We start from the raw sequence: 56,830 nt of genomic DNA, 5'->3' as shown, positions 1-56,830 counted from the left end.
GATGTCGAGACTGTCGGAGTCCGCCCGGTTGGCGTGCATCTCAGACCGGATCGCAATGGCTTGGTAGCCGTTGTACTCGGAGTCGATCTTCAACGCTCGCTTGATCGGGGAGTACGCGCCGTCGGCCGCGATGACGGCGTCGCCGTACACCTTCTCGCCACCTTTGAGCGTCACGCCGACGACGCGGCCGCTGGCGTCGAGCTCGGGGCCCGTCACCTCGGCGCTCTGGCGGACCTCAGCGCCTGCCGACTCCGCGTGCTTGAGCAACACGGTGTCCAGGTGCTCGCGACTGACGGTGTGCCCGTGGTCGGGCATGCCGGGGCGCTTGGGGAAGGACAGTTCCCACTGCGAGGGGCTGAACACCGTCACCCGATTGACCCGGTGGTAGGTGGCCACCTCGTCGGCCAGGCCCATCTTTTGCAGGTAGCTGACGGCCCGTGCGGTGAGCCCGTCGCCGCAGGGTTTGGCGCGGGGGAATTCGGCCTTGTCCAGGACAACTACCTTGGCGCCCGTCTGCGCGGCCTGCCACGCGGCCGCGGCGCCAGAAGGCCCGCCACCTGCAATGATCAGGTCGTATCGCTGCGTCATCGTCCTCGTCTCTCCGATCAGCTGTCGCAGAGATAGTACCCAAACTGGGGCCACCCCTCTCATTGAGAGAAATGCCCTAATACATCGGTAATCATTGCGGACCAGCTCTGGTCTGAGCAGGTCAGCGGTGTCCGGGCGGTACAGTGATCGGGTGCGACGAGGGTCCAGAACACATTCCAGCGCTGAGCCGGGTGTCAAGGTGGACGCCCGGAGTGAGCGCTGGCGCGAGCATCGCAAGAAGGTGCGCTCGGAAATCGTCGACGCTGCCTTCCGTGCAATCGACCGTCTGGGCCCCAATGTCAGCGTGCGTGAGATCGCCGAAGAGGCCGGAACCGCCAAGCCCAAGATCTACCGACACTTCGCCGACAAGTCCGACATGTTCTCCGAGATCGGTCAGCGGATGCGCGACATGTTGTGGGCGGCGATCATCCCGTCGGTCAACGTCCAGACCGACTCCGCGCGCCAGATCGTCGGCCGCGGTGTCGAGCACTATGTGGAGCTCGTCAATCAGCATCCGAACGTGGTGCGGTTCCTGCTGCAGGGTCGGTTCGCCGACCAGTCCGCGGCGGCGATGACGACCGTCAATAAGGGCAGCGAGATCACCCTCGCCATCGCCGACATGATCAGCACCCAACTCGAAGACCTCGCGCCGGAACCGGAAGCGTTCGAACTGGCGGCGTTCGCGATCTTCGGGACCGCGGCGTCGGCGACGGACTGGTGGCTGGGCGCCGACGACGACAGCCCCCGGCGGATGCCTGCGGACAAGTTCATCGCACATATGACGACGATCATGGTGGGCGCCATCAACGGGACTGCCGAACTGCTGAGCATCCAGATCGATACCGATCAGCCGATCCACACCGCTGTCCGTCGTCAGCAACCAGTCGCCTGATTTGGCCCACGCCTAGCCGCCCGGCGCAACTCCTGGCCTGTCCCGTGCGTTGACACCCTGGGCCGCAATGCGGACACTGACTAAAGTATCCGGTACCGGCGTTCCCAGGAAATGGGCCCACAACGAAGCCAGGGGAGATCGAATCATGACGGTTGTCGAGCACGCGCCCGAGACCACGGTCGCCAAACCGGTGCACACCCGCGCACTCATCATCGGCTCGGGGTTCTCCGGGCTCGGGATGGGCATCGCGCTGCAGCAACAGAACGTCGACTTCGTGATTCTGGAGAAGGCCGACGACATCGGCGGCACCTGGCGCGACAACACCTATCCCGGTTGCGCCTGCGACATCCCCTCGCACATGTACTCGTTCTCGTTCGAGCCCAAGCCCGACTGGACGCACATGTGGTCGTTCCAGCCGGAAATCCAGGATTACCTGCAGGGAGTGACGGCGAAGTACGGGCTGCGACGCTACATCCAGTTCAACTCACACGTCGACCGGGCGCACTGGGACAACGACGAAATGCGTTGGCACGCCTTTACGAAAGACGGCCGCGAGTTCGTCGCGCAGTTCCTCATCTCCGGCGCAGGGGGACTGCACATCCCGCTGATCCCGGAGTTCGAAGGGCTCGACGAGTTCAAGGGCGCGGTGTTCCATTCCGCGGAGTGGGATCACAGCGTCGATCTGACCGGAAAGCGCGTCGCGGTGATCGGTACCGGGGCGAGCGCCATCCAGATCGTGCCCGAGATCGTGAAAGACGTTGCGGAGCTTCAGCTTTACCAGCGCACCCCGGCATGGGTGATGCCGCGACCCAACAACCCGATCCCGGAGTGGATGCGGAAGACGTTCACCTACGTGCCGGGCACGCGCGCGGCGATGCGGGCGGGAATTTACTGGCTGCACGAGGTCGTCGGATTCGCGATGACCAAACAACCGCGCCTGCTCAAACTCGGTGAGCTGGCGGGCAAGTGGAACATCAACCGGTCGATCAAGGATCGGGAGCTGCGCAAGAAGCTGGTCCCGAATTACAAGGCCGGTTGCAAACGGATCCTGAACTCCGACAGCTACTACCGCGGCATCGCGAATCCGAAGACCGAGGTCATCACCGATGGCATCGCACGGTTCACCCCCCACCGGCATCGTCGCTGCTGACGGCACCGAGCGCGAGGCCGATGTCGTGGTGTGCGCCACCGGCTTCCATGTCACCGATTCCTACACCTATGTCGACATCAAGGGCTACGACGGCGAAGACCTGATCGACCGGTGGAACCGTGAGGGGATGGCTGCCCTGCGCGGTATCACGATCGCCGACATGCCGAATTTGTTCTTCCTGCTCGGCCCGAACACCGCGCTGGGCCACAACTCCGTGGTGTTCATGATCGAGTCCCAGATTCGCTACGCCGCCCACGCGATCGCCGCTGTCGACAAGAAGGGCGCTCAGGCGCTGGCGCCGACCCGCGCCGCCCAGGACGCGTACAACAGGGAGCTGCAGCACGACCTCGCCGGCACGGTCTTCAACACCGGCGGGTGCAGCAGCTGGTACATGGACGAGCACGGCGTCAACCGCACGCTATGGAGCGGGATGACATGGCAGTACTGGCTGGCGACCCGCAGGTTCGACGCGTCCGAGTACAACTTCCTCAAGGCGAGCAGCCGCGTAGCTGTCTAGTTTGCGCGACACGCCAAACACAACATCTCGTATAGCGCTGCTTCGTCGGACCCCAGTTGTAGTGTTGAGGGCGCTATAGCAGCTCTATAGCCAAGTCATAGAAGACCAGGTGAAGTGGGGTTCTTGTGAGCGATGGCGTGAAACTGATTGACCGGGTCTCGGCCATCAACTGGAACCGCGTGCAGGACGAGAAGGACGCCGAGGTCTGGGATCGGCTGACGGGCAATTTCTGGCTGCCGGAGAAGGTGCCGGTGTCCAACGACATCCCGTCCTGGGGCACGCTCAACGACCACGAGAAGCAGCTCACGATGCGCGTGTTCACCGGCTTGACGCTGCTGGACACCATTCAGGGCACCGTCGGCGCGGTCAGCCTGATCCCCGATGCGCTGACGCCGCACGAGGAAGCCGTTTACACCAACATCGCGTTCATGGAGTCGGTGCATGCGCGCAGTTACAGCAACATCTTCTCGACGCTGTGCTCGACCGCCGACATCGACGATGCGTTCCGCTGGTCGGAGGAGAACCCGAACCTGCAGCGCAAGGCGGAGATCGTCATGCAGTACTACAAGGGTGACGAGCCGCTGAAGCGCAAGGTCGCCTCCACCTTGCTGGAGAGCTTCCTGTTCTACTCGGGCTTCTATCTGCCGATGTACTGGTCGAGTCGGGCCAAGCTGACCAATACCGCCGACATGATCCGGCTGATCATTCGCGACGAGGCCGTGCACGGCTACTACATCGGCTACAAGTACCAGCGCGGGCTGGCGATGACGGACGCCGCGACGCAGGCCGAACTCAAGGACTACACCTACGAGCTGCTCTTCGAGCTCTACGACAACGAGGTCGAGTACACCCAGGATCTCTACGACGGGGTGGGCCTGACCGAGGACGTCAAGAAGTTCCTGCGCTACAACGCCAACAAGGCGTTGATGAACCTCGGCTATGAGGCGTTGTTCCCCCGCGACGAGACCGATGTCAACCCGGCGATCCTGTCCGCGTTGTCACCGAACGCCGACGAGAACCACGACTTCTTCTCCGGCTCGGGCTCCAGCTACGTCATCGGCAAGGCCGTCAACACCGAAGACGAGGACTGGGACTTCTAGAGCATGCCTGCGATGTAGCCGGCGGCCTGGTCCACCAGCCCGGAGCCGATGTATGAGGGCTGCAGATGGGAGTCCCAGTTGAAGCCTCTCCCACAGATGGGGTCGCCGTCCGCGCACTGGTCGATCGTCCTATCGGCATAGGCCGGTGCCGGGCCGAGCCGCCTGGCGCCGTTGCCGAATAACACGACCGCTGCAACGTGCTGCCTCTCACTCGACGACAGTCTGTTCGCCCTGGTCATGAGGTCAGCCGCGGTGGCGCCCAGCGAGTAGCCGCCGAGCACTATGCGAGTGTTCGGGCAGCTTTTCGCCATGGATTGAACGTGGACGCGCATATCGGTGGCGCCGGCCGCGGCGTCGGTGTCGGCGACGTAGTTGACTCCGTAGACCCCGATCGACTTGGCCGTCTTGGAGCGCAGCGCGTTGACGAGCACATCTCCGACTGCGCCGACGCCGGGTGGTTCTTGTCGGCCGCGAGCGAAAACCACTTCGGCATCGGGGCACTGGGCCGATGCCACCGGGATCAGCGTCGCACCGGGAACGGGCATTGCTGCCGGGGCAATGACGAGTGTCACGGCGAGTGCGGCGGCGGCCGCGAGGTGGAGAAGGCGTGGAGTTATAGGCCTGGACGTCATGAATGATTTTCGCTCGGCCGACGGCGTACGTTACGTCAACCTGAAGCGGACGTCCTTGGCCGCCGCGTGCGCTCGTCCGGGCTGACGCCGAGGGCTAGCCGCGCAGCGACTCCGTATTGATCACGAAGCGGTAGCGCACATCGCTGGACAGCACCCGCTGATATGCCTCGTTGATGTAATCCGGTGTGATGACCTCGATTTCGGGTCGAACGTCATGCTCGGCGCAGAAATCCAGCATTTCCTGCGTTTCGGCAATGCCGCCGATCATCGAACCCGCCAGGCGGCGTCGCCCCCTGACCAGAGCCGGTGCGATGACCGACATCGGATGCTCCGGCATTCCTAGCTCGACCAGCGTGCCGTCGGTCTTCAGCAGGCCCAGATAGGCATTCAGGTCGAGGTTGGCCGAGACGGTGTTCAAGATCAGGTCGAACGAGTCGGCAAGTGTCTCGAACGTCGCCGGGTCGGAGGTGGCGTAGTACTCGTCGGCGCCCAGCCGCAGGCCGTCCTCCATTTTCTTCAACGACTGGCTCAGGACGGTCACCTTCGCACCCATCGCATGGGCGAGCTTGACGCCCATGTGGCCCAAACCGCCGAGGCCGACCACCGCCACACTCGTGTCGGGCCCTGCATTCCAATGCCGCAGAGGCGAATACAGGGTGATGCCTGCGCACAGCAGCGGTGCGGCAGCGTCCAGCGGCAGGCTGTCGGGGATGTTCAACACATAGTTCTCGTCGACGACGATCGCGCCGCTGTAGCCGCCCTGGGTTGGCTCGCCGTCACGGCCGACGCCGCCATAGGTGCCCACCATTCCAGGGTTGGTGCAGTACTGCTCCTCGCCTGCTCGGCACTGGGCGCATTCCCGACAACTGTCGACGAAGCAGCCGACGCCGACCCGATCGCCCACCTTGAACTTGCTGACCTCGGAGCCGACCTCGGTGACAATGCCCGCAATTTCGTGCCCGGGCACCAACGGATACTGGATGTCACCCCACTCACCTCTGACGGTGTGGATGTCGGAGTGGCAGATTCCCGCGAAGTGGATCTCGAACGACACATCGTGCGGCCCGACGTCGCGACGGGTGATCGTGGTCTCGGTCAGCGGCGCGGTCGCCGACGGGGCGGCATATGCAGAAACGGTGGTCATAAGACGGCCTTCTACCTAGGAATTTTGGCAACTGGCAATTCGCCGCGACGATGCGGCCTCACCTAGGTGAACGGTCGAACGCACCGCGTTCTTCCCGGTGAAACTGTGAGTTAGTTCCTAGAGTCCTGGGGCGCGGAAGGCACCGTTGAACGACAGCCGCTCGTAATTGGCCACCGCGGCGGACGTGTAGGGGTCGCGGTCGACGACGTCCTGCGCCTCGTCTGCGCTGATATCGCCCGTGACGAGGATTGCGCCGGACTCGTCATCCAGGCGACCCGCCAGCACGATACGGCCGGCGGCGACCTCGCCCTTAAGCCATTCCAGGTGAGCGGGTCGGGTTTGGTTGACGACGTCGGGCGGTTGCAGGTAGGTGGATTTCAAGATGTGGAACATCTGCGCCACGCTAATTGATCGGGGCGTTGATCCACGGGAGGTCGGCCAGTATTCCGCGGGCGGCAACGATGCCTTCGCCGGTCTGCCACACCTCATTGTTGACCGCGAAGATCCGGTTGTCGCGATTGGCGGACAGCTTCTTCCATGCGTCGCTTCCCATGACGCGGGGCGCACGGTCTTTGGCCGCGGGGGAGTCGAACGAGACGTAGACGATGTCGCCGTCGGCCGCCGAAAAATCGGGCGAGTTCTCCAAGTCGGTGTCGGTGATGCCGATCTCGACATAAGGCTTGTCGGTAAACCGTTGCGCTGCAGGGCGATCCACGCCGACGGCGGCCAGCACGCTGCCGGGGAAGTTCGCTGGACCGAAGACCCGCATCGTGGTGTCGGTCAACTGCACGACCGACGCCTGAAAGTGGGTGGCGTCGTTCTCGGCGCCGGTCTTGTCGGCGGCCCGCTCGAAGCCGTCGATCATTGCGTTGGCCGCGTCGAGCCGGCCGGTCGCCGCGCCAACAGTCCGCGTGTTGTCCTGCCATGCGGCGCCGGGCGCGCCGGTGAACACCGTCGGCGCGATCGCTGACAGCTCGCCGAAATCCTCTGGCGTCAGGGCCTCAGAGCCGAGGATCAGATCGGGGGTTGCCGCCTTGATCGCGTCGATGTCGGGTGCACTGCGGCTGCCGGCTCCGGGCACATCGTGGATGACCTGGCCGAGGTAGGACGGTTGGGTGCTGGAGCCGTCGGGAAGCGCGGCGGCCACCACCTGCGACTGCAGGCCGAGCGCGCACAGCGTGTCGAGCTGGTCACCGGAGAGCACGACGATGCGCTGCGGATCCGCACGGACCTCGGTTTCCCCTGCGGCATGGCGGACCGGCCGGTCGGGTGGGCCGGGGTCGACGGGGCTGGGTTCGGGTGCGCAGGATTCGTCTGGCCTGCGCTGATTACCGAGGACGCCCGCACTCGCGATCCTCGTGGTGCTGGTGATGACCGATGGTTCGCCCTCGGTGGGTGCAGCGTCTCCGCCGAGCGATCCGCAGCCGGTGACGACGGTGATGGCGAGCGCTGTCGCGATCGCCGCCGAGGAGGCCAGCAGGCCGGCGCGGGGTCCGCTGATCAGCACGTCGCCGACGGTAACATCTGGCCTGCTTGCGGCAGGTCAGCGCCTATCGCGAATCAATTACGACAGTTTGTAGGACCACCACGACTTCCGGACGCACCGGGCGCTAGGATTCATCAGTGAAGACCGCCGGGATTTCCCGACTGGATGTTTGGAGGATCTGTTGGTAGCCGAAGCGCCCCCAATAGGAGAACTCGAGGCTCGCCGTCCGTTCCCGGCTCGGATGGGCCCCAAGGGCAACCTGGTCTACAAGCTGATCACCACGACCGATCACAAGCTGATCGGCATCATGTACTGCGTCGCCTGCTTCATCTTCTTCTTCATCGGTGGGCTGATGGCGCTGTTCATGCGCACCGAGTTGGCGATGCCCGGGCTGCAGTTCCTGTCCAACGAGCAGTTCAACCAGCTGTTCACCATGCACGGAACGGTGATGCTGCTGTTCTACGCGACCCCGATCGTGTTCGGGTTCGCGAACTTGGTGCTTCCTCTGCAGATCGGCGCGCCCGACGTGGCGTTCCCGCGGCTCAACGCGTTCTCGTTCTGGCTGTTCCTGTTCGGCGCGATGATCGCGATCGCCGGTTTCATCACCCCGGGCGGCGCCGCCGACTTCGGGTGGACCGCGTATTCACCGCTGACCGACGCGATTCACTCGCCCGGCGCGGGTGGCGACCTGTGGATCATGGGCCTGGCCGTCGGTGGTCTCGGCACCATCCTCGGTGGCGTCAACATGATCACCACCGTCGTCTGCATGCGTGCACCGGGCATGACCATGTTCCGGATGCCGATCTTCACCTGGAACATCCTGGTGACGTCGATCCTGGTGCTGCTGGCCTTCCCCATCCTGACCGCCGCGTTGTTCGGCCTGGCTGCAGACCGCCATCTCGGTGCGCACGTCTACGATCCGGCCAACGGCGGTGTGTTGTTGTGGCAGCACCTGTTCTGGTTCTTCGGTCACCCCGAGGTGTACATCATCGCGCTGCCGTTCTTCGGCATCGTGAGCGAGATCTTCCCCGTCTTCAGCCGCAAGCCGATCTTCGGTTACACGACGCTGATCTACGCGACGCTGTCGATCGCCGCGCTGTCGGTGGCGGTGTGGGCGCACCACATGTACGCGACGGGCGCGGTGCTGCTCCCGTTCTTCAGCTTCATGACGTTCCTCATCGCAGTGCCGACCGGTATCAAATTCTTCAACTGGATAGGCACGATGTGGAAAGGCCAGTTGACATTCGAAACACCGATGCTCTTCTCGGTGGGCTTCCTCGTCACCTTCCTCCTCGGTGGTCTTTCGGGTGTCCTGCTGGCCAGCCCGCCCATCGACTTCCACGTCACGGACTCCTACTTCGTGGTGGCGCACTTCCACTACGTGCTCTTCGGCACGATCGTGTTCGCGACCTACGCGGGTATCTACTTCTGGTTCCCGAAGATGACGGGCCGATTGCTCGACGAGCGCCTGGGCAAGTTGCACTTCTGGCTGACGTTCATCGGCTTCCACACCACCTTCCTGGTGCAGCACTGGCTGGGTGACGAGGGCATGCCGCGCCGCTACGCCGATTACCTGCCGTCGGACGGCTTCACCACGCTCAACGTCATCTCGACTATCGGCGCCTTCATCCTTGGCGTCTCGACGATTCCGTTCGTGTGGAACGTGTTCAAGAGCTGGCGCTACGGCGAGCCGGTCACGGTCGACGATCCGTGGGGCTATGGCAACTCGCTGGAATGGGCCACCAGTTGCCCGCCGCCACGGCACAACTTCACCGAATTGCCCCGAATCCGTTCGGAGCGGCCCGCATTCGAGTTGCACTATCCGCACATGGTGGATCGGATGCGCGCCGAGGCGCACGTGGGTCGAGCGCACGGGCCAGACGATGGCGACGTGACGAGGCTGGACCACGAGAACGTCCGCACCTGACGGTATTGCAGGGCTACCCGGGGTGAACATGCCGAAGGTGTCGGTTCTGATCACCGTCACCGGACCCGATCAACCAGGCGTGACCTCGGCGCTTTTCGAGGTTCTGTCACGGCACAAGGTCGAGCTTCTCAACGTCGAACAGGTTGTCATTCGCTCCCGACTGACATTGGGTGTGCTGGTCGCGGGTCCTGACGAGGTCGCAGGCGGCGCCGCGCTGCACGACGAGGTGCTCGTCGCGGTCCAGGGCTTCGGGTTGGACGTCACGATCGAGCGCAGCGATGGCCTGCCCGTACTGCGGGAACCATCCACTCACACCATCGTCGTACTCGGCCGTCCGATCAGTGCGGAGGCCTTTGGCGTCGTGGCTCGTGAAGTCGCGGCGCTGGGCGTCAACATCGACTTCATCCGCGGGGTCTCCGACTACCCGGTCACCGGTCTTGAGCTGCGAGTGTCGGTACCTCCCGGCGGCGCGTATGCCCAGCTGCAGGTCGCGCTGGCGCGGGTCGCGGTCAAGGAGGGCGTGGACATCGCGCTCGAGGACTACAGCCTGTCGCGACGGGCCAAGCGGCTCATCGTCTTTGACGTCGACTCGACGTTGATTCAGGGTGAGGTCATCGAGATGCTCGCCGACCGGGTCGGCGCGCACGCGGCGGTCGCCGAGATCACCGAGGCGGCCATGCGGGGCGAGTTGGACTTCACCGAGTCGTTGAACCGCCGGGTCGCGACGCTCGCCGGTCTGCCTGCCAGCGTGCTCGAGGAGGTCGGCGAGCAGATCGAGCTGACGCCGGGCGCGCGGACGACGCTGCGGACGTTGCGGCGCTTGGGCTTTCACTGCGGAATCGTGTCTGGTGGTTTCCGCCAGGTCATCGAACCGTTGGCGCATGAGCTCGAGATGGATTTCGTCGCGGCCAACGAGCTCGAGATCGTCGATGGGAAGCTGACCGGCAGGGTGGTCGGCCAAGTCATCGACAGGGCCGGAAAAGCCAAGGCGCTGCGCGACTTCGCCCAACAGGCCGGGGTTCCGATGGAGCAGACGGTGGCCGTCGGCGACGGCGCCAACGATATCGACATGCTCTCCGCTGCGGGCCTTGGCGTCGCTTTCAATGCGAAGCCTGCGCTGCGGGAAGTCGCCGACGCATCGATCAGCCATCCGTACCTGGACACCGTATTGTTCATCCTGGGCATCACCCGAGGCGAGATCGAGGCCGCCGACGCGCGCGACGGCGTGGTGCGCCGAGTCGACATCCCCGACTGAACTTTCCTCCGGCGTGGACTAGACGACCACCGCCGTCGGCTCCGGCGCCGCCGAACCTGTGATGCTGTGCCACGCGCGCGCCAGCAATTCGACGGCCTCGGTGAGCTGTTCTTCGGGCAGCGCGTAGGGAATGCGGACGAACCGCTCCAGCGTCCCGTCGACGCCGAAGCGCGGGCCCGCAGGCAGGTCGAGGCCCAGCCGCGATGCCGCCGCCGACAGTGCGGTGCTCATCGGCGCGGGTAGGCGCACCCACAGCGACATGCCGCCGATGCCCGGGCCGGGCTCCCAGTCGGGGAGGTGGCGGCTCAACAGTGACTGCAGCAGCGCGCGGCGGACCCGGAGGATTTCGCGGCGTTCTGGCAGTATCTCGTCGCGGCGTGCGAGAAGTCTTGCAGCGGCGAACTGTTCGAGCACCGGGGTGCCCATATCGATCGACGGTCGCAGCGCGGCGATGGTCGCGATGGTGGCGCGCTCGGCGCGGATCCAGCCGACGCGCAGCCCGCCCCAAAAGGACTTCGACATCGAACCGATGGTCATGACCAGGTCGCGTCGCGTCGTCATCTCGGCGGCAAGGGGCGTCGGCATCGCCTTGTCCAGCCACATGTCGAGGATCGTTTCGTCAACGATCGTGCGGGTCCGCGTCTCAGCGATGATGCGCGCCAGTCGTTTCCGGTCACCCACGGGCATGGTGAGCCCCGTCGGGTTCTGGTTGTCGGGGATGAAGTACGCAAGGTTCGGCGCAAGCTGGTGAACCGCAGCCTGTACTGCGTCCAGTTCCCAGCCGGCCTCGGTCATCGCCACCGGGACGGGCCGCGCACCTGCGGTCGTGATGGCTGACAGCGCACCGTGATAGGTGGGCTGCTCCACCAGAACGCGGTCACCGGGTTGCACATACGTCGTCAGTATCAGCGAGATCGCGTGGAGTGCACCCGTGGTCACCAGCACCTCGTCGGGTGCGGTGGGAAGGCCACGCTCGCAGTATCTTTCAGCGATCGCCTGCCGTAGCGTGCTCACCCCGACGAGTTCGTGGCCCGGTTCGTGCAGATACGGCGTGACGTCGCGGGTGGCATCGACGAACGCCTCGGTCACCGCGGCCGCCGGAGCGGACAATGCGGCCGCGGCCAGGCTCATCGTGGGCGGCAGGGCTTCGGCTCGGGCCGCAGGGGCAACCGGCAGCGCCGTCGTGCTGCGCGCACCACGGCGGGCATTGAGATAGCCGTCCTCGCGCAGTTGGGTGAACGCGGCGGTGACCGTCGTGCGCGAGACCCGCAGCACGTCGGCGAGCGTGCGCTCGCTGGGAAGGCGTGCTCCGACGGGAACGCGGCCGTCGATGATCAGCAGCCGGATCGCGTCCGCAAGCCCCTGATAGGCAGGGCCACTTTGACTGGATGTGCGCCAGTTGCCCAGTTCGCGAGCCAACAGGTCCACATCGAGCGCTCTGGCTGCCATTTCTACCGTCATTTGCAAGCCAGTATGCGCTAACTGGCTATTGATGAGCAAGCCAGTTGGACAGATTATTCAGTGGTGAGTACGAATTGGATCTCGAAACTGAGCCGCGAACTGGCAAGGATCTTCAGCTGGCAGATGCCGGCCGGGTGCGTCGACTACTTCGATCGCGATGCCGAGCGCATGGCGCGCGAAGTGGAACTCATCGCAATGCGCTTCCCGCATCACTCGTGACGGGCACACTGCTGCGAGGAAGCCTGCGCGGGACGGCACTGCTGGTCGGGTTGGCCGGTTACGGCTTCTCGATGGCGATGATGGTGCGCGCCGGACTGGGACTCGACCCGTGGGACGTGTTCCACCAGGGCCTGGCCCTGCACACGGGGATGACGATCGGTGTCGCGTCGGCCGTGGTCGGCGTGGTCGTACTGCTGGCCTGGATTCCGCTGCGCAATCGGCCCGGCATCGGCACGATCGCCAATGTCGTCGTCATCGCGATCACCGTCGACGTCGGCATGCTGCTGATGGAACAGCCGACGTCGATGCCGGTGCGGATCGCGATGATGGTCGGTGCGGTCGTCCTCAACGCGTTCAGCACGGTGCTCTACGTCGGTGCCGGACTCGGTCCTGGGCCCCGCGATGGTCTGATGACTGGACTGGTGGTGCGAACTGGATTGTCGGTGCGACTGGTCCGTACGTCGATCGAGGCAACCGTGCTGGCGCTGGGCTGGCTGCTCGGTGGCACCGTGGGCGTCGGAACCGTGCTCTACGCGTTCGGTATCGGCCCGCTGGTCCAGTTCTTCGTGCGCATCACGCCAAAACGCGTTCTTGTCGTCAGCGGCTGGGCTCCCGTCGCCGAAGCCAGGGATCTGGGTGCGCAAACAGTCGCTGGGCGAACGGGGGCGCGCCGAAATCGCTTCACTACGATGAGACGGTGCCAGTCGCCGAAGGAGATCCAGCCGACCCCGACCTGCTGATCGACTTCGCCAAGGTGTCGTTGCGCCGTGGCGGCCAGGTTCTCGTGGGGCCGATCACATGGTCGGTTGAACTCGACGAACGCTGGGTGGTCATCGGTCCCAACGGCGCGGGCAAGACATCGTTGCTTCGCATCGCCGCCGCGATGGAGTATCCGTCGTCGGGGACGGCGCTGGTCCTCGGTGAGCGACTGGGCCGGGTCGACATGTCAGAACTGCGGTCGAGGGTCGGCCTGAGCAGTTCGGCGTTGTCTCAGCGAGTGCCCGACGACGAGGTGGTACGCGATCTGGTCGTGTCCGCGGGCTACTCGGTGCTGGGCCGCTGGCGGGAGAAGTATGACGACGTCGACTACGAACAGGCGGTCGACATGCTCGAGAGCGTCGGCGCCGAGCATCTCGCCGAGCGGGCCTACGGCACGTTGTCCGAAGGGGAGCGCAAGCGCGTGCTCATCGCGCGGTCGATGATGACCGACCCCGAGCTGCTGTTGCTCGACGAGCCCGCGGCCGGCCTGGATCTCGGCGGCCGCGAGGACCTGCTGGCCCGGCTGGAGGACCTGGCTCTCGACCCGGATTCCCCCGCGCTGGTGTTGGTCACCCACCACGTCGAGGAGATTCCGCGCGGTTTCTCGCACGGTCTGATCCTGTCCGAGGGCAAGGTCGTCGACTCGGGCCTGCTGCCCGACGTGCTGACCGCCGAGAACCTGTCGAAGGCGTTCGGTCAGTCGATTGTTCTCGACAATTTCGAAGGACGGTATTTCGCGCGTCGGGCCAGAAGCCGTGCGGCGCACAGGAGGCGGATATGAGTGGAGATCCACTGGTCCCGAGGCCGGCGGCGACGGTGATGCTGGTCCGCGACAAGAGTGCGGGCCCCGCTCCGGAGATTGAAGTGTTCCTGATGCGGAGGCACTCGGCGATGGACTTCGTTGCGGGCGTGATGGTGTTTCCCGGTGGCGGTGTCGATGAGCGTGACCGCAACGCCGACATCGCCTGGTTCGGCCCCGAACCCGCCTGGTGGGCGGAACGATTCGGCGTCGAATCCGACCTCGCCGCGGCGTTGGTGTGCGCGGCGGCGCGCGAAACGTTCGAAGAATCCGGCGTGCTGTTCGCCGGACCCGCCGACGACCCCGATGGCATCGTCGATGACGCGTCGGTCTACGGCGACGCGCGGGAGGCGCTGGCCAACAATTCGCTGTCGTTTGCGGAATTCCTGCGGCGCGAGAACCTGGTCCTGCGCGCGGATCTGCTTAGGCCGTGGGCGAATTGGGTGACCCCAAAGGAGGAGCGCACGCGCCGCTACGACACGTTCTTCTTCGTGGGTGCGCTCCCGAAGGGGCAGCGGGCCGACGGCGACAACACCGAAACCGATCAGGCGGATTGGATCACCCCGCAACAGGGCCTCGACGATTTCGGCGAAGGTCGGACGTTCCTGCTGCCGCCCACGTGGACGCAGCTCGACTCGCTCAACGGCAGGACCGTCGCGGAAGTGCTCGCCGTCGAGCGCAAGATCGTGGCGGTGGAGCCGCACCTGGCCGCGGACACGGACACGGGCAACTGGGAGATCGAGTTCTTCAACAGCGATCGGTACAACGCCGCGCGCAACCGCCGCGCGCCTGATGGCTACAGCCGGGACAGTCCGCTGGCATGAACGAGTTCGTATCGGTTCACACCAGCGATGAGCATCCCGGCATCGCGACGCTGCTGTTGTCGCGGCCGCCCACCAACGCGCTCACGCGCCAGGTGTACCGCGAGCTCGAAATCGTCGCGGCCGACGTCGGCGCCCTGGACGACATCCACGCCGTCATCCTCTTCGGCGGCCATGAGATCTTCTCCGCCGGCGACGACGTGCCCGAGTTGTCCTCGCTCAACACTGCCGAAGCGGCAGCGGCAGCCCAGGTCTGCCGGAGCGCGGTCGACGCCCTCGCCGCGGTCCCCAAACCCACCGTCGCGGCGATCACGGGTTACGCGCTGGGCGGCGGACTGAACCTGTCGCTGGCCGCCGACTGGCGAGTGGCCGGCGACAACGTCAGATTCGGGGTGACGGAGATCCTGGCCGGTCTGGTCCCCGCGGGCGGCACCTCGCGGCTGGCCCGCACAGTCGGCATGTCCAAGGCCAAGGACATGGTGTTCAGCGGCCGGTTCATCGACGCCAAGGAAGCGCTGGCCATGGGCCTGATCGACGAGATGGTCGCCCCCGACGGGGTGTACGACGCGGCGCTGGCCTGGGCGCAACGGTTCGTCGAGCATCCTGCCCAGGTACTGGCTGCCGCCAAGGCCACCTTCGACCTTTAGGCTGCCCTGTTATGAGCTTTGAGGAATCTGACACTGCCTCTGATGTCGCCGCTGACGCGGCTGCGGTCCCCAACCCGCACGCCACCGCGGAACAGGTCGAGGCGGCCCGCCACGACTCCAAGCTCGCCCAGGTGCTGTATCACGACTGGGAGGCCGAGTCCTACGACGACAAGTGGTCGATCTCCTACGACAAGCGATGCGTCGATTACGCCCGCGACCTGTTCGACGCGACGGTGCCCGAGGACGAGCTGCGCAATCTGCCCTACGATCGTGCGCTCGAGCTCGGCTGCGGTAGCGGCTTCTTTCTCCTGAATCTGATCCAGGCCGGGGTGGCCCGCCGGGGCTCGGTGACCGATCTGTCCCCGGGCATGGTCAAGGTGGCCACGCGCAACGGCGAGAATCTGGGCCTGGAAATCGACGGACGAGTGGCCGATGCCGAAGGCATCCCATACGACGACGACACGTTCGATCTCGTCGTCGGCCACGCCGTGTTGCATCACATCCCCGACGTCGAGCTGTCGTTACGCGAGGTCGTGCGGGTGCTCAAGCCCGGCGGCCGGTTCATCTTCGCCGGCGAGCCGAGCAACGCGGGTGAGAACTACGCGCGTCCGTTGTCGACCCTGACCTGGCGTGCGGTGACTAACGTGACGAAGCTGCCCGGGCTGGCGGGCTGGCGCCGTCCACAGGAAGAGCTCGACGAGTCGTCGCGCGCGGCCGCACTCGAAGCCATCGTCGACCTGCACACATTCTCGCCCGGTGATCTGGAGCGCATGTCACGTAACGCCGGCGTGGTCGATATCTCAACCACCACAACAGAATTCACCGCCGCTATGCTGGGCTGGCCGCTGCGTACCCTCGAGGCCGCTGTGCCGCCCGGCCGGTTGGGTTGGGGCTATGCGAAGTTCGCTTTCAACAGCTGGATCACCCTGAGCTGGGTCGACGACAACCTCTGGCGTCGCGTGGTTCCCAAGGGCTGGTTCTACAACGTGATGGTGACCGGGGTCAAGCCGTCGTAGATTTCCGGCTCGATGACGTTGCGTATCTGCAAAGCGACGTCGGAAGGCAGGCGCTGTGCGATGTCGCCGACCTGCCGCTGACGGCCGCCACTCTGGTCGCCGATATCGCTTCCGCGCGTAAGCGTTTCGGTGATCGGTCGGCGGTATTGGTGGAGACGACGTTGCTGCGGCGCAGGGCTGCGGCGAAGTTCGCCGATCCGGGGGACTGGCTGTTCACCGACGAGGGGCTTCAGCAGGCGACGGCTCAACCGGTGGCCGCCCACCGCGCGCGACGCTTGTCGGGTGCGGTGGTGCATGACGCCACGTGTTCGATCGGCACGGAGCTTGCCGCGCTGCGAAACTCGTCGGCCGCGCTCGTCGGCAGCGATGTCGATCCGGTCCGGTTGGCGATGGCACGCCATAACGTTGCCGATGTGGACCTGTGCCGTGCCGACGCGCTGCGCCCCGTCACCGCTTCGGCCGTAGTCCTGCTCGACCCGGCGCGCCGAAGCGCAGGGCGGCGCCGATTCGATCCGCGCGATTACACACCGGGGCTCGACGCGCTGCTCGACGTGTTCCGGGGCCGGGATATCGTCGTAAAGTGCGCGCCGGGAATCGATTTCGACGCGGTCGCCCAGTTGGGATTCACCGGTGAAATCGAGGTGACATCGAGTGCCGGCAGTGTGCGCGAGGCGTGTCTGTGGTCGGCGGGACTGGCTGCCCCCGGCGTGACCCGGCGGGCCAGCATGCTCGACGCAGGGGAGGAGATCACCGACGCCGAACCGGATGACTGCATTGTCGCGCGCGCCGGCCGGTGGATCGTCGACCCGGACGGAGCGGTCGTTCGGGCCGGTCTGGTGCGCCACTACGCCACCAGGCACGGTCTTTGGCAACTCGACCCCGACATCGCGTATCTGTCCGGGGATTCGTTGCCGACCGGCCTGCGCGGCTTCGAGGTGCTCGAGGAGCTCGCCTACAGCGAACGCCGACTGCGCCAGGCGCTTTCGGGTCGTGACGTCGGTGCGGCGGAGATCCTGGTCCGCGGTGTGGATGTCGACCCCGACGCGCTGCGGCACCGGCTGCGGCTGCGGGGCTCACAACAGCTCTCGGTGGTCATCACCCGCCTCGGCACCGGGGCCGCAAGCCGGGCAACGGCATTCATCTGCCGTCCGTCACGCTGAAACGCCACGTACGCTGGAAGTGATGCGCCGGCAGCAGAGCCCGGTGCCGGCTGCGAGGACGTCCAACGATGCGCATTCTCTTGGTGGCTGCTGTGATCGCGGCTGCGGTCACCGGTTGGATCGGCAGCCCCGTCGCGTCGGCGCAGTCGGCGTGCGCCGATCTGGGCGGCACGGTGAACCCGGACCAGATCTGCGGAGTGCACACACAGAACGACACCTACCTCCTCGACTTCACCTTCCCCGCGCAATACCCGGATCAGCAGGCGGTGGCCGACTACCTGAGGCAGACCCGCGACGGATTCGTCAACGTGTCAGGAATGCCCGGTTCGCGCGGCCTGCCCTACGTGCTCGACGCCAAGGGCACCGGCTACCGCTCGGGTCTGCCCCTGGTCGGCACCGAGAGCCTGGTGTTCGAGGTGTACCAGAACGTGGGCGGTGCGCACCCACAGACGTGGTACCAGGCGTTCAACTGGAATAACGCCACCCGCTCGCCGATCACGTTCGACTCGCTGTTCAAGCCGGGCTCCAAACCGCTCGACGTGATCTACCCCGAGGTCAACCGCTACCTGTCACAAGAGCAAGGGCTGATCGACGCGATCCCGCCGACCGCGGGGCTCGATCCGGCCAACTACGAGAACTTCGCAATGACCGATGAGAAGCTGATCTTCTTTTTCGGCCAAGGCGAGATGTTCCCGGAGTCGGCAGGAGCGGTCCAGGCGTCAATACCGCGCACGACCGTCGCACCCATGCTGGCGCTCTAGGCTGCGATCAGGTTCGCGCTGTCTCGCGGTCCTTTCCGGTGACGGGGTCGTAGTTCTCCCAGAAGGTGGCGTTCTTGATGTCCAGGGCTCGCGGGTCGAACACCGGGTCGAGGCCCTGCTTCTTCTGCTTCTCGTAGTCCCACAGCGCCTTGTACGCGGGCTGCTGCAGGATGATGATGCCGATGATGTTCAGCCAGGCCATCAGGCCGACGCCGATGTCGCCCAGCGTCCACGCATCGGATGCGGTCGAGACCGCACCCATGGTCACCGACACCAGGATCAGCGCCTGCAACAACATCGTCGTGTTCGACCCGACCGTGCCCCGGATGTACGGGACGTCCACGGTGTTGGCCTTGCCCAGCAGGAATCGCAGGTTGGTCTCGGCCATGTAGTAGTAGGCGATGATCGTGGTGATACAGAAGAACGCGAGCGAGATCGCGATGAAGCTGGAGCCGGCACCGCTCCACAGTGTGTCGAAACCAGCCTGGGCGAACGTCGGACCGACCTCGGCGTCGGAAGGCAGGATGGTTCCGCCTTCGGCGATGACCGCACCGTCGGCGCTCTCGCCCTCGAACACCCGGTAGGCCCCGGTGGACAGGATCAGGAAGCCGGTCGCCGAGCAGATGAACAGCGTGTCGACGTAGACGGCGAATGCCTGCACCAGGCCCTGCTTGGCCGGATGCGACACCTCCGCAGCGGCCGCGGCGTGCGGACCGGTGCCTTGGCCCGCCTCGTTCGAGTAGATGCCGCGCTTGACACCCCACATGACCGCGGAGCCGAGGATCGCGCCGAAGGCCGAGTCCAGGCCGAACGCGCTGGAGAAGATCAGTGAGAGCACGCCGGGGATCTCCCCGGCGTTCATCACCACGATGATCAGTGCCAGCACGATGTAGACGACCGCCATGAACGGCACGACGATCGAGGCGAACGTCGCGATCCGTTTGACACCGCCGATGATCACGAAGGCCAGCACGATCACGATGCCGACGGCCACCCACCACTTGGACCAACCCCAGGCGGAGTTCATCGCCGAGGCCATCGAGTTGGACTGCACGCTGGGCAGCAGCAAGCCCATTGCCAGGATGGTGACCGCCGCGAAGACGTAGCCGTATACCTTCATCGCGGGCGCCGCGGCGGTGTTGGCGAACGCCCGGCTGAGGTAGTAGGCCGGTCCGCCGCGGTACTCACCGGTCAGTGGATCCTTGGTCTTGTAGATCTGGCCGAGTGTGCATTCGACGAACGACGTGGACGCGCCGAGGAAGGCGACCATCCACATCCAGAACAGCGCACCGGGGCCGCCGAACGCGATGGCGGTGGCCACACCGGCGATGTTGCCCGTCCCGACCCGACCTGCCAGCGACATCGTGAGCGCCTGGAAACTGGAGATGCCCGAAGGGGACGTCTCGCCCTTGAACATCAGCCTGATCATCTCGGGCACCTGTCGGACCTGCACGAACCGCGATCGGATGGAGAAGTACACGCCTGCCGCGAGGCACAGATACACCAGCGCGTTGCTCCATATGTAGCCGTTTACCGTGGCAAGGAACTCGGACAAGGCTGCCTCCCTAGCGGCGTTGAGAACATGCGACGTTTCGGGATGATTGCATGCGGGCGGTTGCAGGATGTTACGAAGCGGTCACAGTGCTGTAAGTCCACGTTGGACGGTCGGTTACCTACGACGAACGGTCGCTCTAGGCCGGCGCGAACCCGTACACGCGCCCCTCGCTTGTTGCGGTGACGACTCGGCGGTCGTGGCCTATCGACACTCCGACGGGCCATCCGCCGGCATTGGGCAATGGGTAGTTGTTGACCGTGCGGCCGTCGGCCGGGTCGAACACCAGCAGCGCCTGACCGTTCTCACCGTCGCGCGCCACGGCGTAAGCAACGTGTGCCCCGGCTTGGCTCGAGGTGGTCAGCGGTACGACGTCGTCACGCGTCCACACCACCTCGCCTCGGTCACCGGAGTCCTTGATGCCGATCAGCTTGGCGTCTGGACCACCGCCTGCCACGATCAACCCCTCGGGCGACACCGACGGCGGCGTCTGTGCCAGATAGTCCAGCGGGACCGACCATTTCGGCGTGCCATCATCGGTGTTGATCGCCCACAGATGGTCGTCACGTCCGTTGACGTACGCGGTGGATCCGTCCGCCGACAGCACCGGGCTGGCAAGCGGCCCACCGCCGACGGCGTCGCTGGTCCACTCGCGGGTGAGCACCGGGTTCTGGCCCGGGCGATAACGCAGCCCGACCAGAATCGGAGCTTCGGTGTCCGGCTCCCACAGGCCGAGTACGACGATTCCGGTCTGCTCGGCGAAGGCAGGCGCCGCGGCGACTGGGCAGCGCGCGCGGGCGGGCCTGCAGTCGGCGAGTCCGCGCTCGGAGTCCTTGGGGTCGACTCCGGCGACCAGATCCAGCGGAGACCCGTCGACCACGCCCTGCTGGGCGTCGAACAACAGCACCTGGCCCAGGTGCGTGACCACCAGCAGATGGCCGGGAGTGAGGATCCGCGGTGTGGTCGGCATGCCGATCACCGGTTGCCGCCAGCGGATCCACTGTGTCGGCGGAAACGAGATCATGGCGCCGGGCTGACCGACGTAGAGGTTGTCGAACCCATCAAAAAGCGGACTGGACGCCTCGCCGCCCTGAACCAGGCGGGTACACCAGCGCTGCCGCGCACGGTTGTCGGTCTCCCACACCATCAGCGAGCAGCCGGCGGAGGTCTGCGCGTTGACGGCCAGATAACTGTCGGATGCCAGCGCGACTCCTGCGGCGAGGTCACCTTTGACCGAGCGAGTCCATTCCAGCCGCAGCGCGTCGGCGCCCGCGCTCGATTCGTAGCTGCTGTTGCGGGCGTCGCCGTACTGGGCGGGCCAGCCTGACGCGGGCTGTGACTCGACCCAGGAGTCGGTGTTCCCGCAGCCGGCCAAGGCGGCCGTGATCAGCGCTGTTGATGCCAGCACGATTGATCGCCGGACCACTACGCCCCTTCTGTTTGGTTCTTAACGCCGCTCTGCACGCCTTGGAAGTCCCAGTGAGGGTAACCGTTCCGCGCTCGGGCGCTCGCGTAGGCTTTCCGGCCATGACGACGATGTGGGGCGCGCCGCTGCACAAGCGGTGGCGGGGTTCGCGGCTCCGCGATCCGCGCCAAGCCAAGTTCCTCACCACGGCCTCGTTGAGATGGGTCATCGCCAACAAGGCCTACACACCGTGGTACCTCGTGCGTTACTGGCGGCTACTGAAATTCAAGCTCACCAATCCGCACATCATCACCCGAGGCATGGTTTTCCTCGGCAAGGGTGTGGAGATCCAGGCGACCCCTGAGCTGTCGACGATGGAGATCGGTCGCTGGGTGCACATCGGCGACAAGAACACGATCCGCTGTCACGAGGGCTCGCTGCGCTTCGGCGACAAGGTGGTCCTCGGCAGGGACAACGTGATCAACACCTACCTCGACATCGAGTTGGGCGACTCGGTTCTGATGGCGGACTGGGTGTACGTGTGCGATTTCGACCACCGGATGGACAGCATCGAGCTGCCGATCAAGGACCAGGGCATCGTCAAGGGGCCGGTACGAATCGGACCCGACACCTGGATCGCGACCAAGGTGACGATCCTGCGCAACACCATGATCGGCCGTGGTTGCGTGCTGGGGTCGCACGCCGTAGTCAAAGGTGAGATTCCGGACTTCTCTATCGCTGTCGGCGCGCCGGCGAAGATCGTCAAGAACCGCAAGCTGTCGTGGGAGACGTCGGCGGCCCAGCGCGCCGAGCTTGCCGCGGCGCTGGCCGACATCGAACGCAAGAAGGCTGCGCGCTGACGAAGCCGGAGCGTTCGCTGCGGCGCGTCGAACTGTCGACGGGCCCTGCCCTCATCGAGGACGACGGTGCGCTGGTGCGGGCGCGCGGTGTGCCCTACGGGGAAGCGGCCAGGTTCGCCTCGCCGACGCCGCCCGCGCCCTGGACCGAACCCCGTGAGCTGACCGAACGCGGGCCTGCGTGCCCACAATTGCCGTCGCGGCTGATATTCGTGACAGGTCCGGTCACCGACGGTCTGGCCCGCAGCGAGGACTGCCAGGTACTCAGCGTGACCGCGCCCAGCGATGCCGACGGACTGCCGGTGATGGTCTGGTTTCATGGCGGCGCCTATGTCTCCGGCAGCGGTGAATCGTCGAAGTACGACCCCGACGCCCTCGTCACCGAGGGCCGCGTCGTGGTGGTCACCGTCAGCTACCGACTCGGCATCTTCGGCTACTGCACACCACTCGGCGTGGACGAAGACAATCTCGGCCTTCGCGATCAGCTGCTGGCTCTGCGATGGGTTCACGACAACATCGCCGCATTCGGCGGCGACCCTCAGCGCGTTACGTTGTTCGGTCAGTCCGCGGGTGGCGACTCGGTGTACTCGCTCCTGCTCTCGGAGGCCGCCGATGGCCTGTACTCGCGCGCGATCATCCAGAGTTCACCATTGGATCTGCGTGCGGGCCGCGACGCGATGGCGGCGGCGATGCGCGCCGCCGCGGCCGAATCTCTAGAGGGGGCAGACCCTTTCACGGCGAGCATCGAACAGCTGCATCGCGCCCAGACCGCGTCTCTGCTGGCGGCGCAGCGGTTCGGCCTGATCAGTGGGTTGGCGTTCGCGCCGATCCTCGGTGTCGATCCGCTTCCGAAGGCCGATGAGCTGAACGGCCGGGTCGCGCATGTGGCGCCGATGATCGACTTGTTCGTCGGCTGCACCAAGCTCGACGCCGCGCCGTTCGTCGAAATCAATCCGAGGGCGTCTCGGCTACGGGCACTTGGACCGTTCGCGAAGGTCGGCGCGCGGGTCGCATCGGCGGCGATGACCCGTCGGGTGTTCAGCGGACCCGCGGAGCGGCTTGCCCAGCTGTGGCGAGACAGTGGCGGTCGCGCTTCGGTGTACCGCTTCGACTGGTCACCCCCGAACGCGCCGTTGGGAGCCTGCCACTGCATGGATCTGCCACTGCTGCTCGGCACGCCGGGGGCATGGTCGGATGCGCCGATGATGGGGCCGGACCGCGACCCGGTGAACCACGAACTCGCCCGCGACATGCGCCGGTTGTGGAGCCGCTTCGCCTATGACGGCGTCGAGGCGCTGGGCGCCGAGAGGCTGTCGCTTGATGCCGCGCGCTGAATATCAGCGATTGGGCAGCGCGTGCTCGACGATCGTGCGACGCCGATGCGGCTCGCGCTCACCACGTTTGGCAGCCACGTAAACCTCTGCGGTTTCGTCGGCGACGGTGTTCCAGTCGAAGGCCGAGGTGAGTCTTTCCCGCGCGGCGGTCGCCATGGTCTGAGCGTGATCGGGGTCGTCGAGCACGGTGCGCACCGCGGCGGCCAGTCCGGCAACATCGCGTGGCGCGAACGACACACCGGTCTGGCCATTGATCACCGCTTCGCCAAGCCCGCCGACGTTGGAGGTCACCAGCGGGATGCCCGTTGCGGCCGCTTCCAGAGCTACGATGCCGAACGGCTCGTAATGACTCGGCAGCACGGCGGCGTCGGCGGTGTGTAACAGGCGCACGAGTTGCTCGTGATCGAAGTGTCCGGCGAAGGTTATGGCCTTGATTACCTTGTGCTTTCGCGTCTGATCGACGAGCCACTGCTGCTGAGTGCCGGTGCCGGCGATGGTCAACGTCGTACCGGGGTGGGTGCGCCGGATGCGTGGCAGCGCCGCGATCAGGTCGTGAATGCCCTTCTCGTATTCGAGCCGGCCCAGAAACATCAGGTGGGCGGGCCCGGTGTGAGCGCGCCGCTTGGCGAACGGCCAACGTGCGGCGTCGATTCCGTTGCGGATGACCCGTGTTTCGGCGAGACCGGGTCCGAACAGCTCGGTGATCTCGTCGCTCATCGATGCCGAGCAGGTGATGAGCGAGTCGGATTCGCGAACCAGCCACGACTCGACGGCGTGCACCTGACGGCTGATCGCACCCGATACCCACCCGGAATGCCTTCCGGCCTCGGTGGCGTGAATGGTGGAAACCAGTGGCACGTCGAAGTACTCGGCAAGCGTGATCGCCGGATGAGCGACGAGCCAATCGTGCCCGTGCACGACGTCGGGCCGCCACGGCTTGGCGCGGGGGCCCTTGATGGCCAGACCGGTCCGCACCATCGCGTGGCCCATCGCCAACGTCCAGGCCATCATGTCGCTGCCGAAGTCGAACTCGTGTGGATCCTGTGCCGCGGCGACAACGCGTACGCCCTCGGCGATCTCGTCGGTCGACGGATGCGTGCTCGGGTCCGTGCCGCTCGCGCGGCGGCTGAGCACAACGACCTCATGCCCCGCCGCGGCGAGCGCGGTGGCCAGGTGATGCACGTGGCGGCCCAGTCCGCCGATCACGACCGGTGGGTACTCCCACGACACCATCAGGACTTTCATGGTCGTGGGAGCCGTCGTGCGTCGAGTGCGCCGAACAGGCCATCCGCGCGCTTCCATCCGTCGGCGAGGCGCTGCGCGTGGTCCTGCCGGCCCGACGCCATCGCACCGGCGATCTCACGGGTGGCGTGCGCGTGCAGATGCGCGCGATAGCGCGCGTAATCGGCCGCCGAGTCCTTGCTGACCATGAACGGCCAGTCACTGGACACCGTCAGCAGGGTCTCGCGCAGGATCTGATCCGCGACGAAGTTCCTGGCCGGCGCGGTGTCCGTCTCACCGAGCGCCTTGTCCACCGTCGTCAACGCCGTGTCAACGACCTCGCTGTTCAACTGGACCAGATCGGCCACCTGTTCGCCGGCCCACACCTGCCAATCCTTGCCGGAACCCCAAGAGCTGGGCGGCAATTCGACGGGCGATCCGACGAAGCCGTCGGCGACGGCATCCGAAAGTGTGCCGACCCGCACCCCCGCCTCGGGAAGGGCGCGCAACACACGTTCCAGCCACACCGGGCCCTCGTACCACCAATGCCCGAACAGTTCGGTGTCGAAGGCCGCGATCACGTGTGCGGGCCGGCCGATGCGTTCGCTCTCGCTGAAGAGGCGCTGACGAACCACCGAGACGAAATCGGCGACGTGGCCGTCGACTGCGTGGTCGGCACGTTCCGGGTCGTAGGGCGCTTTGGCGTCGGAGGCGACGTTGCGGCCGGTGACCCGTGCCGGTTTGAGGCCCGTCGTGTGGTCGTAGGTGTGGAAGTCGCGGTACGCGGCGTGGCCGGGATAGCCGGATTTCGGTGACCACACCCGGTAGCTGACCTGCAAGTCCCGGCCGAATGCGACGACGTTCGACGATGCGACTGGACGCCCCAGCGCGGTGTCGCCGTGCAGCGATGGTCCGTCGACCATGAAATGGCCGATACCCGCTGCGGCGTAGTCGATTTCCATGCCCGGCGCATAGGCGCATTCCGGCGCCCAGATCCCGGTCGGTGTGTGCGCAAACCGCTGCTGGGCGTCGGCGAGGCCTTCCCGCAGGGCGAACTCGCGCAGGCGCGGATTCAGCAGCGGCTGAAAAGGATGCGACAGCGGACCGCCGAGCAGTTCGATGGTCTCGGAGTCGATGAGCTCACGAAGCAGTGGGCTGCCGCCGTGCGCCCACAAGGTCGAGAAGTCGTCGAGCGCACGCTCGGCCTCCTCGCGCTCGCGAACTCCGAACTCCCGCAAAGGATCACCGAGTGTCGTCGCCTCCACGGCGCGCAAACCCCAGTTGGCCAGCCAGTGATGCATCCCCGTCAGGCAGTACGGGTCATCGAGTTGCGCGGTCACCACCGGCGTCATACCCAGCGTCACCAGGTGGTGGCGGTCCTCGGCGGCCAGCGTGCGAAGGACACGCATCAGCGGGACGTATGCGGCCGCCCACGACTGGTAGAGCCACTCCTCGCCGACCGGCCAGCGTCCGTGGTGGGCCAGCCACGGGAGGTGCGTGTGCAGGACGAGCGTGAAGAGGCCCGGAGCCGGATCGCCGGCGACATCGGACCGGGGAGCCGGATCGCCGGCGACATCGGACCGGGGAGCCGGATCGCCGGCGACATCGGATCGGGGTACGGGCTCCGAGCTCGTCATGGTCGTACCGCTATCGCCACGAGGTCGAGGCTGTCGTCGATGTCTTTGTCGGCGGTCAGGTCGAAGTCGGCGGTTGTCACCGATGCGACGTCGTCGAGCAGGTCGGCGGGCCATGGTGCGTCGGCCAGTGCGCGCGCAATCTGTGCGTCGATGATGGATCCGCCATGGCGCTCGTCGAGCTCGACCAGGCGCGGGCCATGAAAGACCCCGAGCATCGATTCCACGGAGAAACCGGCATCGCTGAGTAGTTCGGTCAGCTCGGCGGCGTTCAACTCCCTGGTGTGGAACGGGTTGATCGGGGTGTCTCGGCCGGGGGAGAAGGTGATCCGGTTGGGCGTTGACATCAACAACACCCCGCCGGGTCGTAAAACCCGCAAACATTCCGCGACGAATTGCCCTTGGTCCCACAGGTGTTCGATCACCTGGAAATTGACAACGACATCGACGGCGCCCCCATCGAGCGGAAGCTCGGCGAGATTTCCGTGATGCATCTGCACGCGCGGGTAGCGGGCACGGACGTGGGCGACCGCTGATTCGTCATAGTCCAGCCCGATGACCCGGCGCGCCACGTCGGCGATCAGGTCGGCGCCGTAACCCTCGCCGCAGCCCGCTTCCAGCACGTCGCGACCCGCGCAGCGGTCAGCCAGCCGTTCGTAAACGACCTCATGGCGGCGGAACCAATAGTTCTCCTCCGCCAGGTCCGGAACCGTGCGTTCGCCGGTCAAAGGGAGGTCCGGACCATCAGTGACGAATGCGCTCATTGGAAGGCAGGCTAACGTGAAACGGCTCACTGGCGAACTGTTCACCGCCTACGTGCTGCTAGAACACAAACTTCGACCAGCTATGGTGCTAGTGCGATCCAGCATAAGTTACTCGCGGGTAACATAATGGTGGTTGCTTGAAACGTGGTATTGCGGGCCGGTCATCGGCCCCTTCGAGGAGGACGAACCAGACTCATGACGAACATCGTGGTCCTGATCAAACAGGTCCCTGACACCTGGTCGGAGCGCAAGCTGTCCGACGGCGATTTCACTCTCGACCGTGAGGCGGCCGATGCCGTGCTCGACGAGATCAACGAGCGCGCCGTCGAGGAGGCGCTGCTGATCAAGGAAAAGGAAGGCGGCGAGAGCACTGTGACAGTGCTCACAGCCGGTCCGGAGCGCGCAACCGAGGCAATCCGCAAGGCGCTGTCGATGGGCGCCGACAAGGCGGTGCACCTCGTCGACGAGGGTATGCATGGATCTGACATGGTCCAGACCGGCTGGGCGATCGCCCGGGCGCTTGGCACCATCGAAGGCACCGAGCTGGTCATCGCCGGCAACGAGGCGACCGACGGAGTCGGCGGCGCGGTGCCCGCGATCGTGGCCGAGTACCTGGGTCTGCCGCAGCTGACTCACCTGCGCAAGGTGACGGTCGAGGGCGGCAAGGTCACCGGCGAGCGCGAGACCGACGACGGCGTGTTCACCGTCGAGGCGCCGCTGCCCGCGGTGGTCAGCGTGAACGAGAAGATCAACGAACCTCGCTTCCCGTCCTTCAAGGGCATCATGGCCGCGAAGAAGAAGGAAGTGACGACGCTGACGCTGGCGGAGATCGGCGTCGAGGCCGACGAGGTAGGTGTTGCCAACGCCGGCACGAAGGTGCTCGCGTCGACCCCGAAGCCGCCCAAGACCGCGGGCGAGAAGATCACCGACGAAGGTGAAGGCGGCGCAAAGGTTGCCGAGTACCTCGTCGCTCAAAAAATCATCTAGCCCCGAACGCCGAAAAGAACCCAGAAAGACATCGAAGACCTATGGCTGAAGTACTTGTGCTCGTTGAGCACGCTGAAGGTGCCCCGAAGAAGGTCACCGCCGAACTGATCACCGCCGCACGTAAATTGGGCGAGCCCTCCGCCGTTGTGGTGGGTAAGCCGGGCACGGCCGAACCGCTGACCGACGCGCTCAAGGCTGCGGGTGCGGCCAAGATCTACGTCGCCGAATCCGATGACGCCGAGGGCTACCTCATCACTCCGTACGTGGATGTGCTGGCCTCGCTCGTGGAGTCCGCCGCCCCGGCAGGTGTGGTGCTGGCCGCGTCCGCGGACGGCAAGGAGATCGCCGGCCGGCTGGCCGCACGCATCGGTGCGGGTGTGCTGACCGACGTCGTCGACGTCCAGGACGGCGGCAAGGCCATCCACTCCATCTTTGGTGGCGCGTTCTCCGTCGAGGCCGAGTCCACCGGCGAGCTGGCCGTGATCACCGTTCGTCCCGGCGCCATTGATGCCGAACCCGCCGACGGTGCGGGTGAGGTCGTCAGTGTCGAGGTGCCTGCGCAGGCCGAGAACGCCACCAAGATCATCAAGCGCGAACCGGCCGTGGCCGGCGACCGCCCAGAGCTCACCGAGGCCACCGTCGTCGTGTCCGGCGGTCGTGGTGTCGGCAGCGCCGAGAACTTCAGCGTGGTCGAGGAATTGGCCGACTCGCTCGGCGCCGCAGTGGGCGCGTCGCGCGCCGCGGTCGACTCCGGCTACTACCCGGGTCAGTTCCAGGTGGGTCAGACCGGCAAGACCGTGTCGCCGCAGCTGTACATCGCACTGGGCATCTCCGGAGCGATCCAGCACCGCGCTGGGATGCAGACGTCCAAGACGATCATCGCGGTCAACAAGGACGAAGAGGCGCCGATCTTCGAGATCGCCGACCTCGGCATCGTCGGCGACCTGTTCAAGGTCACGCCGCAGCTGACCGAGAAGGTCAAGGCTCGCAAGGGCTGATTCCGCCGAGCCAGTAAAGACCCCCGACACCTCGAGTGTTCGGGGGTTTTTACGTCCGCGACTACGGGTTTTCAAGGGTGCGCAGGACACCGCTGCGCGCCATTCTGGACGTATGAGCGAACCCGCAAGTGAACTGGCCAAAGTTGTCACCGAGCGCCACTCCACCCGGATGTTCCTCCGCGACAAGCCGGTCCCGCGGGATCTTCTCGACGAGGCGCTCGCGCTGGCGATGCGTGCACCGTCGAACTCCAACATCCAGCCGTGGCGGCTGTTCCTGGCGACGGGGCCGCGCCGCGACCGGCTGGTCGAGGCGCTACTGGAACGGGCTTCGACCGGATATCCCGCCACGGTGGGGCTGCCGGAAGGCTTTGCGCGGCTGCGCTCCGAGATCGGTGCGCTGGTGTACGGGTCCATGGACATCGCCCGCGACGACGCCGAGGGGCGCCGCATCGCACAGTTGCGCAACTGGGAGTTCTTCCGCGCACCGGTGGCGGGCGTGGTCTGCATGCACCGCGATCTGGGCGACGCCGACAGCCTTGCCGTGGGGATGTTCCTGCAGACGCTGGTGCTCGCGCTGACCGAGCGCGGGCTGGGAACCTGCTTGCAGGTGTCGATCGCCCATTTTCCCGACGTGCTCCGCGAACAGCTGGACATCCCGGACGAACTGCAGATTCTCTGCGGTCTGGCGCTGGGTTACGCCGACCCTGCATTTCCGGCCAACCAGCTGCGGACACCTCGTAACCCCGTCGGGGAGAACGTGGTGTTCATCGACAGCTGAGTTCTTCCTGCCACCTACGACATGTGTTCTTGCACACAGAAACGCCCACTCGTCATCTAGCGCTCACAGACACGTCACGCGCCCGATGCCAGCCGGAGATGCGCCTGGGCGACCGTGCAGCAATGAGCAGAGCTTCTGTACTCATCGCCCCCGACGAAATCGCCGATGGAGCCGGAGCTTCATCATCGTTACCGCGCTACACCCTGCTGCTGTCTACCGACCCTGCGCTCATCGAGGATGCGCAGCGCCTACGTCACCACGTGTTCACCTCCGAGCCCGGATTCGTCCTGACCGGAGCCAGCCCGGAATTCCACGACGGCCGTGACGCCGATCGCTTCGACGAGCACTGCGACCACCTGCTGGTCCGCGAGGACAACTCGGGCGAACTCGTCGGCTGCTACCGGATGCTGCCGCCTCCTGGTGCCATCGCCGCCGGCGGCCTCTACACCGCAACCGAATTCGAGGTGGCCGGCCTCGACGCGCTGCGGCCCTCACTGGTCGAGATGGGCCGCGCGGTTGTCCGCGAGGATCACCGCAACGGTGGCGTAGTGCTGCTGATGTGGGCTGGCATCCTGGCCTACCTGGACCGCAGTGGCTACGACTACGTGACGGGTTGTGTGTCGGTGCCCGTCGCCGGTGCGGACGACACCGCACCCGGCAGCCAGATCCGCGGTGTGCGGGACTTCGTCCGCCGCCGCCACGCAGCACCCGCAGGGCACACCGTGTACCCGTACCGGCCGGTGACGGTCGACGGCAGGGGCCTCGACGACATCGATCCGCCCGCCCGGGTGGCCGTACCCCCGCTGATGCGGGGCTACCTGCGGCTCGGCGCGCAGGTGTGCGGCGATCCCGCCCATGATCCCGACTTCGGAGTGGGCGATTTCCCTGCGCTGCTGGACAAACGGCAGGCCGACATCCGGTACCTGCGACGGCTCAGGTCTGTTGGGGCAGCGAGCGCGATCGCCGACGGAATGACGTCATGAGCATCGACAGTCCTTGGCTGCAGCGAGCCACCTGTGACGCCAGCTGCGTCAGGGCGACGGAGGCGCCGGCCGGACAGCGGATGGTGGTTGCCTGGCGCGTCGCGATACGCGCCATCTTCGCCTTGCTGCTGCTGTCAGCCGTGCCGCTACTGGCTATTCCGGTTCCAGGCCGCTCTCATGTGCAGCGCAGCTATTGCCGACTGATGTTGCGCTGTCTGGGCGTGCGAATCACGGTGTCCGGCGGACCGATTCGCAATCTGCAAGGCGTGCTGGTGGTCAGCGGCCATGTGTCGTGGGTCGACATCTTCGCGATCGGCTCCGTCCTGCCCGGACGGTTCGTCGCCAAATCCGAAATGATCGACTGGCCGGGGCTGGGGTTTCTGGCGCGGCTGATGAAGGTCATCCCGATCGACCGGGACAACCTGCGGCGCCTGCCCGACGTCGTCTCCATGATCGCCGGCCGGTTGCAGGCCGGTCAGACGGTCGTCGCGTTCCCCGAAGGCACCACGTGGTGCGGCCTGGCGTACGGCCAGTTCCGCCCCGCGATGTTCCAGGCCGCGGTGGACGCGGGCAGGCCGGTCCAACCGCTGCGGCTGAGCTACCACCGCCGCGACGGCCGGCCGTCGACCATCGCCGCCTATGTCGGTGACGACACATTGCTCGCGTCCATCCGGCGCCTCATCACCGCACAGCGCACGATCGTGGCCGTGCACGTCGAATCGCTGCAGTTGCCGGGGTCCGATCGCCGCGACCTGGCCGCCCGCTGCGAATCCGCGGTACGCGGTGACACGTCGAGCTCCGCGCAGGGGCACGCGCTGGTGGCCTGACCACGGCATCTGGCCGGCCGATCCGCGGCGGCTACCATGGAACGGCTATGACCTCGCCAGATGATCTTCGCGCCAGCGGTTCGTTGCCGGTCTATCTGGACCACGCCGCCACCACTCCCATGCACCCTGCTGCCATCGAAGCGATGACGTCTGTGCTGGCGACGGTCGGCAATGCATCCTCACTGCACGGCACCGGACGAACGGCTCGCCGGCGCATGGAGGAGGCCCGCGAGACGCTCGCCAAGCTCCTCGGTGCGCGGCCGTCCGAGGTGATCTTCACCGCGGGCGGGACCGAGAGCGACAACCTCGCCGTCAAGGGCATCTACTGGGCCCGTCGGGACGGGGATCCGCGCCGCCGACGCATCATCACCACTGGAGTCGAACACCATGCGGTGCTCGATGCCGTCGAGTGGCTCGTCGACCACGAGGGTGCCGACGTGACCTGGCTGCCTGTCGAGGCCGACGGATCGGTATCGACGTCGGCTCTGCGTGATGCGCTGAAAAACCACGACGATGTCGCGCTGGTCACGGTCATGTGGGCCAACAACGAGGTCGGCACAATCATGCCGATCGCCGAACTTGCCGCGATCGCCGCTGAATTCGACATTCCGATGCACAGCGATGCCGTGCAGGCCGTGGGTCAGATACCGGTCGACTTCACCGCGAGTGGACTGTCCGCCATGAGCATCGCCGCACACAAATTCGGCGGACCCACCGGTGTCGGGGCGCTACTGTTGCGCCGCGACACGGCATGTGTGCCGTTACTCCATGGCGGTGGTCAGGAACGCGACGTCCGTTCGGGCACACCCGATGTCGCCGGCGCCATCGCGATGGCCGCCGCTGCGCGAATCGCGGTGGAGGGTCTGGAGGCCAACAGCGCCCGCGTCGCCGAACTGCGGGACCGCCTGATCAACGGTGTGTTGTCGAGCATCGACGATGCGCAACTCAACGGTGCGACAGGTGCGGACCGACTGCCCGGCAACACCCACTTCACGTTCCGCGGCTGCGAGGGCGACTCGCTGCTGATGCTGCTCGACGCCAAGGGTGTCGAATGCTCGACCGGATCCGCGTGTACCGCCGGTGTGGCGCAGCCCTCCCACGTCCTGATTGCGATGGGCGCCGATCCCGCCAGCGCGCGTGGTTCGCTGCGATTGTCGTTGGGCCACACCAGCAGCGACTCCGATGTCGAGGCCGCACTGGCGGTCCTACCCGCCGCGGTTGAGCGGGCGCGACAGGCGGCGCTGGCAAGTTTGGGAGCGGCCGAATAGTGCGCGTACTCGTGGCGATGAGCGGTGGCGTGGACTCCTCGGTGGCGGCCGCCCGGATGGTCGACGCTGGTCACGACGTGGTCGGTGTACACCTGGCGCTCTCGTCGGCTCCCGGCACGCTGCGCACCGGATCGCGGGGCTGCTGCTCCAAGGAAGACGCCGGCGATGCCCGGCGGGTCGCCGATGTTCTCGACATCCCTTTCTACGTATGGGATTTCGCCGACAGATTCAAAGAAGACGTGGTCGACGATTTCGTTTCGTCCTACGCCCGCGGTGAGACTCCGAACCCCTGCGTACGGTGCAATGAGCGAATCAAGTTCTCCGCGTTGGCGGCTCGCGCGCTGGCTCTTGGCTTCGACGCCGTGGCCACTGGCCACTACGCGCGGCTGTCCGGCGGACAGCTCCGTCGCGCAGTAGATGCCGACAAGGACCAGTCCTACGTGCTCGCAGTGCTGACCGCCGACCAGCTGCGTCATGCCGTATTTCCGGTCGGCGACACCCCCAAGCCGCAGATCCGCGAGGAAGCGGCGAGCCGAGGGTTGGCGGTCGCCGAGAAGCCGGACAGCCACGACATCTGCTTCATCCCCTCGGGCGATACGCGTGCGTTTCTCGGCGCACGGATCGGTGTTCGCCGTGGAACGGTGGTCGACGCGGGCGGAACGGTACTCGCCGAACACGAGGGTGTTCACGGCTTCACCGTCGGTCAGCGCAAGGGTTTGGGTATTGCCGGACCCGGCTCCGATGGGCAGCCGCGGTATGTCACGGGCATCGACGCCGACAGCGGCACGGTGCACGTCGGGAAGGCCGCGGACCTCGACGTCTGGCAGCTGACCGGCGAACGGCCGGTGTTCACCTCCGGCGTCGCGCCGACGGGCCCGGTGGAATGCCAGGTGCAGGTCCGCGCGCACGGTGGGATCGGTGACGGCGTCGCCGAACTGCGCGACGGGCAGCTGATCGTCGAACTGCGCACCGCGATTCGCGGTGTGGCATCCGGACAGACCATGGTGCTCTACCGTCCCGACCCCGACGGTGACGAAGTACTGGGCAGCGCAACCATCACGCGCTAGCGGCGATCACTCCGGCACGTTCGCGAGGATGTTCGTCATCACGATGTCGGGTACCGAGCCGGGGAAGTGGCAGAACGTGACCTCGACCAGCACCACCGATTTCACGCGGTAGTCGCGACCGCAGGCACCCGGACGGGTCTTCAGTGCGTCGGCCGTGACCGTCCATTCGCCGACGAGCGCCTCTCCCAAAGTGGTTGAGCGGCAGTCATCGACTTGCCTGACGAGATCATCGAAAGCAGAACGGGCCGTGCCCGGGTCGCGGTAGGCCGCCACCGCCTCCGAGATCTGGGCGCCGTCGGGGGGATTCTGAAACGTGGTCTTGTGGAATTCCTCCACATCGGGACCGAAGGTCTTGGTGTCTGCGAACAGCCATTCACATTGTGGGGGAGCGCTTTTGACGAGTGGATCGATGTCGACGGGGATCTTGCCGTCCATGCTTGGAATAATCGAGAGGTCCTCGCCTGCCCCGGTGATCGCGCGCATCTGCGACTGGCCGAGCACGACCTTCTCAACGTCGACTGGAGACAGCGAATCCTCATCGAGGCCGGGGACCGCCCGTACCGCCGTACCCGTGACCGACTGGGTACACCCTGCGGCCAGGACCGCCGCCACGCCCCAGACCATCAACGGCCTGGCCGCTACGGGCATGGCGTACCTCCCAACCCTTCCTGATCGAGATTAGCCCTATCGAATAGTGTTCAACGAGTGAGTGTTTTCGCCGCCGCTACCGGCATCGGATCGTGGCCAGGCACCTCGGCCCGTCAATCTGCCGAGATTGTGGTCGGTGAACTGCACACCCTGCCGCATCTCGTTGAGTTGCCCGCTCGAGGCGTCGGTGCGGACATGATCGGGCGCGCCGGCGCGCTGCTGGTCGACATCGGCATCGATACCGTGCCGCGTGGCTACCGGATCGCGCCTGGCCGTAGCGCGGTGATGCGACGGGCGGTCAGCCTGCTCAACGAGGACCTCGATGCGCTCGAAGAGGCATGGGAGAACGCCGGCCTGCGTGGCAGCACGCGCCCGGTGAAGGTTCAATCAGCGGGCCCGATCACACTGGCTGCTCAGTTGGAGTTATCAGGCGGGCATCGCGCGATTACGGACGCGGGCGCCGTGCGTGACCTGACCGCCTCACTGGCCGAAGGCGTGGCACAGCACCGGGCCGAGGTCGCCAGGCGGCTGGACACCACGGTGGTGGTGCAGTTCGACGAACCGCTGTTGCCCGCGGCGCTTCAGGGGCGGCTGTCCGGGGTGACCAGCTTCACGCCCGTGCACCCAGTCGACGAGCCCGTCGCGATCGGGCTGATCGATGACTGCATCGCGGCGGTAGGCGCCGAGGTGGTGTTGCACAGTTGCGCCGCCGATCTGCCGTGGACCCTGTTGCAGCGCAGCTCTGTTCATGCCGTATCCGTCGACGTGTCCACCCTGGCCGCAGCCGATCTCGATGGCGTCGGCGAGTTCGTCGAAAGCGGTCGCGTGGTGCTGCTCGGGGTCGTCCCTTCGACCGCACCCGCTGCGCGCCCGTCGTTCGAGGAGGTCGCGAAGGCGGCCGTCGCCATCACCGACCGGCTCGGATTCGCGCGGTCGGTGCTTCGTGAGCGGATCGGCGTCACCCCGGCCTGCGGGCTTGCCGAGGCTGCCCCGGAATGGGCTCGGAGTGCCATCGAACTGGCGCAGAAGGCAGCCGACGGATTCGCGGGCGATCCGGACGGGATCTAGAACGCGCAACTAAAAGGTTGCGCGTTGCCGCCGTGGTCGCTAACGTGAAGCGCAACCAGGAGGTTGCATATGAGTTCAGATCGCATTGAAAAGCAAGTCGTCCTGAAGGCGCCGCTGGATCGAGTCTGGCGGGCGATCAGCGACGCCGACGAGTTCGGCCGGTGGTTCGGAGTGCGCTTCGACGGGCCGTTCGTGGCGGGCACCTCGGTGATCGGCACCATCACACCGACAACGGTCGACGAGGACGTGGCCAAAGCCCAGCAGCCCTACGCTGGTCAGGCGGACGCCTGGCAGATCGTCGCGGTGGAGCCGCAACGGCGGCTGGCGTTCCGCTGGCATCCGTTCGGGGTCGAAGACGACCGGGAGTATTCGAACGAACCGACGACGCTGGTGGAGTTCACCCTCGAAGACACGTCCGACGGTGTGCTGCTGCGCATCGTCGAATCCGGCTTTGACGCCATCCCGGCCGAGCGCCGCCAGTCGGCGTTCGACAGCAACAGCGAAGGCTGGTCCGCCCAGACCGAGTTGGTTCGCAAATACCTGGCGCTGCGCGAGACGGTGTGAATGCGTCCGCCGTCGCCAGGGCGCCGTTGTTCGACGCTCTGGGTGATCCGAATCGACTACGCATCATCACCCGCCTGTGCGATGGCGGACCGTGCTCGACCACCGAGGTGACGACGGTCGTATCGGTTAGCCGGCAGGCGGCGACCAAACATCTACTGCTGTTGGAAGCGGTGGGGCTGGTGAGCAGTCAGCGTCATGGAAGGGAACGCATCTGGCGGGTGCAGCCGGAGCCGCTGGCCGATGCCGGCGAATATTTGAACGCATTGTCGCAGCGGTGGGACAAAGCAATTGATCGATTGCGCTCCTACGTCGAGGACAAATAGCGGCTTGCCCCACAGGCTTCGCGCGTTCGTCGGACAGGTCCGCCGTGCACGGCCGTCGCATGCAACAATGCATCGACGACAACGTTTTTTCATGTCCCTTCATCTTTGCCACCCGCAGGAGAAACTGTGGCCCGATTCGCCCCGCGCCTGACGGCAGGTGTCGGTGTTCTCGTGGCTTTTCTGCTGCTTGCCAGGCCCGCGACAGTCTCTGTCGCAGATCCGGGCCGCTCGCCTTCCGATCGGGGCAGCAGTTCTGATCGCGGCAACGGCAACGGCAACCGATCTGATCGTGGCAACGGACGCGGAGGCTCGGATCGCGGGGATGACCACCGCCGTCGCAACGACAACAGCCGCAAGCATGGCGAGGACGATAGGCGCGGCAGCGCCGAACGGGGCAGCGTCGAGAGCCCGGAGGCCGGGACTGGATCGGGCCCTATCGACCGCGCCGGCATCGCGCCGTTGGCGCCAAGTCTCGCCGCAGGCAAGGGCGGCGATGGGGACGGCAGCGCCGAACGGCGCACCGCCGACGTCGCCGATGCCGCAGAGTTGTCACCGAGCATCGCTGCCGAGTCGGGTGAACCCGGCGCGAGCGTAGTCGGAGGGGTCGACGCAGCGGACTCACCCGATCGGTCCGGCTCCTACCGAGCCGATGTCCCGAAGGCCCGGTTCAGTCCACCGCGCTTGACGCTGGGCAACGGGCACACGCCAGGCATCCGGCGAGGCGAGTTCGAACTGCGACGCCAGGCCCCGTCGCTGCCGCCGGCGCCCGTTGCGTCGCCGCCTGCGCCTCTGCCTGCGCTCGAATTCCGGGCTCCAGCGCCGCCGCCGTCCTTTGTGACCCCCCTCCCGTCGGCGCCGGTTCTCACGCAGCAGCTGGGTGTGTCTCAGGAGGCCGACTGGTCGGATCCGTTGTGGGGGCTCACCGGGCTCCTCCTGATCCCGGCCGCAGGCGCCATACTCGGATACCGGCAGGCACGCGCCGCGCACGCGGCGGACAGATTACGTCGCTCGTAAATCCTTACGCAGAATCTTGCCCGACGCGGACTTCGGGATCGCCTCGATGAACGCTACCTGGCGGACTTTTTTGTACGGCGCCACCTGACCGGCGACAAACTCCATCACCTCGTCCTCGCCGAGGTCTGCTTCGGACTGCTTGACCACGAAAGCCTTTGGCACCTCTTCGCCTTCTGCGTCGATCACGCCGACAACCGCCGCATCGGCGATCGCCGGGTGGCTCAGCAGCACCGCCTCGAGTTCGGCGGGCGGCACCTGGTAGCCCTTGTACTTGATGAGTTCCTTGAGCCGGTCGACGATGTAGACGCAGCCGTTTGAGTCGACCTGGGCGAGATCACCGGTGTGCAACCAGCCGTCGTCGTCGATCGTCTCCTTGGTGGCCGATTCGTTGTTCAGATAGCCCGCCATCACGTTCGGGCCCTTGAACCAGAGTTCGCCGGTTTTGCTGAGACCCTCTGTGGGGAAATCGATCTCGTCACCGGTCTCGGGATCGATGATCTTTGACGCGGCGTTGGACACCGTCCACCCGACTGAGCTCAGAGGTGCGGTCAGTTTCATTTCATGTGCGCCCGCGTCGAACGGGGTGATGTGGCTGACGGGGCTCAGCTCGCTCATCCCGTAGCCCTGCACGACACGGCATCCCAACCGATCGGCGACCGCCTGCCCGAGGTCCGCGTCCAACGGGGCGGCACCGGACATGACGACCTTGAGAGACCCCAGGTCGTAGTCGTCGATCAGCGGATGCTTGGCCAGCGCCACGGCGACCGGCGGCGCGATGAATGCGACCGTGCACTTGTGGTTCGCGATGTTGGCGAGGAATTCGTTCAGGTCGAAGCTTCCCATGATGACCAGTCGTGCCCGCGCGTGCAGGGCGGCGTTGAGCAGAACCGTCATCCCGTAGATGTGAAAGAAGGGCAACACGGCGACGACCACATCGTCGGCGACCATCCCGTGCAGCGGCCTGATCTGCGCGACATTGGCCACCAGGTTGCGGTGTGTCAACTTCACGCCCTTGGGATTTCCGGTTGTGCCCGAGCTGTACGGCAACACCGCAAGGTGCGATGACGGGGCGAAGCTGACGTCTGGCGCAGGCAATCCCTGCTCCATCAGGTCGGCAGCGTTGGGATGACCGGCGATCTCGTGGCCGTCACCGTCCAGCACGACGAGGTCGCTGTCGGCAAGCCCGACGGCTGCGGCCGCCTCTTTCGCCTGCGCGAGCAGGGGCGTGACCGTCACGAGCATCTTGGCGTTCGAATCGGTCAGTTGCTTGGCGATGTCTTTGGCGGTGAACAGCGCGTTGATGGTGGTGGCTGTCGCGCCGGAGCGCAGGATGCCGTGGAAGGCGACTGCGAATCCCGAGCTGTTCGGTGACAGCAGGCCCACGACGTCCCCGACGCCGATGCCGCGTCCGGTCAGCGCTCCGGCGAACGCGTCGACCCGGTCGATCATCTCGCGGTAGGTGGTCTGTTTGCCCGACTTCGCGTCGATCAGGGCGACCCGGTCGAGGTCGGCCTCGTCGACGCCGTCGAACAGAAAGTCGTAGACGCTCGAGGATGGGATATCGACTTCGGGGAAGGGGCTCGCGAAGCTCATGGAAGTGATCGAACCATGGCCTGCCGGTTGTGGGTCAAGCTTCTTCGAGCCGAGCGATGAGCTTCTTGGGCGCGACCAACCGATATGACGCGTCGATCAGTTCGGCGACCTCGTTCCAATCGACCTTCTTCGTCGCCGCCAGGTCCAGCCCGAGCCAGCCCGATGGGCCCAGGTAGGCGGGAAAGAAGAACCGGCGGTCCTGCTCGAGGGCCCGGCGGTCGCTCTCGTCGACCTTGACCATGACCGACTGCGGGTACTGGACATAGTCGGCCCCCTTGGTCGCCGGTTTGACGCTGCCGCCGTACATCAGGAACATCTTCGAGACGAAGAACGAGGGTCTGCCGTGCGACACCTTCTCGACAGCCTCGGGGAATCCGAGGGCGAGGGTGCGTACCTTCGCCAGCACCGGGTCGTCGTCGCGGAACATCACCGGATGCGGCATGGGGTCAGGGTATCCGCTCGGCACGACGTGTCTGTGGCCTCGGATAGCCTGCCAGAGTGAGCCCGAAGGCGACCCCGGACCCGAAGACCACGCTGGCCGAACAGGCCGAGGAGGCACCCGACGCCGACCTGCGGCGCCGCTGGCAAGAGCTGGCCGACGAGGTGCGGGGGCATCAATTCCGCTACTACGTTCGAGACGCCCCGGTGATCTCGGACGCGGAGTTCGACAACCTCCTGCGTGACCTGCAAGGGCTCGAAGACGCGAACCCGGAACTGCGAACCCCGGATTCGCCGACGCAACTGGTCGGCGGCGCCGGCTTCGCCACCGAGTTCACCTCCGCAGACCACCTCGAGCGGATGCTGTCGCTGGACAACGTGTTCACCCCGGACGAACTCGCGGCGTGGGCTGTGCGTACAAAGGGCGAAATCGGTGACGACGCGCATTACCTTTGTGAACTCAAGATCGACGGGGTGGCGCTGGCGCTGGTGTACCGCGACGGTCGCCTGGAGCGCGGCGCCACCCGCGGCGACGGCCGTACCGGCGAGGATGTCACGCTGAATGCGCGGACCATCGACGACATTCCCGAAAAGCTCACCGGCACCAAGGAATTTCCCGTTCCCAAAGTCCTCGAGGTGCGCGGCGAGGTGTTCTTCCGGATCGCCGACTTCGAGGACCTCAACGCCGGCCTCGTCGCAGAGGGCAAGCCGCCCTTCGCCAATCCGCGAAACAGCGCCGCCGGCTCGCTGCGTCAGAAGAATCCGGCCGTCACCGCACGCCGCAAGCTACGGATGATCTGTCACGGTCTCGGACATGCCGAGGGCTTCAGCCCCAAGTCACTGCACGATGCCTATCGAGCGCTCAAGGCGTGGGGGCTACCGGTGTCCGATCACACCGCGAGGGTCCAAGGCATCGACGCCGTCACCGAGCACATCGCGTACTGGGGCGAGCACCGACATGACGTCGATCACGAAATCGACGGTGTGGTAGTCAAAGTCGACGAGATCGCGTTGCAACGGCGCTTGGGCTCCACGTCCCGCGCACCGCGATGGGCGATCGCCTACAAGTACCCACCGGAGGAGGCGACCACCAAGCTGCTCGACATCAAGGTCAACGTGGGTCGCACCGGCCGGGTCACCCCGTTCGCCTTCATGGAGCCCGTCAAGGTCGCGGGCTCCACCGTCAGCCAGGCGACGCTGCACAACGCTTCGGAGGTGGTGCGCAAGGGCGTGCTGATCGGCGACACGGTCGTGATCCGCAAGGCCGGCGACGTGATTCCCGAGGTGCTCGGCCCGGTCGCCGACCTGCGCGACGGCTCCGAACGCGAATTCGTCATGCCCACACAGTGTCCCGAATGCGGCACGACCCTCGCGCCGGCGAAGGAAGGCGATGCCGACATTCGTTGTCCGAATCAACGGTCGTGCCCGGCGCAGTTGCGGGAGCGCGTATTCCACGTCGCGGGACGCGGCGCATTCGACATCGAGGGTCTCGGCTACGAGGCGGCCGTCGCCCTGTTGCAGGCCGGCGTCATCACCGATGAAGGCGACCTTTTCACCATCGGCAGCCCAGATCTGTTGCGAACAGACCTGTTCAAGACCAAGGACGGCAACCTGTCGGCCAACGGCAAGCGGTTACTGGTGAACTTGCACGACGCCAAGTCGAAGCCGCTGTGGCGGGTGCTGGTCGCGCTGTCGATCCGTCACGTCGGTCCGACGGCCGCTCGCGCACTGGCCACCGAATACGGCACCTTGGACGCGATCATGGCCGCTTCGGAGCAGGAGCTGGCGGTCGTCGAAGGAGTGGGCCCGACCATCGCGGCCGCGGTCACCGAGTGGTTCACCGTCGATTGGCATCGCGCGATCGTCGACAAATGGCGGGCGGCCGGTGTGCGGATGGCCGACGAACGCGACGCCAGCATCGAGCGCACGCTCGAGGGACTATCGATCGTCGTCACCGGGTCGTTGACCGGGTACTCCCGTGACGATGCAAAGGAAGCCATCGTCGCGCGCGGCGGAAAGGCCGCCGGGTCGGTGTCCAAGAAGACGGCCTATGTCGTGGCAGGCGATTCACCCGGCTCGAAATTCGACAAGGCCGTCGAACTCGGCGTCCCGGTTCTCGACGAGGACGGCTTCACCCGACTCCTGGCGGACGGACCCGACAGCGTCTAGGACGATGCCGCATGCCGCGTTTGTCGCCGCGGGGCACCGGGCACCCCGGGTGGTGACTGCGAAGGAGTTGTGATGGCGATTTGCGATACCTGCGGCAATGACTACGACAAGGCGTTCACGGTGACCTGGGGCGACGACAAGAGTGCGACGTTCGACAGTATCGAATGCGCAGCGGCTCAGCTGGCGCCGGAGTGCGCGCATTGCGGATGCCGGATTCTGGGCCACGGAATCGAGACGCCGGACGCGATCTTCTGCTGCGCGCACTGTGCGCGCAAGGACACCAACGCCGATGTGAATGACCGCTACCCGGTGCCCGCTGGAGGCTGATTCAGCGCAGAATCGTCGCGACTATGCCGGCCAGGTATCCCAGCCGCGCGACCTCCGACGGGCGGAACAGCGGACCGCCGGGCCTGCCCAGCACGACGGCGGTTCCGGGGTCGCCGAGTGGTGCGGCGGCCAGCGTGGTGTCCATGTCGCGCCAAATCTGCGGTACCCATTCGGCCCCGCCGTCCAGCGATTCGGCGTGATCGATTGGCAGCCAAGGAGTCTCGGCGGCCTGTGTCTCGGGGGCTCCGCGGCTTCCGACGATACGTTGAGGCCCGGATTCGGCCAGCCGAACGACGGTGCACCAACCGACGCGCAGTACGTGTGGCGCCTCGTCGGCGAGAACCTGCAGTTTCTTCTTCGCCGGCGCCGCGGCGATGTGGTCGATGAGCTCGAGTTCGCGGTGCGCCTCCAGCAGGCCGGTGTGCGGCCGGATGGCGTCGACATAGACCCCGTTGATCTGCTCAGCGGCGGTGATGAGCATGTCGGGCATCGCCCCCTGGGGCAGTTCGACCACGAGATCGTCGACGGCATAGCCCGTGCCGCGTTCGACGACGTCCAGCGACAGGATGTCGGCGCCAACGGAGCCGAGCGCGACGGCTAACGAGCCGAGGCTGCCAGGTCGGTCCTCCAGCTGGACCCGCAGCAGATACGAAGGCACGCGCATCACTGTTGCACAGGCCGTGCGGCTCAGCATTCCGGCCAAGGGTGCCGCGGAGGCGATGACTAGGCTTTGCGGCGTGCCACAGATCTCTCGAGACGAGGTAGCCCATCTGGCGCGCCTCGCCCGCCTCGCCCTGGCTGAGGAGGAGCTGGACAGCTTCGCCGGACAGCTGGACGCAATCCTCAGTCACGTCAGCCAGATCCAGGCCGTCGACGTCGGTGGGGTCGACCCGACCGGCAATCCGCTGAAGGACGTCAACGTGTTCCGCCCCGACGACGTCGAACCGTGCCTCACCCAGGATGAGGCGCTGGCCCAGGCCCCGAAAGCGGTCGACGGCCGGTTCGCGGTCCCGCGGATTCTGGGGGAGGCGGAATGAGCGCCGACGACCTGATTCGGTTGGACGCCGCCACGCTCGGCGCCAAGATCGCGGCCAAGGAGGTGTCGTCGACCGAGGCGACGCGTGCCTGTCTGGACCAGATCGCGGCGACCGATGGCGAATATCATGCGTTCCTGCACGTCGCGGGGGAGAAGGCGCTGGCCGAGGCGGCGCGGGTGGATGGTTTGGTCGCCGCGGGCGAGACGCTGCCGTCGCCGCTTGCCGGTGTGCCGTTGGCGCTCAAGGACGTATTCACCGCCACCGATATGCCGACCACCTGCGGGTCGAAGATTCTCGAGGGCTGGACGTCGCCGTATGACGCGACGGTCACCGCGCGGCTGCGTGCTGCGGGCATCCCGATCTTGGGCAAGACGAACATGGACGAGTTCGCGATGGGCAGCTCGACCGAGAACTCCGCCTACGGTCCGACCCGCAATCCGTGGGACACCGACCGCGTGCCGGGCGGTTCGGGTGGCGGTAGTGCCGCTGCATTGGCCGCGTTTCAGGCACCGTTGGCCATCGGGTCCGACACCGGCGGGTCGATCCGTCAACCCGCGGCATTGACCGCGACGGTGGGCGTGAAGCCGACCTACGGCACGGTGTCGCGCTATGGACTGATCGCGTGTGCCTCGTCGCTGGATCAGGGTGGGCCGTGTGCGCGGACCGTGCTGGACACCGCGCTGCTGCACCAGGTCATCGCCGGTCACGACCCGAAGGACTCGACCTCGGTCGACGCCGTGGTACCCGATGTGGTCGGCGCCGCCCGCTCGGGGGCGGCCGGGGACCTCAAGGGCGTGCGGATCGGGGTGGTGAAGCAGTTACGCGGCGACGGCTACCAGGACGGCGTGCTGACGTCGTTCCATGCCGCCGTCGAACAGCTCACCGCGCTGGGCGCCGAGATCAGCGAGGTCGACTGCCCGCACTTCGACTACTCGCTGCCCGCGTACTACCTGATCCTGCCGTCAGAGGTGTCGTCGAACCTCGCGCGGTTCGACGCGATGCGGTACGGGTTGCGGGTCGGCGACGACGGTACGCACAGTGCCGAGGAAGTGATGGCACTGACCCGCGCCGCAGGCTTCGGCCCAGAAGTCAAGCGCCGCATCATGATCGGCACCTATGCATTGTCGGCCGGTTACTACGACGCGTACTACAACCAGGCGCAGAAGGTGCGCACGCTGATCGCGCGCGATCTCGACGAGGCCTACAAGAACGTCGACGTGCTGATCTCGCCGGCCACCCCGACGACCGCCTTCCCGCTGGGGGAGAAGGTCGACGATCCGCTGGCCATGTACCTGTTCGACCTGTGCACGCTGCCGCTGAACCTGGCCGGCCATTGCGGAATGTCGGTGCCGTCGGGTCTCTCGGCGGACGACAATCTGCCGGTCGGGCTGCAGATCATGGCGCCTGCGCTGGCCGACGACCGGCTGTATCGGGTTGGGGCCGCCTATGAAGTTGCGCGGGGTCCGCTGCCAACTGCGATCTGACAGGGGAGGATGGGCGTATGCGGATCGGAATACTCACCGGTGGAGGCGACTGTCCCGGGCTGAACGCCGTGATCAGGGCCGTCGTCCGCACCTGCGACGTGCGCTATCACTCGTCGGTCGTCGGGTTTCTGGACGGTTGGCGCGGGCTGCTGGAGGACCGTCGAATTCAGCTCGCCAACGACGACCGCAACGATCGACTGCTGGCCAAAGGTGGGACGATGCTCGGCACCGCTCGGGTGCACCCGGACAAACTGAAGGCGGGCCTCGAGCAGATCAAGCAGACATTGGACGACAACGGGATCGACGTGCTGATCCCCATCGGTGGCGAGGGCACGCTCACCGCCGCGCACTGGCTCTCCGAGGAGAATGTCCCGGTGGTCGGTGTGCCCAAGACGATCGACAACGACATCGACTGCACTGACGTGACTTTCGGCCACGACACCGCTCTTGGCGTGGCGAGCGAGGCCATCGATCGACTGCACAGCACGGCTGAGTCGCATCAGCGGGTGATGCTGGTCGAGGTGATGGGTCGTCATGCCGGGTGGATCGCATTGAACGCCGGGCTCGCCTCCGGTGCCCACATGACACTGATTCCCGAGCAGCCGTTCGATGTGGAGGAAGTGTGCCGGCTGATCAAGCAGCGCTTCGTCCGCGGCGACGCGCACTTCATCTGTGTGGTGGCCGAAGGCGCCAAACCCGCCGAGGGCTCGATGCCGATGCGCGAAGGCGGCATGGACGAGTTCGGGCACGAGAAGTTCACCGGCGTCGCCCAACAGCTGGCCATCGAAGTGGAGAAGCGGATCCGAAAGGAAGTCCGGGTCACCGTGCTCGGACACGTGCAGCGTGGCGGAACTCCGACGCCATACGACCGAATCCTGGCGACCCGCTTCGGGGTGAACGCCGCCGACGCCGCGCACGCCGGTGAATACGGGATGATGGTGTCGCTGCGAGGCCAGGAGATCGGCCGGGTGCCGCTCGCCGACGCGGTACGCCAGCTCAAACTCGTGCCCCAGAGCCGCTACGACGACGCCGCCGAGTTCTTCGGCTGAGGACGCTCACTAGACTCGGTGGCATGACTGTCGCCGCTGCTGAGCTCCTTGACTACGACGAGGTCATCGCCCGCTACGAACCAGTGATGGGCATGGAAGTCCACGTCGAGCTCTCCACCGCCACCAAGATGTTCTGCGGGTGCACCAACGAATTCGGCGGCGAGCCCAACACGCAGGTGTGCCCCGTGTGTCTGGGTCTGCCCGGCTCCCTTCCGGTGCTCAACCAGTCCGCGGTCGAGTCGGCGATCCGGATCGGGTTGGCGCTCAACTGCGACATCGCACCGTGGGGTCGGTTCGCCAGGAAGAACTACTTCTACCCGGACCAGCCGAAGAACTACCAGATCAGCCAGTACGACGAGCCGATCGCGGTCGACGGATACCTCGACGTGCCACTCGAAGACGGCACGACGTGGCGCGTGGAGATCGAGCGCGCGCACATGGAGGAGGACACCGGCAAGCTCACTCACCTCGGCAGCGACACCGGCCGCATCGAGGGTGCGACCACGTCGCTGCTCGACTACAACCGGGCAGGCGTGCCGCTGATCGAGATCGTCACCAGGCCCATTGAGGGGACTGGCGACCGGGCACCGGAGATCGCCAGGGCGTACGTCACCGCGCTGCGGGACCTGTTGCGAGCCTTGGGAGTTTCCGACGTTCGGATGGACCAGGGCTCGATGCGTTGTGACTCGAACCTGTCGCTGAAGCTCAAGGGTGCAACGGAGTTCGGCACCCGCACCGAGACCAAGAACGTGAACTCGCTCAAGAGCGTCGAAGTCGCCGTGCGCTACGAGATGCGCCGCCAGGCAGCGATTCTCGATGCGGGTGGGTCGATCACCCAGGAGACCCGGCACTTCCACGAGGACGGCCACACCACGGCCGGCCGCAGCAAGGAGACCGCACAGGACTACCGGTATTTTCCGGAGCCCGACCTCGAACCGGTGGCGCCGAGCGCGGAACTCGTCGAACGCCTGCGCGGCACCATTCCCGAATTACCGTGGCTGACTCGCAACCGGATTCAACAGGACTGGGGCATCTCCGACGAGGTGATGCGCGACCTGGTCAACAACGGCGCGATCGATCTGGTGGCCGCGACGGTCGAGCACGGCGCATCCAGCGAAGCCGCGCGGGCTTGGTGGGGAAACTTCTTGGTACAGAAGGCCAACGAATCTGGCACCGAACTCGGTACGCTCCCGATCACCCCAGCCCAGGTCGCTGCCGTGGTGAAGCTGGTCGACGAGGGCAAGCTGTCGAACAAGCTGGCCCGTCAGGTCATCGAGGGCGTACTGGCAGGGGAAGGCGAGCCCGAACAGGTGATGACCGATCGTGGTCTGGCCGTCGTGCGTGATGACTCGCTGATCCAGGCCGCCGTCGACGAAGCTCTTGCCGCCAATCCCGATGTCGCAGAGAAGATTCGCGGCGGCAAGGTGCAGGCCGCAGGTGCCATCGTCGGCGCGGTGATGAAGGCGACCAAAGGTCAGGCCGACGCGGCGCGCGTACGTGAACTGGTGCTGGCCGCCTGCAGCTTGACTAGCTAGGCCCAAGCCCGGGCGCCGGCGCCGGCGCGATGAGCGGCGTCGTCGTCGGGGTCGGTGGTGGAGCCAAACCGGGATCGGAGATCTGTGGCGGTGTTCCGCCCGGCTTCGGTGGTGCGCCTGGCCCACCCGGTGCGCCAGGCGATCGTTCCGCGGGTGGTGCCACGCAATCTGTGCTGTCGAGCGTGCCGCTTACATACCCACCTGACTCCGTGCAACATATGTCGATAATCCAGTTGATGTCGTACTCACCCCATCTCTCAGTGTTGTAGTCGATTTCCCTCTCAATGCAGTCGTCGTACACCCCGATGTCCCAACTGCGGTCGTCGGCGATGGCCACGCCTGCGGACACGAGCGCTATCGCGGCGCCAACAACAGCGGCGATTGGTCGAAGGAGATTACGTACTGCGGCGGTGGAATTCGTTGGCGCCATCTCGTGTCCTTTGGTTGTCGCGTGATCCGGTAATGGTCCGACCGTTGTTTCCCGCCGTGACGGCTGCGATGAACAAACCCGCGCAAAGAGTACGAGTTGTGGGGCAGAATGTGTGTTTGGCGTTTCATTGAATGAAACGCACCGTCGGCAAACGCGGGACCGTGTTCATGGGTGGCGAATTCCTTGATGACCACACCGTGGTCGGTCGCGCCTTGGCGGTCATCGAGGCGGTCGTCGCGTGTGGCCCCAACGCCACTCTCGCTGACCTCGCCAGGCTTACTGGCATCCCGAAGCCCACTGCACTGCGCATCGCGAACGACCTTGTGCACCGTCGCCTGTTGAGACGAACCCCGAACGGCTACGCGCTCGGCCCGGAGCTGAGCCGTCTCGGCGAGACCGCCTCTCTGCAAAGGGATTTCGACCGCTATCTGCCCGTGCTGGAGGAGCTCCACGCCGCACATGGCGGAGTGGCATGGTTGACCGCAGGACGGGAACTGGCCAAGGTTCAGCCAGTCGGGATGGTGTGCGACGACGGGCTGGAGGGCATAGCGAGAGCTGGCTGGCCCGCGCCGGGCAGCGCAGCGATGCTGATCAACACCGCTGGCGGGCACCTCGCATTGGCGCATCAATCCGATCTGTTGGAACGCGTGGCTCGCAACGGGATGGCGCCATCAACGCCGCACTCGTTGCGTGAGGTTTCACAGCTCTATGCGAGCGTGGGTCGAGCCCGACAAGAGGGATTTGCCGTTGAATCGGAGCAGAGCGCTCGAGGGTGGACTTGCGCAGCTGCGCTGCTGCCCGCTAGGGCTGACAAGCGGGCTGTTGTCGGTGTGACCATCCCCGTCGGTCGAGCCAACGCGCGCGAACTGATTCGTTCGGTGCTAAGGGCTTTGGAGGCCATTGTGGCGGACATCGCTCCTCCCGGCAAATGAGAGGCAGCCGAGGCCTATGACTTGCGTGTAGTCACGAGCCGACCATGCCACGCCGCGATTGCAGATTCGGCTATCGACGGCAACTTCTTCTGATCGGCGTCGAGACCTGAACACCGTTGTGCCGCGGCGATATCAGGTGTTGTCGGCGTTGGTGCGCGGGAAGCCGCCGCCCTGCGGGAACAGTGGGAAGACGACGTCGTCCAACTTCTCGGCATCGCCGGCCGTCTTGTTGACGGTCGCTCCCCAGATGTTGCCATCGGGTGATACCGCCATCCCCCAAGCGTGTCCGTGCAGATCCTGGCGCACCACTTCCGGATCACCGGTGACAGCGCCGGTTTCCGGGGCCAGCCGAACCGCGACGGACTGCTTGGTGTTCACAAGGTTTACCAGCACGGTGCCGTCGAGGGCAGCGCACCCGGCGACGCCAGGGCGATCGGGCCATGTCCACACCGTGGACACCTTGGAGTCCTTGGTGATGCGCTGCAGGCGGTCTCCGGTCGGGGTGCGATCGGTGACGTACAAAGACTCATCCGTGGGGTCGATGCACGTCCCGCCGCCCGCGCCAAGGCCCGACAGTGCGGTCGTCGTCGGCGCCTGGTCCACGGTCGTCGGCTGCTCGATACGCAGTAACTTGCCGGCCAGCGATCGAGGATCCCCCGCCTCAGCGGCGTTGCCGGCATCGCCGGTCTGCACCTGCAGCGTGGTGGGGCTGGTGAAAATCAGCGAGCCGGTGTTCCCGGTCGTGCCCTTGGGGATACCGACCAGAATCGGCTTGGGAATGTCGCCGTCGGCGATGCGGATGACCCGGTTGTCGGTCGGAGTGCTCACGTAGGCGTACATCAGACGGTCCTGGACGTAGGTCGGCGACAACACGATGTCCATGAGGCCGCCGTCGCCGCTGGCGTCGACGGGCAGCACCAGTTTGACCTTGGGTTCAGCGCGCACCGACACCTCTTTCACCGCGCCCGTCGTCCGCTCGGCCACCAGCGCCGACTGGCTGTCCGGCAGCATGATCAAGCCGCTGGTGCTTTCCAGGCAGCCCTGCATCACGCCAGGCGCCGGGCACTCTTTGGGGAACGGCTTGGGCGGCAGCGGCGGCGGGGGCGGAGGCGTCGACGACGGCCCGGGCGTCAGTTCGGGTTCCGTGGTGAACGGCTGCGATTGCGCGTCATCGAATCGTGCGCAGCCGGACCCGACGAGCAACGCCGCACACACCACGGCGAACACAGCCCGCATCGGCCGGCGCAGTCTCATGCGAGCCAGGTTACGTATCGTTTGGGAGTGCGCGCCACGCACATGCCGCCGCCGGGCTGTCCACGGCCCGCGAATAGGGCGCCGAAAGCGCCGCGCCAATCCTCGGTTGACGGGTGACTAGCACTTACGCTGGTAGTCGTGACCAGTCATCCCCACGACCCAAGCGCGTGGCAGCGGCCAGACGACGCGGCCGGGCGCCCCATGTCGGCGAGCCTGGTCGACCCCGAAGACGATCTTCCGTCCGCGCATTACGCGGGCGATTTCGAAACCACCGCGATCCCGTCGTACGACGCCAGCAGGTCTGAATCCGAGACATCCGGCTTCGGGCTGCTCAACGAGCCCGAACCGCTGCCCTACGTACAGCCGGGTGGTCGGCACGCCATGCCTCCATACGGAGCAGAACCGGCCGAGTACGGACACGATATCGACGCCCAGAGCCAGGCTGCCAACCGTCGGGGTACCCAGGACCTCGGTCTTCTCGTGCTTCGTCTCGGCGTCGGCGCCATCCTGATCGGGCACGGACTGCAGAAGGCATTCGGCCTGCTCGGCGGCCCCGGTCTGGACGGTTGGGGCGATTCGCTGACCGCGATGGGCTTCAAGTACGCCGACATCCTCACCTACGTCACGACAGCGGGTCAGATTGCTGCGGGCCTGCTTCTGGTGCTTGGTCTGTTCACCCCGGTGGCTGCGGCGGGTGCACTGGCATACCTGGTGACCGGCCTGCTGGCGGAGGCAATGGCGGCCCACGAAGAGGCCAGGCTGGCGCTGTTCCTCAGCGACGGCCATGAGTACAAGGTGTTTCTGGCGTGCGCGGTTGCGGCGCTCATTCTGACCGGTCCGGGTCGATACGGGTTCGATGCCGGACGGGGCTGGGCGCGGCGCCCGTTCGTCGGCTCGTTCATCGGGCTGCTGCTCGGCGTCGGCGTCGGCGTCGCCTTGTGGGTGCTGCTCAACGGCGGCAACCCGCTGGGGTAGCAGACCTGCAGAACTACGCGTAGGGATTGGGCACGCGGCCCGCGCTCACCTCGGTGAGCTGGGGCAATGTCGCGAACGTCACCGCAGGAAGTTGTAGCTCGTCGCCATTCTTGAGGTGCGCCGTTGCCCACGAGGACCTGCCGAATCGCAGACCGTCGATGTCCTCCCAGTCGACGGTCTCGCTGCTCAGCAGCGAACGCGCGGTGACCGTCTTGCTGTCGGCGACAGTGCGGTACCTGACCACCAACACCGACAGCATGATCGGGATGACGAGGATCAGCGCGACCCAGGGCGGACCGGACAGAATCAACGCCAGCATGCCCAGCGCGAGGAATCCGACCGCAAAATGCGCCATCGGAGAGATCCGAATGACGACTGGTTTCTGATCGGGGTCCGCACTCACATCGCCATTTTTGCACTGTGTGCGGGGGTGCCCGAAATTTGACCACCCCGGCGATGCCCGAAATTTGACCCGTGACCAGTGCGGAGGCTACCGTCGACTGTTATGCAGGCCCCGGGAATGCTCGTAGTAATTGGGAAGCGCGTTGATGCCGCGCTTGCTCTCTCCTGGGCATAGCCAACAGCATCGACGCGCGACCCTCGTACAGCAGCCCAGCTGACGGGGGTTTTTTCTTGCCCCACCACCGATTTGAGATCCTAGAAACCGTCCGGAACAGAGAGAGAAGATCGTGAGCGCACCCACCACGCGACCGCCCGAGCAGTCGGAGACCGCGCCAAACGGGACACATGCCGCGCCCAAGCCTGGCTCGGCTCCACCCAAACGCATTGCGCCGCATCAGCTCACCGGAGCGCAGGCCGTCATCCGGTCGTTGGAGGAACTCGATGTCGACGTCATCTTCGGCATCCCCGGCGGAGCCGTGTTGCCGGTCTACGATCCGCTTTTCGACTCGCAGAAGTTGCGCCACGTCCTGGTTCGCCATGAGCAGGGAGCCGGGCACGCCGCCAGCGGGTACGCGCACGCCACCGGCAGGGTCGGTGTCTGCATGGCGACTTCCGGTCCGGGTGCCACGAACCTGGTCACTCCACTCGCAGACGCTCAGATGGACTCGATCCCGGTGGTCGCGATCACCGGCCAGGTCGGGCGGGGCCTGATCGGCACCGATGCCTTCCAGGAGGCCGACATCTCGGGCATCACGATGCCGATCACCAAGCACAACTTCCTCGTTCGCGATGGCGACGACATCGCCCGCGTGATGGCCGAGGCGTTCCACATCGCCAAGTCCGGCCGCCCGGGCGCGGTGCTCGTCGACATTCCGAAGGACGTGCTGCAGGGGCAGTGCACCTTCAGCTGGCCGCCGGAGCTCGACCTGCCGGGATACAAGCCGAACACCAAGCCGCATAGCAAGCAGGTCCGCGAGGCCGCAAAGCTCATCGCCGCCGCCCGTAAGCCGGTGCTGTACGTCGGTGGCGGAGTGATCCGCGGTGAGGCCACTGCGGAATTGCTCGATCTGGCCGAACTGACGGGGATCCCCGTCGTCACGACGCTGATGGCTCGTGGCGCTTTCCCCGACAGCCATCCGCAGAACCTCGGCATGCCCGGCATGCACGGCACCGTCGCAGCGGTGGCGGCCCTGCAGAAGAGCGACCTGCTGATCGCACTCGGCACACGGTTCGATGACCGCGTCACGGGTCAGCTGTCGTCCTTCGCCCCCGACGCAAAGGTCATCCACGCCGACATCGACCCGGCCGAGATCGGCAAGAATCGCAACGCCGACGTGCCCATCGTGGGCGACGTCAAGGCCGTCATCACCGATCTGCTTGGTGCGCTCCGGCGCGACGGCACCTCGGCGTCGACGTTGAACATGGACATCTGGTGGGAGTACCTACGCGGCGTGCAGCTGACCTACCCGCTGAGCTACGGCCCGCAAAGCGACGGCAGCCTGAGCCCCGAGTACGTCATCGAGACACTGGGACGCATCGCAGGGCCGGACGCGGTGTACGTCGCAGGCGTTGGGCAGCACCAGATGTGGGCCGCGCAATTCATCAAGTACGAGAAGCCGAAAACCTGGTTGAATTCGGGTGGGCTGGGCACCATGGGCTACGCCATCCCCGCCGCGATGGGCGCCAAGTTCGCCAGGCCAGAGGCCGAGGTGTGGGCCATCGATGGCGACGGTTGCTTCCAGATGACCAACCAGGAGCTGGCCACCTGTGCGGTCGAGGGTGCGCCTATCAAGGTGGCCGTCATCAACAACGGCAATCTGGGCATGGTGCGTCAGTGGCAGACCCTCTTCTACGGGGAGCGCTACAGCCAGACCGATCTGGCGACGCACAGCCACCGGATACCCGACTTCGTCAAGCTGGCCGAGGCGTACGGATGCGTCGGATTGCGTTGTGAGCGAGCCGAAGACGTCGAGGACGTCATCAATCAGGCGCGGGCCATCAACGATCGTCCGGTGCTCATCGACTTCATCGTCGGCGCGGACGCGCAGGTGTGGCCGATGGTCGCGGCGGGCACCGGCAACGACGAGATCATGGCGGCGCGCAACATCCGGCCGCTGTTCGACGACCCCGCCAACGAGGGGCACGCCTGATGACGATCACCACTCACACCCTCAGCGTTCTCGTCGAAGACAAGCCCGGCGTGCTGGCGCGCGTTGCGTCGTTGTTCTCGCGGCGTGGCTTCAACATTCAGAGCCTCGCCGTCGGAGCCACCGAGCAGAAGCACCTGTCGCGCATGACGATCGTCGTGGCAGTCGAGGACTTTCCACTCGAGCAGATCACCAAGCAGCTCAACAAGCTCATCAACGTGATCAAGATTGTCGAGCAGGACGAGGACAACTCCGTGTCGCGCGAGTTGGCACTCATCAAGGTGCGCGCAGACGCGGCGACTCGCGGTCAGATCATCGAGGCGGTGAACCTGTTCCGCGCCAAGGTGGTCGACGTGTCAGCAGAGTCGTTGGTGGTGGAGGCCACCGGCACCCACGGTAAGCTCACCGCGCTGCTAAATCTGTTGGAGCCGTACGGCATTCGCGAGATCGCCCAGTCCGGAATGGTGACGCTGGCCCGCGGTCCCCGCGGCATCGTCACCGCGAAATAACACTCAAGATACAAACACAGAGAAGGAAATTCACGAATGCCAGTTGAGATGTTCTACGACGACGACGCGGACCTGTCGATCATCCAGGGCCGCAAAGTCGGCGTCATTGGCTACGGCAGCCAGGGTCACGCCCACTCACTGTCCCTGCGCGACTCCGGCGCGCAGGTGAAGGTCGGCCTCAAGGAGGGATCGAAGTCCCGCGCGAAGGTCACCGAGCAGGGACTCGAAGTGGATACGCCTGCCGAGGTCGCCAAGTGGGCCGACGTGATCATGCTGCTGGCGCCCGATACCGCCCAGGCTGACATCTTCAAGAACGACATCGAGCCCAATCTGGAGGACGGCAACGCGCTATTCTTCGGCCACGGCCTCAACATTCACTTCGATCTGATCAAGCCGCCGGCCAACGTCACCATCGGCATGGTGGCCCCGAAGGGACCGGGTCACCTGGTGCGCCGCCAGTTCGTCGACGGTAAGGGTGTGCCGTGCCTGATCGCGGTCGACCAGGACCCCAAGGGTGAGGGTCAGGCGCTCGCGCTGTCCTACGCCAAGGGCATCGGTGGTACCCGGGCAGGCGTCATCAAGACGACGTTCAAGGACGAGACCGAGACCGACCTCTTCGGCGAGCAGGCCGTGTTGTGCGGTGGGACTGAGGAACTCGTCAAGACCGGGTTCGACGTGATGGTCGAGGCGGGCTACGAGCCCGAGCTCGCCTACTTCGAGGTGCTGCACGAGCTGAAGCTCATCGTCGACCTGATGTACGAGGGTGGCATCGCGCGGATGAACTACTCGGTGTCTGACACAGCGGAGTTCGGCGGCTACCTGTCCGGGCCGCGGGTGATCGACGCCGACACGAAGAAGCGCATGCAGCAGATCCTCGGTGAAATCCAGGACGGCACCTTCGTCAAGAAACTCGTCGCGAACGTCGAGGGCGGCAACAAGGAGCTCGAGCGGCTCCGCAAGGAGAACGCCGAGCATCCCATCGAGGTGACCGGCAAGAAGCTACGTGACCTGATGAGCTGGGTCGACCGGCCGATCACCGAAACCGCCTAGTAGCGATTTGTGGAGCGCGAGCCGCAGTGAGCGCGGCCGCGGCTCCACAAATCGCTATGAAGTGAGGCGATCAGCGATACCGACGACGCGCTTGGCCAAATGGTCGAGCGCGTCGTTCGTTGCGCCGTCGAACTCACTGATGTTGCCGTGATCCGCGGTGAGGCTCGCGCCGTAGGGGTTTCCGTCGACGTACTTCAACGGGTCGGTGTAGCCCGGGGGCACGATGATCCCGCCGAAGTGCATCAGCGTGATGTACAGCGAGAGAATCGTCGTCTCCTGGCCGCCGTGGACCGTGTTGGTCGACGTGAACGCCGCATAGACCTTGTCGGCAAGCTTGCCCTCCGACCAGATGCCCCCCAGTGAGTCGAGGTAGGCACGTAGCTGCGATGCGACCGAACCGAATCGCGTGGGGGAGCCGAAGATCACCGCGTCCGCCCAGACGATGTCGTCGCCGGTCGCAACGGGCAGATCCTTGGTCGCCTCGTAGTGGGCCGTCCAGGCGGGGTTCTGTGCGAATGACGCCGGATCGCGTGTTTCGGCGACGTGGCGGATGCGCACCTCGGCACCTGCGGCTTCGGCCGCGGCGCCTACCCGCTTGGCCATCGCCGCCCCGTGCCCGGTCGCGGAGTAATAGATGACGGAAAGCTTGGCCATGGTGCCAGTCTAGGACTGCCGATTACGCACAACAGCTATGGCGTCCATGGGAATTCGATCCACAGATCGGTCCGGCGCCAGACGTAGTCGCAATCGACGTCCGACTTCGGCTTCTGATAGATGACCGCGCACCGGACCTCGGCAACGTGCTCGGCGCAGAAGTCGCGGACGAAACGCAGGGTTGCCCCGGTGTCTGCCACGTCGTCGGCGATCAGCATTCGGGTACCGCCCAGGCTCCTGACATCGGGCAGCGGAGGCAGCAGGACCGGCGTATCCAGGCGTTCGTCCACGCCGGTGTAGTACTCCACGTTCATCATGTGCACGTTCTTGACCTCGAGCGCGTAGCCCAGCGCACCGGCGACGAACAGCCCGCCCCGCGCGACAGCGAGGATCAGATCGGGTACGAAACCGTCTGCAACGACGGCGGACGCGAGTTGCCGTGTGGCGGCGCCAAACTGGTCCCACGACAATTCTTCCCGATCGGCCATTGGCAAACCGTAATCGGTTATGGGCGCTTTCGTCGGAATGAGCGCAACCCACGCTATGGATGGCTCTCGTGACCCGCCTTGCCTTGGGTACGGCGACGCTCTTTCATCTCCGCTTCGTACACGTGGCGTGCACCCTGCTGCAGTTCGTCACGCACGCGACGTTCGTGGTCGCGAAACACCGACCAGTAGTTGTCGTCGAACTCCTCGACGATCTGGAAAGTCCAGCGCCCATTGAGGACGTTGCGGCCGACGACTTCGGACTCGAGTCGGTCGGCCACCGTCTCGTGGCCGGCGTCGCGCATTTTGTCGCATGCCTCGCCGAGCAGAAGATCGCCATGGCCCATCAGCTGATGGAACGAGTACAGGTGGCCGCGTGCGCGCTCCACGAATTCCAACGCCTCGGACACGGCGCCGACGGCCTTGACCGTCGCGTCGTCGATACCCGCTGGTCGCCGGGGCTTGCCAGTTTCGGGTCGGGTCACGTAGGGGCGAATACCCGCTAGGTGAGGCAAAACACCGTCTGTGAAAAGTTTGCATCGATTTTGCGTTGAATGGTGTGTATGCCAGTTCCGAGGTCCTATCCTGACGAGGTTGACGACTTCTAAGCCTCGATCCACCGACTGACCTGGTGTTTTCTGGGTGTCGGAATGAGGAAAGTGCCCTCTGAACTGGGATGATTGTAGTTCTCACACAAACAATCGGGTCAGTTCGGAAAGGCACTTCCAGTGCAA

The 56,830-nt window shown here is 65.8% G+C and carries 56 protein-coding genes and 1 pseudogene (1 of these 57 cut by a window edge); 37 read left to right on the top strand and 20 right to left on the bottom strand.

Annotated elements, in window-relative coordinates:
- Positions 1-588: the start of an NAD(P)/FAD-dependent oxidoreductase gene (locus CSQ99_RS17010; protein WP_099040170.1), read on the bottom strand. 600 nt of this gene lie to the left of the window's left edge; the window shows 588 of its 1,188 coding nt (coding positions 1-588); the start codon lies at positions 586-588; its stop codon lies beyond the left edge, outside the window.
- 151 nt (positions 589-739) lie between these two features.
- On the opposite strand from CSQ99_RS17010, the gene CSQ99_RS17005 reads away from it, so the two are divergent.
- The 3 genes and pseudogenes from CSQ99_RS17005 to nrdF all read left to right on the top strand — a co-directional run bounded on the left by CSQ99_RS17005 (position 740) and on the right by nrdF (position 4,247).
- Positions 740-1,480 carry a TetR/AcrR family transcriptional regulator gene (locus tag CSQ99_RS17005; RefSeq protein ID WP_099040215.1) on the top strand — a complete coding sequence of 247 codons (741 nt, stop codon included), beginning with the start codon at positions 740-742 and terminating at the stop codon, positions 1,478-1,480.
- A gap of 142 nt (positions 1,481-1,622) precedes the next feature.
- Positions 1,623-3,147: pseudogene (locus CSQ99_RS17000) on the top strand (flavin-containing monooxygenase).
- A gap of 137 nt (positions 3,148-3,284) precedes the next feature.
- Positions 3,285-4,247, top strand: coding sequence for a class 1b ribonucleoside-diphosphate reductase subunit beta (gene nrdF / locus CSQ99_RS16995; protein WP_425437830.1), 963 nt, complete (start codon positions 3,285-3,287; stop codon positions 4,245-4,247).
- Here the strand turns inward: nrdF and CSQ99_RS16990 are convergent.
- The 4 genes from CSQ99_RS16990 to CSQ99_RS16975 form a co-directional block, all read right to left on the bottom strand.
- Positions 4,244-4,879, bottom strand: a complete 636-nt coding sequence (locus CSQ99_RS16990; RefSeq protein WP_099040168.1) for a cutinase family protein — start codon at positions 4,877-4,879, stop codon at positions 4,244-4,246. The genes nrdF and CSQ99_RS16990 overlap by 4 nt on opposite strands.
- 94 nt (positions 4,880-4,973) lie before the next feature.
- The gene (locus tag CSQ99_RS16985) at positions 4,974-6,023 is read right to left on the bottom strand and encodes an NAD(P)-dependent alcohol dehydrogenase (protein WP_099040167.1); all 1,050 of its coding nucleotides are present in this window, start codon (positions 6,021-6,023) and stop codon (positions 4,974-4,976) included.
- Positions 6,024-6,140: 117 nt separating this feature from the next.
- On the bottom strand, positions 6,141-6,416 hold the full coding sequence (locus CSQ99_RS16980) for a YciI family protein (RefSeq protein ID WP_099040214.1): 276 nt from the start codon (positions 6,414-6,416) through the stop codon (positions 6,141-6,143).
- Positions 6,417-6,426: 10 nt separating this feature from the next.
- The gene (locus tag CSQ99_RS16975) at positions 6,427-7,530 is read right to left on the bottom strand and encodes an iron-siderophore ABC transporter substrate-binding protein (RefSeq protein ID WP_099040166.1); all 1,104 of its coding nucleotides are present in this window, start codon (positions 7,528-7,530) and stop codon (positions 6,427-6,429) included.
- Positions 7,531-7,690: 160 nt separating this feature from the next.
- On the opposite strand from CSQ99_RS16975, the gene ctaD reads away from it, so the two are divergent.
- A complete protein-coding gene (gene ctaD / locus CSQ99_RS16970) occupies positions 7,691-9,436 on the top strand; it encodes an aa3-type cytochrome oxidase subunit I (RefSeq protein ID WP_099040213.1) in 1,746 nt (581 codons plus the stop codon).
- Positions 9,437-9,464: 28 nt separating this feature from the next.
- Positions 9,465-10,691: a phosphoserine phosphatase SerB gene (gene serB, locus CSQ99_RS16965; RefSeq protein WP_099040212.1), complete on the top strand. Its 1,227-nt coding sequence runs from the start codon at positions 9,465-9,467 to the stop codon at positions 10,689-10,691.
- Between the two features lie 18 nt (positions 10,692-10,709).
- On the opposite strand, the gene yczR is transcribed toward serB, so the two are convergent.
- Positions 10,710-12,152 (bottom strand): MocR-like transcription factor YczR, encoded by a 1,443-nt coding sequence (gene yczR / locus CSQ99_RS16960; RefSeq protein WP_099040165.1) that lies wholly within the window; start codon positions 12,150-12,152, stop codon positions 10,710-10,712.
- Between the two features lie 63 nt (positions 12,153-12,215).
- Between yczR and CSQ99_RS16955 the strand changes: the two genes are divergently transcribed.
- The 8 genes from CSQ99_RS16955 to CSQ99_RS16920 all read left to right on the top strand — a co-directional run bounded on the left by CSQ99_RS16955 (position 12,216) and on the right by CSQ99_RS16920 (position 18,334).
- Entirely contained in the window at positions 12,216-12,371 is a 156-nt protein-coding gene (locus CSQ99_RS16955) for a hypothetical protein (RefSeq protein ID WP_245908956.1), read from the top strand.
- A gap of 11 nt (positions 12,372-12,382) precedes the next feature.
- The gene (gene yczE / locus CSQ99_RS16950) at positions 12,383-13,111 is read left to right on the top strand and encodes a membrane protein YczE (RefSeq protein WP_099040211.1); all 729 of its coding nucleotides are present in this window, start codon (positions 12,383-12,385) and stop codon (positions 13,109-13,111) included.
- The gene (locus tag CSQ99_RS16945) at positions 13,069-13,911 is read left to right on the top strand and encodes an ABC transporter ATP-binding protein (RefSeq protein WP_099040164.1); all 843 of its coding nucleotides are present in this window, start codon (positions 13,069-13,071) and stop codon (positions 13,909-13,911) included. The genes yczE and CSQ99_RS16945 overlap by 43 nt, the downstream gene beginning before the upstream one ends.
- Entirely contained in the window at positions 13,908-14,753 is an 846-nt protein-coding gene (locus tag CSQ99_RS16940; protein WP_099040163.1) for an NUDIX hydrolase, read from the top strand. The genes CSQ99_RS16945 and CSQ99_RS16940 overlap by 4 nt, the downstream gene beginning before the upstream one ends.
- Complete coding sequence (locus CSQ99_RS16935; protein ID WP_099040162.1) at positions 14,750-15,397, top strand: enoyl-CoA hydratase; 648 nt, start codon at positions 14,750-14,752, stop codon at positions 15,395-15,397. Before CSQ99_RS16940 ends, CSQ99_RS16935 begins: the two co-directional genes overlap by 4 nt.
- Before the next feature lie 11 nt (positions 15,398-15,408).
- A complete protein-coding gene (locus CSQ99_RS16930; protein WP_099040161.1) occupies positions 15,409-16,413 on the top strand; it encodes a class I SAM-dependent methyltransferase in 1,005 nt (334 codons plus the stop codon).
- On the top strand, positions 16,371-17,573 hold the full coding sequence (locus CSQ99_RS16925) for a THUMP-like domain-containing protein (RefSeq protein WP_176561061.1): 1,203 nt from the start codon (positions 16,371-16,373) through the stop codon (positions 17,571-17,573). The genes CSQ99_RS16930 and CSQ99_RS16925 overlap by 43 nt, the downstream gene beginning before the upstream one ends.
- Before the next feature lie 68 nt (positions 17,574-17,641).
- Positions 17,642-18,334 carry an esterase gene (locus tag CSQ99_RS16920; protein ID WP_099040160.1) on the top strand — a complete coding sequence of 231 codons (693 nt, stop codon included), beginning with the start codon at positions 17,642-17,644 and terminating at the stop codon, positions 18,332-18,334.
- Positions 18,335-18,341: 7 nt separating this feature from the next.
- Here CSQ99_RS16920 and CSQ99_RS16915 read toward each other — a convergent pair whose 3' ends face one another.
- Together CSQ99_RS16915 and CSQ99_RS16910 are read right to left on the bottom strand one after the other, a co-directional pair.
- Entirely contained in the window at positions 18,342-19,889 is a 1,548-nt protein-coding gene (locus CSQ99_RS16915; protein WP_099040159.1) for an alanine/glycine:cation symporter family protein, read from the bottom strand.
- 136 nt (positions 19,890-20,025) lie between these two features.
- Positions 20,026-21,312 (bottom strand): outer membrane protein assembly factor BamB family protein, encoded by a 1,287-nt coding sequence (locus CSQ99_RS16910; protein ID WP_099040158.1) that lies wholly within the window; start codon positions 21,310-21,312, stop codon positions 20,026-20,028.
- 101 nt (positions 21,313-21,413) lie between these two features.
- Here CSQ99_RS16910 and CSQ99_RS16905 point away from each other — a divergent pair, with 101 nt between their 5' ends.
- The gene (locus CSQ99_RS16905) at positions 21,414-22,151 is read left to right on the top strand and encodes an acyltransferase (RefSeq protein WP_099040157.1); all 738 of its coding nucleotides are present in this window, start codon (positions 21,414-21,416) and stop codon (positions 22,149-22,151) included.
- A gap of 17 nt (positions 22,152-22,168) precedes the next feature.
- Entirely contained in the window at positions 22,169-23,482 is a 1,314-nt protein-coding gene (locus CSQ99_RS16900) for a carboxylesterase family protein (protein WP_425437831.1), read from the top strand.
- A gap of 3 nt (positions 23,483-23,485) precedes the next feature.
- Here the strand turns inward: CSQ99_RS16900 and CSQ99_RS16895 are convergent, their stop codons facing one another.
- From CSQ99_RS16895 to CSQ99_RS16885, 3 genes are read right to left on the bottom strand one after another with little or no spacing between them, the layout of a single operon-like run.
- Positions 23,486-24,727 (bottom strand): glycosyltransferase family 4 protein, encoded by a 1,242-nt coding sequence (locus CSQ99_RS16895; protein WP_099040156.1) that lies wholly within the window; start codon positions 24,725-24,727, stop codon positions 23,486-23,488.
- Positions 24,724-26,340, bottom strand: a complete 1,617-nt coding sequence (locus CSQ99_RS16890; RefSeq protein ID WP_245908955.1) for a 1,4-alpha-glucan branching protein domain-containing protein — start codon at positions 26,338-26,340, stop codon at positions 24,724-24,726. Before CSQ99_RS16890 ends, CSQ99_RS16895 begins: the two co-directional genes overlap by 4 nt.
- The gene (locus CSQ99_RS16885) at positions 26,337-27,101 is read right to left on the bottom strand and encodes a class I SAM-dependent methyltransferase (protein WP_099040155.1); all 765 of its coding nucleotides are present in this window, start codon (positions 27,099-27,101) and stop codon (positions 26,337-26,339) included. The genes CSQ99_RS16890 and CSQ99_RS16885 overlap by 4 nt, the downstream gene beginning before the upstream one ends.
- 195 nt (positions 27,102-27,296) lie before the next feature.
- Here CSQ99_RS16885 and CSQ99_RS16880 point away from each other — a divergent pair, with 195 nt between their 5' ends.
- From CSQ99_RS16880 to mnmA, 7 genes are all read left to right on the top strand, one after another.
- Complete coding sequence (locus CSQ99_RS16880) at positions 27,297-28,088, top strand: electron transfer flavoprotein subunit beta/FixA family protein (RefSeq protein ID WP_099040154.1); 792 nt, start codon at positions 27,297-27,299, stop codon at positions 28,086-28,088.
- 41 nt (positions 28,089-28,129) lie between these two features.
- Complete coding sequence (locus CSQ99_RS16875) at positions 28,130-29,086, top strand: electron transfer flavoprotein subunit alpha/FixB family protein (protein ID WP_099040153.1); 957 nt, start codon at positions 28,130-28,132, stop codon at positions 29,084-29,086.
- Between the two features lie 112 nt (positions 29,087-29,198).
- Positions 29,199-29,864, top strand: a complete 666-nt coding sequence (locus CSQ99_RS16870; RefSeq protein ID WP_099040152.1) for a nitroreductase — start codon at positions 29,199-29,201, stop codon at positions 29,862-29,864.
- Positions 29,865-29,986: 122 nt separating this feature from the next.
- Positions 29,987-30,847: a GNAT family N-acetyltransferase gene (locus CSQ99_RS16865; protein ID WP_099040207.1), complete on the top strand. Its 861-nt coding sequence runs from the start codon at positions 29,987-29,989 to the stop codon at positions 30,845-30,847.
- Positions 30,844-31,674, top strand: coding sequence for a lysophospholipid acyltransferase family protein (locus CSQ99_RS16860; RefSeq protein WP_099040151.1), 831 nt, complete (start codon positions 30,844-30,846; stop codon positions 31,672-31,674). Before CSQ99_RS16865 ends, CSQ99_RS16860 begins: the two co-directional genes overlap by 4 nt.
- 47 nt (positions 31,675-31,721) lie before the next feature.
- Positions 31,722-32,942, top strand: coding sequence for a cysteine desulfurase family protein (locus CSQ99_RS16855; protein WP_099040150.1), 1,221 nt, complete (start codon positions 31,722-31,724; stop codon positions 32,940-32,942).
- Positions 32,942-34,009 (top strand): tRNA 2-thiouridine(34) synthase MnmA, encoded by a 1,068-nt coding sequence (gene mnmA / locus CSQ99_RS16850; RefSeq protein ID WP_099040149.1) that lies wholly within the window; start codon positions 32,942-32,944, stop codon positions 34,007-34,009. Before CSQ99_RS16855 ends, mnmA begins: the two co-directional genes overlap by 1 nt.
- Before the next feature lie 6 nt (positions 34,010-34,015).
- Here mnmA and CSQ99_RS16845 read toward each other — a convergent pair whose 3' ends face one another.
- A complete protein-coding gene (locus CSQ99_RS16845) occupies positions 34,016-34,657 on the bottom strand; it encodes a sensor domain-containing protein (RefSeq protein WP_099040148.1) in 642 nt (213 codons plus the stop codon).
- Between the two features lie 57 nt (positions 34,658-34,714).
- On the opposite strand from CSQ99_RS16845, the gene CSQ99_RS16840 reads away from it, so the two are divergent.
- The 4 genes from CSQ99_RS16840 to CSQ99_RS16825 all read left to right on the top strand — a co-directional run bounded on the left by CSQ99_RS16840 (position 34,715) and on the right by CSQ99_RS16825 (position 37,626).
- A complete protein-coding gene (locus tag CSQ99_RS16840) occupies positions 34,715-35,725 on the top strand; it encodes a uroporphyrinogen decarboxylase/cobalamine-independent methonine synthase family protein (protein ID WP_099040147.1) in 1,011 nt (336 codons plus the stop codon).
- 69 nt (positions 35,726-35,794) lie between these two features.
- Positions 35,795-36,289, top strand: a complete 495-nt coding sequence (locus CSQ99_RS16835; protein ID WP_099040146.1) for an SRPBCC family protein — start codon at positions 35,795-35,797, stop codon at positions 36,287-36,289.
- Positions 36,286-36,612 (top strand): ArsR/SmtB family transcription factor, encoded by a 327-nt coding sequence (locus tag CSQ99_RS16830; RefSeq protein WP_099040145.1) that lies wholly within the window; start codon positions 36,286-36,288, stop codon positions 36,610-36,612. Before CSQ99_RS16835 ends, CSQ99_RS16830 begins: the two co-directional genes overlap by 4 nt.
- A gap of 126 nt (positions 36,613-36,738) precedes the next feature.
- Entirely contained in the window at positions 36,739-37,626 is an 888-nt protein-coding gene (locus CSQ99_RS16825; RefSeq protein ID WP_099040144.1) for a hypothetical protein, read from the top strand.
- Here the strand turns inward: CSQ99_RS16825 and CSQ99_RS16820 are convergent.
- Positions 37,612-39,219: a 4-coumarate--CoA ligase family protein gene (locus tag CSQ99_RS16820; protein WP_099040143.1), complete on the bottom strand. Its 1,608-nt coding sequence runs from the start codon at positions 39,217-39,219 to the stop codon at positions 37,612-37,614. The genes CSQ99_RS16825 and CSQ99_RS16820 overlap by 15 nt on opposite strands.
- Positions 39,220-39,253: 34 nt before the next feature.
- Positions 39,254-39,661, bottom strand: a complete 408-nt coding sequence (locus tag CSQ99_RS16815) for an MmcQ/YjbR family DNA-binding protein (RefSeq protein ID WP_099040142.1) — start codon at positions 39,659-39,661, stop codon at positions 39,254-39,256.
- Between the two features lie 92 nt (positions 39,662-39,753).
- On the opposite strand from CSQ99_RS16815, the gene ligA reads away from it, so the two are divergent.
- Together ligA and CSQ99_RS16805 are read left to right on the top strand one after the other, a co-directional pair.
- The gene (ligA, locus tag CSQ99_RS16810; protein WP_176561060.1) at positions 39,754-41,826 is read left to right on the top strand and encodes an NAD-dependent DNA ligase LigA; all 2,073 of its coding nucleotides are present in this window, start codon (positions 39,754-39,756) and stop codon (positions 41,824-41,826) included.
- A gap of 72 nt (positions 41,827-41,898) precedes the next feature.
- Entirely contained in the window at positions 41,899-42,153 is a 255-nt protein-coding gene (locus CSQ99_RS16805) for a hypothetical protein (RefSeq protein ID WP_099040140.1), read from the top strand.
- 1 nt (position 42,154) lies between these two features.
- Here CSQ99_RS16805 and CSQ99_RS16800 read toward each other — a convergent pair whose 3' ends face one another.
- Entirely contained in the window at positions 42,155-42,811 is a 657-nt protein-coding gene (locus tag CSQ99_RS16800; RefSeq protein ID WP_099040206.1) for an ACT domain-containing protein, read from the bottom strand.
- Between the two features lie 79 nt (positions 42,812-42,890).
- On the opposite strand from CSQ99_RS16800, the gene gatC reads away from it, so the two are divergent.
- From gatC to CSQ99_RS16775, 5 genes are all read left to right on the top strand, one after another.
- Complete coding sequence (gene gatC, locus CSQ99_RS16795) at positions 42,891-43,190, top strand: Asp-tRNA(Asn)/Glu-tRNA(Gln) amidotransferase subunit GatC (RefSeq protein WP_099040205.1); 300 nt, start codon at positions 42,891-42,893, stop codon at positions 43,188-43,190.
- On the top strand, positions 43,187-44,674 hold the full coding sequence (gene gatA, locus CSQ99_RS16790) for an Asp-tRNA(Asn)/Glu-tRNA(Gln) amidotransferase subunit GatA (protein ID WP_099040139.1): 1,488 nt from the start codon (positions 43,187-43,189) through the stop codon (positions 44,672-44,674). Before gatC ends, gatA begins: the two co-directional genes overlap by 4 nt.
- A gap of 17 nt (positions 44,675-44,691) precedes the next feature.
- Entirely contained in the window at positions 44,692-45,723 is a 1,032-nt protein-coding gene (locus tag CSQ99_RS16785; RefSeq protein ID WP_099040138.1) for an ATP-dependent 6-phosphofructokinase, read from the top strand.
- Positions 45,724-45,746: 23 nt separating this feature from the next.
- Positions 45,747-47,258 carry an Asp-tRNA(Asn)/Glu-tRNA(Gln) amidotransferase subunit GatB gene (gene gatB, locus CSQ99_RS16780; protein WP_099040137.1) on the top strand — a complete coding sequence of 504 codons (1,512 nt, stop codon included), beginning with the start codon at positions 45,747-45,749 and terminating at the stop codon, positions 47,256-47,258.
- Between the two features lie 561 nt (positions 47,259-47,819).
- Positions 47,820-48,620, top strand: a complete 801-nt coding sequence (locus CSQ99_RS16775; RefSeq protein ID WP_099040136.1) for an IclR family transcriptional regulator — start codon at positions 47,820-47,822, stop codon at positions 48,618-48,620.
- 132 nt (positions 48,621-48,752) lie between these two features.
- On the opposite strand, the gene CSQ99_RS16770 is transcribed toward CSQ99_RS16775, so the two are convergent.
- Positions 48,753-49,874 (bottom strand): PQQ-dependent sugar dehydrogenase, encoded by a 1,122-nt coding sequence (locus CSQ99_RS16770; protein WP_099040135.1) that lies wholly within the window; start codon positions 49,872-49,874, stop codon positions 48,753-48,755.
- Positions 49,875-50,012: 138 nt separating this feature from the next.
- On the opposite strand from CSQ99_RS16770, the gene CSQ99_RS16765 reads away from it, so the two are divergent.
- Positions 50,013-50,849 carry a DoxX family protein gene (locus CSQ99_RS16765; RefSeq protein WP_099040134.1) on the top strand — a complete coding sequence of 279 codons (837 nt, stop codon included), beginning with the start codon at positions 50,013-50,015 and terminating at the stop codon, positions 50,847-50,849.
- 13 nt (positions 50,850-50,862) lie between these two features.
- Here CSQ99_RS16765 and CSQ99_RS16760 read toward each other — a convergent pair whose 3' ends face one another.
- On the bottom strand, positions 50,863-51,204 hold the full coding sequence (locus tag CSQ99_RS16760; protein WP_099040133.1) for a PH domain-containing protein: 342 nt from the start codon (positions 51,202-51,204) through the stop codon (positions 50,863-50,865).
- 334 nt (positions 51,205-51,538) lie between these two features.
- Here CSQ99_RS16760 and CSQ99_RS16755 point away from each other — a divergent pair, with 334 nt between their 5' ends.
- From CSQ99_RS16755 to ilvC, 3 genes are read left to right on the top strand one after another with little or no spacing between them, the layout of a single operon-like run.
- Complete coding sequence (locus CSQ99_RS16755; RefSeq protein WP_099040132.1) at positions 51,539-53,401, top strand: acetolactate synthase large subunit; 1,863 nt, start codon at positions 51,539-51,541, stop codon at positions 53,399-53,401.
- Positions 53,401-53,907, top strand: a complete 507-nt coding sequence (gene ilvN / locus CSQ99_RS16750; RefSeq protein ID WP_099040131.1) for an acetolactate synthase small subunit — start codon at positions 53,401-53,403, stop codon at positions 53,905-53,907. The genes CSQ99_RS16755 and ilvN overlap by 1 nt, the downstream gene beginning before the upstream one ends.
- Positions 53,908-53,955: 48 nt before the next feature.
- Positions 53,956-54,957 (top strand): ketol-acid reductoisomerase, encoded by a 1,002-nt coding sequence (ilvC, locus tag CSQ99_RS16745; protein WP_176561059.1) that lies wholly within the window; start codon positions 53,956-53,958, stop codon positions 54,955-54,957.
- A gap of 54 nt (positions 54,958-55,011) precedes the next feature.
- Here ilvC and wrbA read toward each other — a convergent pair whose 3' ends face one another.
- Genes wrbA through CSQ99_RS16730 form a run of 3 tightly spaced genes read right to left on the bottom strand, consistent with a single transcriptional unit; the run spans position 55,012 to position 56,581 of the window.
- Entirely contained in the window at positions 55,012-55,611 is a 600-nt protein-coding gene (gene wrbA / locus CSQ99_RS16740) for an NAD(P)H:quinone oxidoreductase (RefSeq protein WP_099040129.1), read from the bottom strand.
- 35 nt (positions 55,612-55,646) lie between these two features.
- Entirely contained in the window at positions 55,647-56,099 is a 453-nt protein-coding gene (locus tag CSQ99_RS16735) for a phosphoribosyltransferase (protein WP_099040128.1), read from the bottom strand.
- Positions 56,100-56,152: 53 nt separating this feature from the next.
- Positions 56,153-56,581: a hypothetical protein gene (locus tag CSQ99_RS16730; protein WP_099040127.1), complete on the bottom strand. Its 429-nt coding sequence runs from the start codon at positions 56,579-56,581 to the stop codon at positions 56,153-56,155.
- Between the last annotated feature and the right edge of the window lie 249 nt (positions 56,582-56,830).

This window comes from Mycobacterium neglectum (assembly GCF_002591975.1).
Lineage (GTDB): Bacteria > Actinomycetota > Actinomycetes > Mycobacteriales > Mycobacteriaceae > Mycobacterium > Mycobacterium neglectum.
Note: the sequence above shows the minus strand (reverse complement) of the source record. Positions and strands in the feature narration are given on the sequence as shown.

Bases quoted from the DNA above. Each gene is read 5' to 3' on its own strand.
- CSQ99_RS16990 (WP_099040168.1), bottom strand. From the start codon at position 4,879: ATGACGTCCAGGCCTATAACTCCACGCCTTCTCCACCTCGCGGCCGCC.
- CSQ99_RS16985 (WP_099040167.1), bottom strand. From the start codon at position 6,023: ATGACCACCGTTTCTGCATATGCCGCCCCGTCGGCGACCGCGCCGCTG.
- CSQ99_RS16980 (WP_099040214.1), bottom strand. From the start codon at position 6,416: ATGTTCCACATCTTGAAATCCACCTACCTGCAACCGCCCGACGTCGTC.
- serB (WP_099040212.1), top strand. From the start codon at position 9,465: ATGCCGAAGGTGTCGGTTCTGATCACCGTCACCGGACCCGATCAACCA.
- yczR (WP_099040165.1), bottom strand. From the start codon at position 12,152: ATGACGGTAGAAATGGCAGCCAGAGCGCTCGATGTGGACCTGTTGGCT.
- CSQ99_RS16940 (WP_099040163.1), top strand. From the start codon at position 13,908: ATGAGTGGAGATCCACTGGTCCCGAGGCCGGCGGCGACGGTGATGCTG.
- CSQ99_RS16935 (WP_099040162.1), top strand. From the start codon at position 14,750: ATGAACGAGTTCGTATCGGTTCACACCAGCGATGAGCATCCCGGCATC.
- CSQ99_RS16930 (WP_099040161.1), top strand. From the start codon at position 15,409: ATGAGCTTTGAGGAATCTGACACTGCCTCTGATGTCGCCGCTGACGCG.
- CSQ99_RS16920 (WP_099040160.1), top strand. From the start codon at position 17,642: ATGCGCATTCTCTTGGTGGCTGCTGTGATCGCGGCTGCGGTCACCGGT.
- CSQ99_RS16905 (WP_099040157.1), top strand. From the start codon at position 21,414: ATGACGACGATGTGGGGCGCGCCGCTGCACAAGCGGTGGCGGGGTTCG.
- CSQ99_RS16895 (WP_099040156.1), bottom strand. From the start codon at position 24,727: ATGAAAGTCCTGATGGTGTCGTGGGAGTACCCACCGGTCGTGATCGGC.
- CSQ99_RS16890 (WP_245908955.1), bottom strand. From the start codon at position 26,340: ATGACGAGCTCGGAGCCCGTACCCCGATCCGATGTCGCCGGCGATCCG.
- CSQ99_RS16885 (WP_099040155.1), bottom strand. From the start codon at position 27,101: ATGAGCGCATTCGTCACTGATGGTCCGGACCTCCCTTTGACCGGCGAA.
- CSQ99_RS16880 (WP_099040154.1), top strand. From the start codon at position 27,297: ATGACGAACATCGTGGTCCTGATCAAACAGGTCCCTGACACCTGGTCG.
- CSQ99_RS16875 (WP_099040153.1), top strand. From the start codon at position 28,130: ATGGCTGAAGTACTTGTGCTCGTTGAGCACGCTGAAGGTGCCCCGAAG.
- CSQ99_RS16870 (WP_099040152.1), top strand. From the start codon at position 29,199: ATGAGCGAACCCGCAAGTGAACTGGCCAAAGTTGTCACCGAGCGCCAC.
- CSQ99_RS16865 (WP_099040207.1), top strand. From the start codon at position 29,987: ATGAGCAGAGCTTCTGTACTCATCGCCCCCGACGAAATCGCCGATGGA.
- CSQ99_RS16860 (WP_099040151.1), top strand. From the start codon at position 30,844: ATGAGCATCGACAGTCCTTGGCTGCAGCGAGCCACCTGTGACGCCAGC.
- CSQ99_RS16855 (WP_099040150.1), top strand. From the start codon at position 31,722: ATGACCTCGCCAGATGATCTTCGCGCCAGCGGTTCGTTGCCGGTCTAT.
- CSQ99_RS16845 (WP_099040148.1), bottom strand. From the start codon at position 34,657: ATGCCCGTAGCGGCCAGGCCGTTGATGGTCTGGGGCGTGGCGGCGGTC.
- CSQ99_RS16835 (WP_099040146.1), top strand. From the start codon at position 35,795: ATGAGTTCAGATCGCATTGAAAAGCAAGTCGTCCTGAAGGCGCCGCTG.
- CSQ99_RS16820 (WP_099040143.1), bottom strand. From the start codon at position 39,219: ATGAGCTTCGCGAGCCCCTTCCCCGAAGTCGATATCCCATCCTCGAGC.
- CSQ99_RS16815 (WP_099040142.1), bottom strand. From the start codon at position 39,661: ATGCCGCATCCGGTGATGTTCCGCGACGACGACCCGGTGCTGGCGAAG.
- CSQ99_RS16805 (WP_099040140.1), top strand. From the start codon at position 41,899: ATGGCGATTTGCGATACCTGCGGCAATGACTACGACAAGGCGTTCACG.
- gatA (WP_099040139.1), top strand. From the start codon at position 43,187: ATGAGCGCCGACGACCTGATTCGGTTGGACGCCGCCACGCTCGGCGCC.
- CSQ99_RS16785 (WP_099040138.1), top strand. From the start codon at position 44,692: ATGCGGATCGGAATACTCACCGGTGGAGGCGACTGTCCCGGGCTGAAC.
- gatB (WP_099040137.1), top strand. From the start codon at position 45,747: ATGACTGTCGCCGCTGCTGAGCTCCTTGACTACGACGAGGTCATCGCC.
- CSQ99_RS16775 (WP_099040136.1), top strand. From the start codon at position 47,820: ATGAAACGCACCGTCGGCAAACGCGGGACCGTGTTCATGGGTGGCGAA.
- CSQ99_RS16770 (WP_099040135.1), bottom strand. From the start codon at position 49,874: ATGAGACTGCGCCGGCCGATGCGGGCTGTGTTCGCCGTGGTGTGTGCG.
- CSQ99_RS16760 (WP_099040133.1), bottom strand. From the start codon at position 51,204: ATGGCGCATTTTGCGGTCGGATTCCTCGCGCTGGGCATGCTGGCGTTG.
- ilvN (WP_099040131.1), top strand. From the start codon at position 53,401: ATGACGATCACCACTCACACCCTCAGCGTTCTCGTCGAAGACAAGCCC.
- ilvC (WP_176561059.1), top strand. From the start codon at position 53,956: ATGTTCTACGACGACGACGCGGACCTGTCGATCATCCAGGGCCGCAAA.
- wrbA (WP_099040129.1), bottom strand. From the start codon at position 55,611: ATGGCCAAGCTTTCCGTCATCTATTACTCCGCGACCGGGCACGGGGCG.
- CSQ99_RS16735 (WP_099040128.1), bottom strand. From the start codon at position 56,099: ATGGCCGATCGGGAAGAATTGTCGTGGGACCAGTTTGGCGCCGCCACA.